The 56,677-nt window shown below is 55.1% G+C and carries 51 protein-coding genes, 7 tRNA genes and 1 pseudogene (2 of these 59 cut by a window edge); 36 read left to right on the top strand and 23 right to left on the bottom strand.

The features are described 5' to 3' along the window. Both ligA and FQK12_RS26595 read left to right on the top strand, forming a co-directional pair. Window positions 1-812, top strand: partial view of an NAD-dependent DNA ligase LigA gene (ligA, locus tag FQK12_RS26600; RefSeq protein ID WP_014230312.1) — the final stretch only. Its footprint begins 1,213 nt before the window's first position; 812 of the gene's 2,025 nt are visible here — the last part of the coding sequence; its start codon lies beyond the left edge, outside the window; the stop codon is at window positions 810-812. Beyond that, entirely contained in the window at window positions 805-1,023 is a 219-nt protein-coding gene (locus FQK12_RS26595; RefSeq protein ID WP_004123346.1) for a DUF3820 family protein, read from the top strand. Before ligA ends, FQK12_RS26595 begins: the two co-directional genes overlap by 8 nt. Here FQK12_RS26595 and FQK12_RS26590 read toward each other — a convergent pair. Then, window positions 1,020-2,018 carry a bile acid:sodium symporter family protein gene (locus FQK12_RS26590; RefSeq protein WP_014230311.1) on the bottom strand — a complete coding sequence of 333 codons (999 nt, stop codon included), beginning with the start codon at window positions 2,016-2,018 and terminating at the stop codon, window positions 1,020-1,022. The two genes, FQK12_RS26595 and FQK12_RS26590, sit on opposite strands and share 4 nt — an antisense overlap. Before the next feature lie 89 nt (window positions 2,019-2,107). On the opposite strand from FQK12_RS26590, the gene FQK12_RS26585 reads away from it, so the two are divergent. From FQK12_RS26585 to FQK12_RS26570, 4 genes are all read left to right on the top strand, one after another. Beyond that, a complete protein-coding gene (locus tag FQK12_RS26585; protein ID WP_014230310.1) occupies window positions 2,108-3,034 on the top strand; it encodes a LysR family transcriptional regulator in 927 nt (308 codons plus the stop codon). A gap of 122 nt (window positions 3,035-3,156) precedes the next feature. Then, complete coding sequence (gene xapA / locus FQK12_RS26580) at window positions 3,157-3,990, top strand: xanthosine phosphorylase (RefSeq protein ID WP_014230309.1); 834 nt, start codon at window positions 3,157-3,159, stop codon at window positions 3,988-3,990. Between the two features lie 60 nt (window positions 3,991-4,050). Then, window positions 4,051-5,307, top strand: a complete 1,257-nt coding sequence (locus FQK12_RS26575; RefSeq protein ID WP_014230308.1) for a nucleoside permease — start codon at window positions 4,051-4,053, stop codon at window positions 5,305-5,307. 98 nt (window positions 5,308-5,405) lie between these two features. Continuing rightward, complete coding sequence (locus FQK12_RS26570) at window positions 5,406-6,290, top strand: LysR family transcriptional regulator (protein WP_014230307.1); 885 nt, start codon at window positions 5,406-5,408, stop codon at window positions 6,288-6,290. Between the two features lie 89 nt (window positions 6,291-6,379). Here FQK12_RS26570 and FQK12_RS26565 read toward each other — a convergent pair. The 4 genes from FQK12_RS26565 to FQK12_RS26550 form a co-directional block, all read right to left on the bottom strand. After that, window positions 6,380-6,455: transfer RNA gene (locus FQK12_RS26565), tRNA-Lys, on the bottom strand. 4 nt (window positions 6,456-6,459) lie between these two features. After that, window positions 6,460-6,535, bottom strand: a tRNA-Val gene (locus FQK12_RS26560). Window positions 6,536-6,581: 46 nt separating this feature from the next. Then, window positions 6,582-6,657, bottom strand: a tRNA-Val gene (locus tag FQK12_RS26555). A 44-nt stretch (window positions 6,658-6,701) separates the two neighbouring features. Continuing rightward, window positions 6,702-6,777, bottom strand: a tRNA-Val gene (locus tag FQK12_RS26550). Window positions 6,778-7,036: 259 nt separating this feature from the next. Between FQK12_RS26550 and gltX the strand changes: the two genes are divergently transcribed. Then, window positions 7,037-8,455 carry a glutamate--tRNA ligase gene (gene gltX, locus FQK12_RS26545; protein ID WP_014230306.1) on the top strand — a complete coding sequence of 473 codons (1,419 nt, stop codon included), beginning with the start codon at window positions 7,037-7,039 and terminating at the stop codon, window positions 8,453-8,455. A gap of 59 nt (window positions 8,456-8,514) precedes the next feature. Here gltX and FQK12_RS26540 read toward each other — a convergent pair whose 3' ends face one another. Both FQK12_RS26540 and FQK12_RS26535 read right to left on the bottom strand, forming a co-directional pair. Further along, window positions 8,515-8,907, bottom strand: coding sequence for a YfeC-like transcriptional regulator (locus FQK12_RS26540; protein WP_032720507.1), 393 nt, complete (start codon window positions 8,905-8,907; stop codon window positions 8,515-8,517). Between the two features lie 4 nt (window positions 8,908-8,911). Next, entirely contained in the window at window positions 8,912-9,265 is a 354-nt protein-coding gene (locus FQK12_RS26535; protein WP_004852968.1) for a YfeC-like transcriptional regulator, read from the bottom strand. 219 nt (window positions 9,266-9,484) lie between these two features. Between FQK12_RS26535 and FQK12_RS26530 the strand changes: the two genes are divergently transcribed. The 3 genes from FQK12_RS26530 to FQK12_RS26520 all read left to right on the top strand — a co-directional run bounded on the left by FQK12_RS26530 (window position 9,485) and on the right by FQK12_RS26520 (window position 12,059). Beyond that, a tRNA-Ala gene (locus tag FQK12_RS26530) sits at window positions 9,485-9,560 on the top strand. A 41-nt stretch (window positions 9,561-9,601) separates the two neighbouring features. Beyond that, window positions 9,602-9,677, top strand: a tRNA-Ala gene (locus tag FQK12_RS26525). 201 nt (window positions 9,678-9,878) lie between these two features. Beyond that, on the top strand, window positions 9,879-12,059 hold the full coding sequence (locus FQK12_RS26520) for an EAL domain-containing protein (RefSeq protein ID WP_014230304.1): 2,181 nt from the start codon (window positions 9,879-9,881) through the stop codon (window positions 12,057-12,059). 42 nt (window positions 12,060-12,101) lie between these two features. Here the strand turns inward: FQK12_RS26520 and FQK12_RS26515 are convergent, their stop codons facing one another. Further along, on the bottom strand, window positions 12,102-13,304 hold the full coding sequence (locus FQK12_RS26515) for a NupC/NupG family nucleoside CNT transporter (protein ID WP_004104312.1): 1,203 nt from the start codon (window positions 13,302-13,304) through the stop codon (window positions 12,102-12,104). A 346-nt stretch (window positions 13,305-13,650) separates the two neighbouring features. On the opposite strand from FQK12_RS26515, the gene FQK12_RS26510 reads away from it, so the two are divergent. Beyond that, the gene (locus tag FQK12_RS26510) at window positions 13,651-14,886 is read left to right on the top strand and encodes an Nramp family divalent metal transporter (protein ID WP_014230303.1); all 1,236 of its coding nucleotides are present in this window, start codon (window positions 13,651-13,653) and stop codon (window positions 14,884-14,886) included. Between the two features lie 42 nt (window positions 14,887-14,928). Here the strand turns inward: FQK12_RS26510 and FQK12_RS26505 are convergent, their stop codons facing one another. Both FQK12_RS26505 and mgrA read right to left on the bottom strand, forming a co-directional pair. Then, window positions 14,929-15,279 carry a DUF2502 domain-containing protein gene (locus FQK12_RS26505; protein ID WP_014230302.1) on the bottom strand — a complete coding sequence of 117 codons (351 nt, stop codon included), beginning with the start codon at window positions 15,277-15,279 and terminating at the stop codon, window positions 14,929-14,931. Window positions 15,280-15,409: 130 nt separating this feature from the next. Next, on the bottom strand, window positions 15,410-16,402 hold the full coding sequence (gene mgrA, locus FQK12_RS26500) for an L-glyceraldehyde 3-phosphate reductase (RefSeq protein ID WP_014230301.1): 993 nt from the start codon (window positions 16,400-16,402) through the stop codon (window positions 15,410-15,412). 176 nt (window positions 16,403-16,578) lie between these two features. Here mgrA and FQK12_RS26495 point away from each other — a divergent pair, with 176 nt between their 5' ends. Continuing rightward, entirely contained in the window at window positions 16,579-18,240 is a 1,662-nt protein-coding gene (locus FQK12_RS26495; RefSeq protein ID WP_014230300.1) for an alpha-keto acid decarboxylase family protein, read from the top strand. On the opposite strand, the gene FQK12_RS26490 is transcribed toward FQK12_RS26495, so the two are convergent. After that, entirely contained in the window at window positions 18,237-19,472 is a 1,236-nt protein-coding gene (locus tag FQK12_RS26490; protein ID WP_014230299.1) for an ion channel protein, read from the bottom strand. The genes FQK12_RS26495 and FQK12_RS26490 overlap by 4 nt on opposite strands. A 253-nt stretch (window positions 19,473-19,725) precedes the next feature. On the opposite strand from FQK12_RS26490, the gene glk reads away from it, so the two are divergent. Further along, a complete protein-coding gene (gene glk, locus FQK12_RS26485; protein ID WP_004852938.1) occupies window positions 19,726-20,691 on the top strand; it encodes a glucokinase in 966 nt (321 codons plus the stop codon). 44 nt (window positions 20,692-20,735) lie between these two features. Here the strand turns inward: glk and FQK12_RS26480 are convergent, their stop codons facing one another. Then, the gene (locus FQK12_RS26480) at window positions 20,736-21,479 is read right to left on the bottom strand and encodes a LytR/AlgR family response regulator transcription factor (RefSeq protein ID WP_014230298.1); all 744 of its coding nucleotides are present in this window, start codon (window positions 21,477-21,479) and stop codon (window positions 20,736-20,738) included. A gap of 11 nt (window positions 21,480-21,490) precedes the next feature. After that, a complete protein-coding gene (locus FQK12_RS26475; RefSeq protein WP_161506375.1) occupies window positions 21,491-23,170 on the bottom strand; it encodes a sensor histidine kinase in 1,680 nt (559 codons plus the stop codon). A 398-nt stretch (window positions 23,171-23,568) separates the two neighbouring features. Between FQK12_RS26475 and alaC the strand changes: the two genes are divergently transcribed. Then, a complete protein-coding gene (gene alaC / locus FQK12_RS26470) occupies window positions 23,569-24,807 on the top strand; it encodes an alanine transaminase (protein WP_009654875.1) in 1,239 nt (412 codons plus the stop codon). Between the two features lie 41 nt (window positions 24,808-24,848). Here the strand turns inward: alaC and ypdK are convergent, their stop codons facing one another. Next, entirely contained in the window at window positions 24,849-24,920 is a 72-nt protein-coding gene (gene ypdK, locus FQK12_RS26465) for a membrane protein YpdK (protein WP_077777854.1), read from the bottom strand. A gap of 366 nt (window positions 24,921-25,286) precedes the next feature. Further along, entirely contained in the window at window positions 25,287-26,474 is a 1,188-nt protein-coding gene (locus FQK12_RS26460; protein WP_014230297.1) for a cyanate transporter, read from the bottom strand. Between the two features lie 166 nt (window positions 26,475-26,640). On the opposite strand from FQK12_RS26460, the gene cynR reads away from it, so the two are divergent. Further along, window positions 26,641-27,573 (top strand): transcriptional regulator CynR, encoded by a 933-nt coding sequence (gene cynR, locus FQK12_RS26455; RefSeq protein ID WP_014230296.1) that lies wholly within the window; start codon window positions 26,641-26,643, stop codon window positions 27,571-27,573. A 180-nt stretch (window positions 27,574-27,753) separates the two neighbouring features. Here the strand turns inward: cynR and FQK12_RS26450 are convergent, their stop codons facing one another. Together FQK12_RS26450 and FQK12_RS26445 are read right to left on the bottom strand one after the other, a co-directional pair. After that, the gene (locus tag FQK12_RS26450) at window positions 27,754-28,617 is read right to left on the bottom strand and encodes a hypothetical protein (protein ID WP_042945765.1); all 864 of its coding nucleotides are present in this window, start codon (window positions 28,615-28,617) and stop codon (window positions 27,754-27,756) included. A gap of 595 nt (window positions 28,618-29,212) precedes the next feature. Then, window positions 29,213-29,467: a hypothetical protein gene (locus FQK12_RS26445; protein WP_004852922.1), complete on the bottom strand. Its 255-nt coding sequence runs from the start codon at window positions 29,465-29,467 to the stop codon at window positions 29,213-29,215. A gap of 670 nt (window positions 29,468-30,137) precedes the next feature. On the opposite strand from FQK12_RS26445, the gene FQK12_RS26440 reads away from it, so the two are divergent. Continuing rightward, entirely contained in the window at window positions 30,138-30,473 is a 336-nt protein-coding gene (locus FQK12_RS26440) for a lysozyme inhibitor LprI family protein (RefSeq protein ID WP_014230292.1), read from the top strand. Between the two features lie 81 nt (window positions 30,474-30,554). Here the strand turns inward: FQK12_RS26440 and FQK12_RS26435 are convergent. Further along, window positions 30,555-30,626: transfer RNA gene (locus tag FQK12_RS26435), tRNA-Arg, on the bottom strand. A gap of 74 nt (window positions 30,627-30,700) precedes the next feature. Further along, window positions 30,701-31,596: pseudogene (locus FQK12_RS26430) on the bottom strand (formate/nitrite transporter family protein). Window positions 31,597-31,853: 257 nt separating this feature from the next. Here FQK12_RS26430 and mlaA point away from each other — a divergent pair. After that, window positions 31,854-32,615 (top strand): phospholipid-binding lipoprotein MlaA, encoded by a 762-nt coding sequence (mlaA, locus tag FQK12_RS26425; RefSeq protein WP_014230289.1) that lies wholly within the window; start codon window positions 31,854-31,856, stop codon window positions 32,613-32,615. Between the two features lie 62 nt (window positions 32,616-32,677). Here the strand turns inward: mlaA and fadL are convergent, their stop codons facing one another. Then, window positions 32,678-34,042 carry a long-chain fatty acid transporter FadL gene (gene fadL, locus FQK12_RS26420; RefSeq protein ID WP_014839142.1) on the bottom strand — a complete coding sequence of 455 codons (1,365 nt, stop codon included), beginning with the start codon at window positions 34,040-34,042 and terminating at the stop codon, window positions 32,678-32,680. A 371-nt stretch (window positions 34,043-34,413) separates the two neighbouring features. Here fadL and FQK12_RS26415 point away from each other — a divergent pair, with 371 nt between their 5' ends. From FQK12_RS26415 to sixA, 4 genes are all read left to right on the top strand, one after another. Beyond that, the gene (locus FQK12_RS26415) at window positions 34,414-34,698 is read left to right on the top strand and encodes a YfcZ/YiiS family protein (RefSeq protein ID WP_014230287.1); all 285 of its coding nucleotides are present in this window, start codon (window positions 34,414-34,416) and stop codon (window positions 34,696-34,698) included. Window positions 34,699-34,857: 159 nt separating this feature from the next. Next, window positions 34,858-36,168 carry an acetyl-CoA C-acyltransferase FadI gene (gene fadI / locus FQK12_RS26410; protein ID WP_014230286.1) on the top strand — a complete coding sequence of 437 codons (1,311 nt, stop codon included), beginning with the start codon at window positions 34,858-34,860 and terminating at the stop codon, window positions 36,166-36,168. After that, window positions 36,168-38,312 (top strand): fatty acid oxidation complex subunit alpha FadJ, encoded by a 2,145-nt coding sequence (fadJ, locus tag FQK12_RS26405; RefSeq protein WP_014230285.1) that lies wholly within the window; start codon window positions 36,168-36,170, stop codon window positions 38,310-38,312. The genes fadI and fadJ overlap by 1 nt, the downstream gene beginning before the upstream one ends. 209 nt (window positions 38,313-38,521) lie before the next feature. Further along, entirely contained in the window at window positions 38,522-39,007 is a 486-nt protein-coding gene (gene sixA, locus FQK12_RS26400; protein ID WP_014230284.1) for a phosphohistidine phosphatase SixA, read from the top strand. A gap of 19 nt (window positions 39,008-39,026) precedes the next feature. Here sixA and smrB read toward each other — a convergent pair whose 3' ends face one another. Beyond that, window positions 39,027-39,578: an endonuclease SmrB gene (gene smrB / locus FQK12_RS26395; RefSeq protein WP_014230283.1), complete on the bottom strand. Its 552-nt coding sequence runs from the start codon at window positions 39,576-39,578 to the stop codon at window positions 39,027-39,029. Between the two features lie 167 nt (window positions 39,579-39,745). Here smrB and prmB point away from each other — a divergent pair, with 167 nt between their 5' ends. Genes prmB through FQK12_RS26365 form a run of 6 tightly spaced genes read left to right on the top strand, consistent with a single transcriptional unit; the run spans window position 39,746 to window position 44,296 of the window. After that, window positions 39,746-40,678: a 50S ribosomal protein L3 N(5)-glutamine methyltransferase gene (gene prmB, locus FQK12_RS26390; RefSeq protein ID WP_009652591.1), complete on the top strand. Its 933-nt coding sequence runs from the start codon at window positions 39,746-39,748 to the stop codon at window positions 40,676-40,678. A gap of 37 nt (window positions 40,679-40,715) precedes the next feature. Then, the gene (aroC, locus tag FQK12_RS26385) at window positions 40,716-41,804 is read left to right on the top strand and encodes a chorismate synthase (protein ID WP_014230282.1); all 1,089 of its coding nucleotides are present in this window, start codon (window positions 40,716-40,718) and stop codon (window positions 41,802-41,804) included. Next, window positions 41,805-42,629, top strand: a complete 825-nt coding sequence (mepA, locus tag FQK12_RS26380) for a penicillin-insensitive murein endopeptidase (RefSeq protein WP_014230281.1) — start codon at window positions 41,805-41,807, stop codon at window positions 42,627-42,629. Next, on the top strand, window positions 42,629-43,438 hold the full coding sequence (locus tag FQK12_RS26375; protein WP_014230280.1) for a sulfite exporter TauE/SafE family protein: 810 nt from the start codon (window positions 42,629-42,631) through the stop codon (window positions 43,436-43,438). Before mepA ends, FQK12_RS26375 begins: the two co-directional genes overlap by 1 nt. Next, the gene (locus tag FQK12_RS26370; RefSeq protein ID WP_014230279.1) at window positions 43,438-43,986 is read left to right on the top strand and encodes an elongation factor P hydroxylase; all 549 of its coding nucleotides are present in this window, start codon (window positions 43,438-43,440) and stop codon (window positions 43,984-43,986) included. Before FQK12_RS26375 ends, FQK12_RS26370 begins: the two co-directional genes overlap by 1 nt. A 31-nt stretch (window positions 43,987-44,017) precedes the next feature. Beyond that, a complete protein-coding gene (locus FQK12_RS26365; RefSeq protein ID WP_014230278.1) occupies window positions 44,018-44,296 on the top strand; it encodes a YfcL family protein in 279 nt (92 codons plus the stop codon). Between the two features lie 54 nt (window positions 44,297-44,350). Here FQK12_RS26365 and mnmC read toward each other — a convergent pair whose 3' ends face one another. Continuing rightward, window positions 44,351-46,339 carry a bifunctional tRNA (5-methylaminomethyl-2-thiouridine)(34)-methyltransferase MnmD/FAD-dependent 5-carboxymethylaminomethyl-2-thiouridine(34) oxidoreductase MnmC gene (gene mnmC, locus FQK12_RS26360; protein WP_014230277.1) on the bottom strand — a complete coding sequence of 663 codons (1,989 nt, stop codon included), beginning with the start codon at window positions 46,337-46,339 and terminating at the stop codon, window positions 44,351-44,353. A gap of 158 nt (window positions 46,340-46,497) precedes the next feature. Here mnmC and fabB point away from each other — a divergent pair, with 158 nt between their 5' ends. Further along, window positions 46,498-47,715, top strand: a complete 1,218-nt coding sequence (gene fabB / locus FQK12_RS26355) for a beta-ketoacyl-ACP synthase I (RefSeq protein ID WP_014230276.1) — start codon at window positions 46,498-46,500, stop codon at window positions 47,713-47,715. A 204-nt stretch (window positions 47,716-47,919) separates the two neighbouring features. After that, on the top strand, window positions 47,920-49,095 hold the full coding sequence (locus tag FQK12_RS26350; RefSeq protein WP_014230275.1) for an MFS transporter: 1,176 nt from the start codon (window positions 47,920-47,922) through the stop codon (window positions 49,093-49,095). Window positions 49,096-49,134: 39 nt separating this feature from the next. Here the strand turns inward: FQK12_RS26350 and flk are convergent, their stop codons facing one another. Beyond that, window positions 49,135-50,094, bottom strand: coding sequence for a flagella biosynthesis regulator Flk (flk, locus tag FQK12_RS26345; RefSeq protein WP_014230274.1), 960 nt, complete (start codon window positions 50,092-50,094; stop codon window positions 49,135-49,137). 123 nt (window positions 50,095-50,217) lie between these two features. On the opposite strand from flk, the gene pdxB reads away from it, so the two are divergent. From pdxB to dedD, 7 genes are all read left to right on the top strand, one after another. Further along, window positions 50,218-51,354 carry a 4-phosphoerythronate dehydrogenase PdxB gene (gene pdxB / locus FQK12_RS26340; RefSeq protein WP_009654654.1) on the top strand — a complete coding sequence of 379 codons (1,137 nt, stop codon included), beginning with the start codon at window positions 50,218-50,220 and terminating at the stop codon, window positions 51,352-51,354. A 62-nt stretch (window positions 51,355-51,416) separates the two neighbouring features. Beyond that, window positions 51,417-52,430, top strand: a complete 1,014-nt coding sequence (locus tag FQK12_RS26335; RefSeq protein WP_014230273.1) for an aspartate-semialdehyde dehydrogenase — start codon at window positions 51,417-51,419, stop codon at window positions 52,428-52,430. Continuing rightward, the gene (gene truA, locus FQK12_RS26330; protein ID WP_009654666.1) at window positions 52,430-53,242 is read left to right on the top strand and encodes a tRNA pseudouridine(38-40) synthase TruA; all 813 of its coding nucleotides are present in this window, start codon (window positions 52,430-52,432) and stop codon (window positions 53,240-53,242) included. Before FQK12_RS26335 ends, truA begins: the two co-directional genes overlap by 1 nt. A 27-nt stretch (window positions 53,243-53,269) precedes the next feature. Next, complete coding sequence (locus FQK12_RS26325) at window positions 53,270-53,929, top strand: DedA family protein (protein WP_004123217.1); 660 nt, start codon at window positions 53,270-53,272, stop codon at window positions 53,927-53,929. Between the two features lie 194 nt (window positions 53,930-54,123). Then, complete coding sequence (gene accD, locus FQK12_RS26320) at window positions 54,124-55,038, top strand: acetyl-CoA carboxylase, carboxyltransferase subunit beta (RefSeq protein ID WP_004870882.1); 915 nt, start codon at window positions 54,124-54,126, stop codon at window positions 55,036-55,038. A gap of 72 nt (window positions 55,039-55,110) precedes the next feature. Then, window positions 55,111-56,379: a bifunctional tetrahydrofolate synthase/dihydrofolate synthase gene (gene folC / locus FQK12_RS26315; RefSeq protein WP_014230272.1), complete on the top strand. Its 1,269-nt coding sequence runs from the start codon at window positions 55,111-55,113 to the stop codon at window positions 56,377-56,379. Beyond that, window positions 56,369-56,677: the 5' portion of a cell division protein DedD gene (gene dedD, locus FQK12_RS26310; protein WP_014230271.1), read on the top strand. 378 nt of this gene lie beyond the right edge of the window; 309 of the gene's 687 nt are visible here — the first part of the coding sequence; the start codon lies at window positions 56,369-56,371; its stop codon lies beyond the right edge, outside the window. The genes folC and dedD overlap by 11 nt, the downstream gene beginning before the upstream one ends.

The raw sequence follows: 56,677 nt of genomic DNA, 5'->3' as shown, positions 1-56,677 counted from the left end.
CCACCCATTGTCCGGTATGTCATTCCGACGTTGAACGCGTGGAAGGCGAAGTGGTGACGCGCTGTACCGGCGGTCTGATCTGCGGCGCCCAGCGTAAAGAAGCGCTCAAGCATTTTGTCTCCCGTCGCGCCCTGGACGTTGACGGTATGGGCGATAAAATCATCGATCAGCTGGTCGAAAAAGAGTACGTGCATACGCCGGCCGATCTCTTCCAACTGACGCCGGGTAAACTCACCGGGCTCGATCGCATGGGGCCCAAATCAGCGCAGAACGTGGTGGATGCCCTGGAGAAGTCCAAAGAGACCACCTTTGCCCGTTTCCTTTATGCGCTGGGGATCCGCGAAGTCGGTGAGGCGACGGCAGCCGGTTTAGCGGCCCATTTTGGCACCATTGAGGCGCTGGAGCAGGCTTCAATTGACGATCTGCAAAAAGTGCCCGATGTCGGGATTGTGGTTGCCACGCACGTGCGTAATTTCTTTGCCGAAGAGAGCAACCGAGAAGTGATTGCTCAGCTGCGTAAAGAAGGCGTCCGCTGGCCGGCGCCGGTCGTGGTCAATGCGGAAGAGATTGATAGCCCCTTTGCCGGCAAAACGGTGGTTCTGACCGGTAGCCTGAGTCAGCTCTCCCGTGACGATGCGAAAGCCCGGCTGGTTGCGCTGGGGGCGAAGGTGGCGGGCAGCGTGTCGAAGAAGACCGACCTGGTCATCGCCGGTGAGGCGGCGGGCTCTAAGCTTGCCAAAGCGCAGGAGCTGGGAATTGCGGTGATCGATGAAGACGAAATGCTGCGTTTGCTCGGAGAGTCGCGTGGATAAAGATCAGCTTATTGAGATTGCCAACACGGAAATGCCGTTTGGTAAATACAAAGGGCGGCGCTTAATCGATGTGCCGGAAGAGTATTTGCTGTGGTTTGCCCGTAAGGATCAATTTCCCGCCGGGCATCTTGGCGAGCTGATGGCATTAACGCTATTGATTAAAACGGAGGGGCTGACCAGCCTGGTCGAGCCCCTTAAGCGCCCGCGTTAGGCTTCGGAGGCGCGGCTTTTCTCCTGCGCCTGTAACGCTTCGGCCTGGCGCTTATAGCGCCGCGCCAGCACCGCACAGACCATAAGCTGAATCTGATGGAAGATCATCAGCGGCAGAACCATTATCCCCAGGATAGAGGTCGGGAAGAGAATGTTGGCCATCGGAATGCCGTTCGCCAGGCTCTTTTTCGACCCGCAAAAGACAATCGTAATTTCATCCGCTTTATTAAACCCGCACCTGCGCGCCACAAAGACGTTAATCGCAATCATAATCGCCAGCAGCACCATGCTGACAATAACGATAAACAGCAGCGAACCGACGCCGACTTTGTGCCAGATACCGTTAACAACCGCCTCGCTGAACGCCGAATAGACCACCAGCAGGATGGAGGTCTGGTCGGTTTTCGAGATCCACTTTTTATGTTTTGCCACCCAGTTGCCAATCCACGGACGAGAGAGATGTCCCAGCACAAACGGCAGCAGCAGCTGCAGCATGATTTTGCCAACCTGCTCCAGACTCCCCCCCGCACCGTGCAGGTTCATCAACAGGCCGACCAGCAGCGGCGAAATGAAGATCCCCAGCAGGCTTGAGGCCGAAGCCGAGCATACCGCAGCCGCCACGTTGCCGCCCGCCAGAGAGGTAAACGCAATGGCTGACTGGACGGTGGCGGGAAGAATGCAGAGATAAATAAACCCGGTATAGAGCGCCGGATCGACGTTAACGGGCGCCCACCAGGCGAATAGCACGCCAAGTACGGGAAAAACGATAAACGTGCTGCACATGACCCAGAGATGTAAACGCCAGTGGCTGCCCCCGGCAACGATCGCCTCACGGGAGAGCTTGGCGCCGTGCATAAAGAAAAGCAGCGCGATGGCGGCGGTGGTTAAATGTTCAAAGAAGGGGACAAATCCGCCGCGCGCAGGAAAAAAGGAGGCCAGCAGGACGACGGTGACTAATGTCAGGGTGAATGGATCAAGAATGCGGAAAAATTTCATAAACGCTCCTGAAAATCGATGTCGCTATTGTGCTTTCTTTAGTTTGAGAAATAAAATCGATTTATTGCATCTATTCATGAAAAAAAGAGATGAATTATTCGCTACGTCAGTTGAAGGTTTTTGTGACCGTTGCTCGCGTCAAAAGCTTTAGCCGGGCAGGGGAGAGTATTGGCCTGAGTCAGTCAGCGGTAAGCCACAGCGTGAAAGAGCTGGAACATCAGACCGGCGTACGCCTGCTTGACCGAACGACGCGCGAAGTGGTGCTCACGGAAGCCGGACAGCAGCTGGCGGCCCGGCTTGAGCGCCTGCTGGATGAGTTAAACGGCACGTTGCGTGAGGCCGGGCGCGTCGGGCAGCAGCTTATGGGAACCGTGCGGGTGGCGGCCAGCCAGACTATTTCCGCCCATCTGATCCCGCAGTGCATCGCCTACAGCAACCGTCGCTATCCGGAGATAGATTTTGTTCTGCACGATCGCCCCCAGCAGTGGGTGCTGGAGAGCATCCGTCAGGGAGAAGTTGATTTTGGCATTGTTATCGACCCTGGCGCCGCGACCGATTTGCAGTGTGAGGCGGTTCTCGCTGAACCTTTCCTGCTGCTTTGCCGTTGCGATCACCCTTTCGCTAAAAGGGATGCGGTGAGCTGGCATGCGCTGCATGACCAGCGGCTGGTTTTGCAGGATTATGCTTCGGGTAGCCGGCCGCTGATTGACGCCGCGCTCGCGGGATTCGCCGTTACCGCAAATATCGTGCAGGAAATCGGTCATCCGGCCACGCTATTCCCGATGGTTGAGTCGGGGATAGGCATCAGCATCCTACCTGCGTTAGCGCTGCCGCTCCCTCAGGGAAGTCATCTGCAGGTGAAGCGGCTCACCCCGGTGGTGGAACGCCAGCTGATGCTGGCGCGGCGTAAAAACCGCTCGCTATCGACAGCCGCAGAGGCGCTGTGGGAGGTGGTGCGGCAGCAGGCTGGCCAGCTGACCGCCTTACGCGAAAACGACCCCTTGTATCAGAAATGAAATCAATAGCTTTTTAATATCAAACGTCCGGGAAAACTGTATTGGTAATCGATTGCGTAGCATCGTTATAACAGCATGGTAGCCAATCACTTTATCGATCTTTCAGTTTTTAAGGACAGCTTATGAGCGACACGCTTTTCTCACAGAATCCCTGGTATAGCGCCGATATTATTCGCGGATATAAGCCGGATTTTACGCCGCGGGTGGCCTTTATCCTGGGGTCGGGTCTCGGGGCGCTGGCGGAACAAATTGAAGATGCGGTGGCGATATCTTACGAGAAGCTGCCCGGCTTTCCGGTGAGTACCGTGCACGGCCATGCCGGCGAACTGGTGCTTGGAAATCTGGCCGGCGTACCCGTTGCCTGCATGAAAGGGCGTGGGCACTTCTATGAAGGTCGGGGCATGACGGTGATGACTGATGCCATCCGGACGCTAAAGCTGCTGGGGTGTGAACTGCTGTTTTGTACTAACGCGGCCGGTTCTTTACGTCCGGAAGTGGGGCCGGGAAGTCTGGTGGCGCTCAGCGATCATATTAACACGATGCCGGGTACGCCAATGGTGGGCCTGAATGATGAGCGCTTCGGCGAACGCTTCTTCTCCCTGGCCAACGCCTATGACGCGGATTACCGCGCCGTTCTGCAGCGCGTAGCGGAGGAGGAGGGGTTTCCGCTGACTGAAGGCGTATTTGTCTCTTATCCCGGGCCGAATTTTGAAACGGCGGCGGAGATTCGCATGATGCAGATTATCGGCGGCGATGTGGTGGGGATGTCCGTCGTGCCGGAAGTCATCGCTGCCCGCCATTGCGAGCTGAAAGTGGTGGCCGTCTCAGCCATTACCAATCTGGCTGAGGGCCTCGGCGATGTGAAACTATCTCACGCGCAAACCCTGGCAGCGGCCGAACTCTCCCGGCAGAACTTTATTAACCTGATCTGCGGCTTCTTACGCAAACTGGCCTGAAAAAATAATAAATATTGACCCCGCTTGCGGGGTCTTACTTTAATGGCAAGGAACGGAAAAATGGGTATCGCCTCTCGCTTAAAACTCATGTCGTTTTTGCAATATTTTATCTGGGGTAGCTGGCTGGTCACCCTGGGTTCTTACATGATAAACACACTGCATTTCACCGGGGCAAATGTCGGCATTGTCTATAGTTCCAAAGGGCTGGCGGCCATTATCATGCCCGCCATTATGGGGATCGTTGCCGATAAATGGCTACGTGCAGAACGGGCCTATATGCTCTGCCACCTGGTCTGCGCGGGCGTGCTTCTTTATGCAACGACCGTCACCGATCCGGAGACGATGTTCTGGGTAATGCTGATTAACGCGATGGCCTATATGCCGACTATCTCGTTGTCTAATAGCATCTCCTATTCATGTCTGGCACAGTCCGGCCAGGATCCGGCGACCGCGTTTCCTCCTGTTCGCGTATTTGGCACTCTTGGTTTTATTGTCGCCATGTGGACGGTGAGCCTGATGGGGCTGGAGCTGAGCAGCGCGCAGCTGTATATCGCCTCTGCCGCGTCGTTATTACTGGCGATTTATGCGCTTACGCTACCGAAAATTGCTGTGACCGAGAAGAAACCTGGCGCCACATTGGCCACGAGGCTGGGACTGGATGCATTCGTATTGTTTAAAAATCCGCGGATGGCCATTTTCTTTTTCTTCGCGATGATGCTCGGGGCGGTACTGCAAATAACCAACGTCTTCGGTAACCCCTTTCTGCATGATTTCGCCCGCAACCCGGCGTTTGCCGACAGCTTTGTCGTACGCTATCCCTCTATTTTGCTTTCGGTTTCGCAGATGGCGGAAGTCGCCTTTATTCTCACCATTCCATTCTTTCTGAAACGCTTTGGCATTAAAACGGTCATGCTGATGAGTATGCTGGCGTGGACGCTGCGCTTTGGCTTTTTTGCCTTTGGCGATCCGTCTCCGTTCGGTTTTGTTCTGCTGCTGATGTCGATGATCGTTTACGGCTGCGCATTCGACTTTTTTAATATTTCAGGATCGGTGTTCGTAGAGCAAGAGGCGGGGGCGCATATTCGCGCCAGCGCGCAGGGGTTGTTTATGACCATGGTGAACGGTGTTGGCGCATGGGTAGGTTCGGTTCTCAGCGGCATGGCCGTGGATTACTTCTCTGTTGATGGCGTAAAAGAGTGGCAGACCATCTGGCTGGTGTTCGCGGCCTATTCATTGCTGCTGGCGGTTATTTTTGCCGCGTTCTTCAAATATAAACATGAACCTGAGAAGTTAATGAAGAAAGCGCTGACGCATTAATCCTCTTCCGCGGCGGGCACATGTTCCGCCGTTTCATTTTTTCTGATGCAGTGTGGTAACTTTGCGCATTATCTTTATGCCTCAGGAGCGCATGACCCATGGAACGCACGCATCGTATCGATCTGAAGTTATTGCGCTATTTTCTGGCTGTTGCCGAAGAGCTGCATTTTGGTCGTGCGGCGGCCCGTCTGAACATGTCGCAACCTCCGCTCAGCATTCACATTAAAGACCTGGAGCAGCAGCTTGGCACGCTGCTGTTTGTTCGCCACTCCCGCAGCGTAGCGTTGACCCACGCAGGAAAAATCCTGATGGAGGAGTCCCGTCGTCTGCTTTCCAGCGCGAATCAGGCGTTGGCGCGCGTGGAACAGATTGGGCGGGGTGAGGCGGGACGGGTAGAGTTGGGCGTGATAGGTACGGCTATGTGGGGAAAAATGCGTCCGGTGATGCGGCGTTTTTTGAAAGAGAACCCTAACGTAGAGGTGCTTTTCCGCGAGAACATGCCCGCCATGCAGATGGCGATGCTGGAACGACGCGAGCTGGACGCTGGCGTCTGGCGGATGGCGACAGCGCCTTCTCCTGGATTTACCAGCCTGCGCTTGCACGAATCCTCTTTTCTGGTGGCCATGCCGGAAGAGCATCCGCTTGCCGCGCGTAAGGCGATCCCGCTTGCGGCGTTGCGTAACGAATATTTTGTCACCATGCCTTCAATACATACCGACTGGACGTTTTTGCAGCGCGTGTGCCAGAGCGCCGGATTCTCGCCGATGATTATCCGTGAAGTGATGGAGCCGCAAACGGTTCTGGCGATGGTCAGTATGGGGATAGGTATTACGCTCATCGCTGATAGCTATGCGCAAATGACGTGGCCGGGGGTGGTGTTTCGTCCGCTGGAAGAACGCATACCGGCAGATTTGTATATCGTCTATGACCAACAGCAGGCGACGCCCGCGCTGGAGAAGCTGATTGCGGCGCTGGTGAATTGATGGTCAGTGCCGGATAGCAAGATGAAGGCCCGTGTCGGCTTTGTCTATCGCAGATAGCAAAAAAGCGCCTTTAGGGCGCTTTTTTACATTGGTGGGTCGTGCAGGATTCGAACCTGCGACCAATTGATTAAAAGTCAACTGCTCTACCAACTGAGCTAACGACCCGAAGTGGTGGGTGATGACGGGATCGAACCGCCGACCCCCTCCTTGTAAGGGAGGTGCTCTCCCAGCTGAGCTAATCACCCACTTCGGTACTTCATTTTTCGGCAAGAAATCCAGCTGGCGAGAAAGTGGTGGGTGATGACGGGATCGAACCGCCGACCCCCTCCTTGTAAGGGAGGTGCTCTCCCAGCTGAGCTAATCACCCACTTCTCAATTTCTTGCTACACGGCGGAGACTACGTAAAGTAGTTGGTGGGTGATGACGGGTTCGAACCGCCGACCCCCTCCTTGTAAGGGAGGTGCTCTCCCAGCTGAGCTAATCACCCCCGCTGTGTGGAGTCGCATTATAGGGAGAGTTGAAAATGAGTCAACGCCTTTTCTAAATAATTTGTTTGTTCGTCGTAAAATTAAACAAAACGATCGCAATGTCATCCGTGGCGCATGATTTATAAACAAAAAGGGGAAAGCGTGACGTTGAAACGGTAACAACATTGAGGAATCAGCCCACGGTGTTAGAATATTCCTCCATAAAATCCAACGAACACTGCCGCGTGTCGGCACCTTTATCAAACGTAAGGCCACTTCATGAAAATCAAAACTCGCTTCGCGCCCAGCCCGACAGGCTATCTGCACGTTGGCGGCGCGCGTACTGCTCTCTATTCCTGGCTTTTTGCACGTAATCACGGCGGTGAGTTTGTGCTGCGTATTGAAGATACCGATCTTGAGCGCTCCACGCCGGAGGCCATTGAAGCCATTATGGATGGTATGAACTGGCTGAGCCTGGAATGGGACGAGGGTCCGTACTTCCAGACCAAGCGTTTTGATCGCTACAACGCCGTTATTGATGAAATGCTGGCAGCGGGCACGGCCTATAAATGCTATTGCTCTAAAGAGCGTCTGGAAGCGCTGCGTGAAGAGCAAATGGCAAAAGGCGAGAAGCCCCGCTACGACGGTCGCTGCCGCCATGGCCACGAACATCATGCTGATGACGAACCTTGCGTCGTCCGTTTTGCCAACCCGGAAGAGGGTTCCGTTGTTTTTGACGACCAGATCCGCGGTCCGATCGAATTCAGCAACCAGGAGCTGGACGATCTGATTATCCGCCGTACCGATGGTTCTCCAACCTACAACTTCTGCGTCGTGGTTGACGACTGGGATATGGAAATCACCCACGTTATTCGCGGCGAAGACCATATCAACAATACCCCGCGCCAGATTAACATCCTGAAAGCGCTGAATGCGCCAGTGCCGGTTTACGCCCACGTCTCGATGATTAACGGCGACGACGGTAAGAAACTGTCCAAGCGCCACGGTGCGGTCAGCGTTATGCAGTATCGCGACGACGGCTATCTGCCGGAAGCGCTGCTGAACTATCTGGTGCGTCTGGGATGGTCCAGCGGCGACCAGGAGATTTTCTCTCGCGAAGAGATGATTAAACTGTTCAGCCTGGGGGCGGTGAGCAAATCGGCGAGCGCGTTCAATACGGAAAAGCTGCAGTGGCTGAACCACCACTATATCAACTCGCTGGCCCCGGAGTACGTGGCAACGCATTTACAGTGGCACATTGAGCAGGAAAATATCGACACCCGTAACGGCCCGCAGCTGGCTGAGCTGGTGAAGCTGCTGGGCGAGCGCTGCAAAACCCTTAAAGAGATGGCGGCGAGCTGCCGCTATTTCTATGAAGATTTTGCCGAGTTTGATGCCGATGCGGCGAAAAAACATCTGCGTCCTGTTGCTCGTCAGCCGCTGGAAGTGGTGCGCGACAAATTAGCCGCCATAAGCGACTGGACGGCGGAAAACGTCCATCATGCGATTCAGGCGACGGCCGATGAGCTGGAAGTGGGGATGGGAAAAGTGGGAATGCCGCTGCGCGTCGCGGTGACCGGTGCGGGACAGTCTCCGGCGCTTGATGTGACCGTCCATGCGATCGGTAAATCACGTAGCGTAGAACGTATCAACAAGGCGCTGGCCTTTATTGCTGAGCGCGAAAGCCAGCAATCCTGATCCTGATACAGCGATTGTTAAACGGCGGGGATAGCGAACCCCGCCGTTTTTTTTGCCCGTTACTTCGCATCAGTAATGCCAAGCCGGGACAGAAACCCGCTGATCCCCTCGCGCGCAAGAAAATCCCGCAGGTGCAGCTGCTCAGTTGGGGTCATCAGGTGCATGGTCTCGACAATCTGGCGCCAGATTGTGTCCGCATCGTTCACAAAGTATTTGACGGGCGGTTCCGCCAGCTGGTTATCCATGGTCAGATGCCGCAGCGCCGGGATATTTGCCAGGAAATCGATCACCGACCTGTCGATGACGATAAGACGAGCGCGTCCGCCTTTGACTCCGGGGATCGGTTCCGTCCGCCATTTTTGTTCTCTGGCCCAGCGGTTTATGGTTTGCCGGGCGAGGTTAAGGCACTCGGCGAGCTCCGCTGGGGTCATTTTATCTTTAAGTTTCATCATGCTTTCACCGATCGCGAATACCGAGTCGGTTGAGTAACCCGGTGATCCCTTCACGCAGCAGCAGCGACATCAGCAGCTTTTGCTCTCCCGGCGTCATCTCTTTACACAGGGTAAGCAGCAGAGATTCGAGATCGTTATCCGTTGCGGAATAGGGGACAGGGTTTTCGGCCACGCGCTGCGCGCTGCGAATAAACTCGCGAACCTGCTCATTAACATGTACGAGGCGCGCTTTGCCGCCCTGTACGCCGGGGCGCGGGGACGTTTGCCATCCCTCTTTACGTACCCATTTGTTAATCGTTTGCCGACTGAAGCCAGTCAGATGCGCTATTTCTTCAGGTGTCATTCGTTCCTTGAGCATACTATTTCCTGAGTAAATATGTGGGAATTAGTTGCACATGTTATAGCATCCTTTTAAAGGAAAGAGTGACATGTTTAACTTCTGGCTGCGATAAGGCTCGCAATGTCAGCCGTTTGCCTGCTTTTTCAGCGATCAAATAGCCGGGATTGATTTTGCCGTTGACACCTGGCGAAGGAATTCATATTATGCCGCCCGTCAACACGACACGCTTTACGTTACGGGGCTATAGCTCAGCTGGGAGAGCGCTTGCATGGCATGCAAGAGGTCAGCGGTTCGATCCCGCTTAGCTCCACCAACACCTGCACCCATCAGGTTTGGTTCGTAAAGAGGTCCTGTGGGGCTATAGCTCAGCTGGGAGAGCGCTTGCATGGCATGCAAGAGGTCAGCGGTTCGATCCCGCTTAGCTCCACCAAATTCGGAACCCTCGCTACGGCGGGGGTTTTTTGTTTGTCTGGCGGAGGAAATGTAAAGCATTCTCTGAATAAGTCAGCAAACCTCTGCGTTAAGTAATTTCAGATTTTTTCACTATTTAAAATCTTGCCTGCCTTTATTAAGCAACATAATATCTGTTGCCTGAATATATTTATTGCAGCCGGAGTTTTAATTAACAATAATGCTTGATCATCTTAACATTAAGATCAAAAAAACTCTGCTGGCGCTCCTGGTCTGCTTTATCGCAATTCCGCTGTCCCGATTTATTTCCCCACAAACCATTATTGACGGAAATCAAATTTATCTGGCATGGCTACCGCTGAGCTTAATGTATTCCGTACTTTTTATTTTTGGCCGCTACGCCGTTGCGCCATTGATTATCGCGTTTGCGATCACTAATGCCTGGATAATCGATCTGACGCTAACCCAGGCGCTGATCCTGCTATTTTGCCAGCTCTTCTCAGTTTTCCTGTCCTGCGCGATTGTTCGCTTTCAGCTTGGAAGGCGCTGGCGCGCTGGGCTGACGGCAAAACATATGGGCGCGAGGATTTTTTGGGGCGGTTTTTTTGCACCGCTCCTTTTGAAGGTCACCATGTATCTGGCGGGGCGTTTTTTTGCTTTTCCGTTGGCAATATCCAGCTATTTCGGCAGTATGTCGGTTATTTACACCATTATCGATATACAAAGCCTGATTAGCGCCGCATTAATTTTCACGACATTCTTTTATTATCCGTTGCGGATGATTATCAGTCCACGTTATGCACGAGCATTCTGGCGTAATCTTTGCCACTCATGGCGGGCGGGCGAGCAGCGGGTATTTACGTTGTATTGGTTTGTGGCCCTGGCGGCAATATTACTGGTGCTGTGTACGCCTTATGATTCTGTTTTTATTGCCGGTTATTTAGTCCCGCTTATTTTCATTTTATACTTCATTGGTATTAGCCGCCTGGGGCATACGCTGATTCGCATTTCATGGTCCGTTTCAGCCTTTTTACTCGTGGCGTATAACCAGAATTTTTTACACGGCGTACAAACTGAATATTCACTGTCGTTTGTTCTTTCGGTACTCATTTGTTTCACTATCTGCCTGTTTTATATGGCGGATATCTATGCTCGCAGTGAAAGAATGAAGTTCAGATGGCGGGATCAGGCGGAAGAAGATCCGCTAACCGGTTTACCGAATCTGCGCGCGCTGGAGAGTCACCTGCAGCGGAATCCTGCTGTGGCCATCAGCAGCCTGCGCATTCAGAATCTGGACTTCCTGAGCCGCCATTATGGCATGATGATGAGAGTGGAGAGCAAACGGCAGATAGCCCGGAAGCTACAGCCGCTATTAGCTGCCGGCGAGCGAATATTTCAGCTCCCCGGCAGCGAGCTACTGCTGGTACTGAAGGGGCCGGAGCCAGAGGCGCGGTTAAGTCATATTGTTTCCACGCTTAACCATAAAAAATTTAGCTGGAATAACCAGGCGTTAGATCTGGAATTTGGCGCATCGTGGGGCGGCTACCGCGGCATAGAATCTGAGCTTCACCCGATGCTTGGTCAGCTTAGCTGGTTATCGGAGCAGGCCGGCGCGGCGCGGCGCGTATTACCGCTGGACGCGGCGCAAGAGCAGATTTCCGATCAAACGAGCGAACAGGTACGGCTGCTGGCGAAGATTAAGCAGGCGCTTAACGAACGTGGGCTGGTGCTGTACGCCCAGCCTATCCGGGACGCCTCCGGAGAGGGGTATTACGAGATACTGAGTCGTATGCGCTGCGGCAATACCATCATTACGCCCGATCGGTTTATCCCGCTGATTGCGCAGTTTAACCTGAGCCAGCGTTTTGATATGCAGGTGCTGGAAACGCTGTTTAGTTCGCTCAATCACCATCAGGGTCAGCATTTCTCCGTCAACCTTCTGCCCTATACGCTGATGCAAAAGGATAGCGCGGCGCAAATCATCGCGCTGTTTAAACGCTATAACCTGTCGGCGGAGGCGATAACGATTGAAGTTACCGAAGAGCAGGCGTTTTCCGATGTCGAGACCAGCATGCATAACATCCAGCTGCTGCGAGATTTCGGTTGCGGTATAGCGATTGATGACTTTGGTACCGGCTACGCTAACTACGAGCGTCTGAAAAGCCTGCGGGCCGATATCCTGAAAATTGACGGCTGCTTCGTGCGTGATATCGAGACCGATCCGCTGGACGCCATTATGGTCAAATCCATTATTGAAATGGCTAAGGTTAAGAAGATGAAAGTGGTGGCGGAATACGTTGAAACGCCGGAGCAGCGGGAAAAGCTTCTCGAGTTAGGCGTCGATTATCTCCAGGGGTATCTGGTGGGTAAGCCGCTGCCGTTGAGCGAACTGCGGGCATGAAAAAGCCGGGACTTGCCCGGCTTTCGCGATACCGCTGACGAATTACAGTACCAGCGCGGCGATAGACGCAGAGAGCACGCTCACCAGCGTAGAACCGTACACCAGCTTCAGGCCGAAGCGGGAAACCACGTTACCTTGCTCTTCGTTCAGGCCTTTAATCGCGCCGGCGATGATACCGATAGAAGAGAAGTTGGCGAAGGAGACCAGGAAGATAGAGATGATGCCTTCCGCACGCGGAGAGAGCGTGGCGGCAACTTTCTGCAGATCCATCATGGCGACGAATTCGTTAGAAACCAGCTTGGTGGCCATAATACTTCCTACCTGCAGCGCTTCACCTGCCGGTACGCCCATCACCCACGCAACCGGATAGAAGATATAGCCGAGGATCCCCTGGAAGGAGATGCTATAGCCGAACCAGCCGGTGACGGTGGCGAACAGGGCGTTCAGCGCGGAAATCAGCGCGATAAAACCAATCAGCATGGCGGCCACGATAATTGCCACTTTAAAGCCCGCCAGGATGTATTCACCCAGCATCTCGAAGAAGCTCTGTCCTTCATGCAGGTTTGACATCTGCAGATTTTCTTCGCTTTCGTCAACGCGATACGGGTTAATCAGCGACAGCACGATAAAGGTGCTGAACATGTTCAGTACCAGCGCCGCAACTACATATTTCGGCTGCAGCATGGTCATGTACGCGCCCACGATAGACATGGATACCGTAGACATCGCGGTCGCCGCCATGGTGTACATGCGGTTGCGGGACATCTTGCCAAGAATATCTTTATAGGCGATGAAGTTTTCGGACTGGCCCAGAATCAGCGAGCTGACAGCGTTAAAGGATTCCAGCTTGCCCATGCCGTTGATTTTGGACAGCACGGTACCAATCGCGCGAATGACGATAGGCAGAATACGAATATGCTGCAAAATACCAATCAGCGCAGAAATAAAGACGATCGGGCACAAAACCTTCAGGAAGAAGAACGCCAGGCCTTTGTCGTTCATGTTGCCGAAGACGAAGTTTGTCCCTTCGTTGGCGAAACCGAGGAGTTTTTCAAACATCTCGGAGAAGCCCTTCACAAAACCCAGACCAATGTCAGAGTTCAGGAAGAACCAGGCCAGCAGCACTTCAATGACAAGCAGCTGAATGACATAACGAATACGAATCTGCTTACGGTTGTGGCTAACCAACAGGGCCAGAATGGCCACCACTACGATCGCGAGAATAAAGTGCAGGACGCGGTCCATATTTGCTCCAAATATGAGGCAGGTTAAATTTCTGTGCACATTCTATGTAACAAGCGCAAAGAAAACGAGAGCCAGCACACACTATTGCAAGGATATGTGACTAATGGCAAAAATAGTGATCAACCATGCATTTTTGTTATGTTACGTAAAGGTTTTAAAAGTTGCTCGGTTGTACTATTCTGGTGATTAATTAAAAGCGTTTATCAGTTCCCCGGTTTTCCGTTGCCAACCCGCTATCGTTCTCTCCTATCACAGCAATCATTATCATCGCTCCAAATGAACTTGATAATCATTCGCATTTTGATAGCATAAAACATAGCAAAGGCTATATTTCCAGAGGCAGAAAATGACCAACAGTCGCGTTGAGAATAGCAGCGGTCGCGCAGCGCGCAAGATTAAGCTCGCCCTGATGGGGCCGGCGTTCATTGCTGCCATTGGCTATATCGATCCGGGTAACTTCGCCACCAACATTCAGGCCGGCGCCAGCTTTGGCTACCAGCTGCTGTGGGTGGTGGTATGGGCTAACCTGATGGCGATGCTGATTCAGGTGATGTCGGCGAAGCTGGGCATCGCCACCGGTAAAAATCTGGCGGAGCAAATTCGCGACCACTACCCGCGTCCTGTGGTGTGGTTCTACTGGGTGCAGGCCGAAATTATCGCTATGGCGACCGATCTTGCCGAGTTTATTGGCGCGGCTATCGGATTTAAGCTGGTGCTCGGCGTGTCATTGCTTCAGGGCGCTGTATTGACCGGAATTGCGACGTTCCTGATTCTGATGCTGCAGCGTCGCGGTCAAAAGCCGCTGGAAAAAGTGATAGGCGGGCTGCTGTTGTTTGTCGCCGCAGCGTATGTCGTTGAGCTTATCTTCTCCCAGCCCGCGCTGGCACCGCTGGCGAAAGGGATGATCGTTCCTTCACTGCCGACCAGCGAAGCGGTGTTTCTTGCCGCCGGGGTATTGGGGGCGACCATCATGCCGCATGTTATCTACTTACACTCATCGCTCACTCAGCACCTGCACGGGGGGACGCGCAAAGAGCGCTATAACGCCACGCGCTGGGATGTCGCCATCGCCATGACCATCGCGGGTTTTGTTAACCTGGCCATGATGGCGACCGCCGCCGCCGCCTTCCACTTTAACGGCCACACCGGGATTGCCGACCTCGATCAGGCCTATCTGACGCTGGAGCCCTTACTGAGCCACGCGGCAGCTACCATCTTTGGTCTGAGCCTGATAGCGGCGGGTTTATCCTCCACGGTTGTGGGAACCCTGGCAGGGCAGGTGGTAATGCAGGGCTTTATCCGCTTCCATATCCCGCTGTGGTTTCGCCGGGCGATCACCATGCTGCCGTCGTTTATCGTCATTTTAATGGGGCTGGATCCCACGCGTATTCTGGTGATGAGCCAGGTATTGCTGAGTTTTGGTATCGCCCTCGCGCTGGTGCCGCTGCTGATATTCACCAGCGATTCCCGGTTAATGGGCGACCTGGCCAATTCCCGGTGGGTAAAACTGCTGGGGTGGGGGATAGTTGCGGTCGTTGTGCTGCTTAACGGCTGGCTGATTATTGGAACGATATTCAGTTAAGCGTGACGATGAAAAAGGGAGCCGAATGGCTCCCTTTTGCGATTAATGATGGCCGTGGCCATGTCCGCGTCCGCCGCCTGGCCCACGCCCCCAGCCGCCGCGTCGGTCATCGCGATCTTTCCAGCCTTCGCGATAGCCGCGTTCGTAGGCTTTACCTTTATCCCAGCCGCGATGCCAGCCGTTGTCGTGACGGCGCCAGCGGTTATCGCGCCACTCATAGTGTCGACGCCAGTAATCACGGTCGCGCCAGCCGCCACCGTCCCAGTAGTTACCGTAATTGTCGCGATCGCCAATTTGTAATTTTATTGATGGCAACAGGGTGATTTCACCAGCGTTAGCGACCAATGGCGCTGAAGCCAGAAGCACTGCAGCCAAAATCAGTGACCTGAACATACTCTTCTCCTTCACGATCGGGGCCGTTGTCGGCCTGTTAACCTGATATTACGGGGCGGTAAAGCCCCGCCGCATCGGAGGAACTCCTAAATCGCAAGTGAGAGCACTTTTTGCTAAAGTAACAATGAATTTACACCGCAAGGATCGCGTCAATGGTGGCCCGTTCTTCGGCGCTGAAATGGCGGTTTTCCAGCATGCCAACCGCATCGTCGAGCTGCGAAGTTTTACTGGCGCCAATCAGTACCGACGTCACTTTCTCATCGCGCAGTACCCAGGCCAGCGCCATCTGTGAGAGCTTTTGCCCGCGGGATTCGGCCAGCGTATTCAACTGACTAATCTTTTCCAGCTTGCTTTCAGTAAGCTGCTCCGGTTGCAGGAACCGGCTGCCGCTGGCGGCGCGGGAGTCTGCAGGGATACCGTGCAGGTAACGGTTGGTGAGCTGGCCGCCCGCAAGCGGTGAAAACGCTATACTTCCCACCCCCGCGCTCTGCAGGAAATCGAGTAACCCCTCCTCGACCCAGCGTTCAAACATCGAATATTTGGGCTGATGAATCAGACACGGCGTGCCGAGATCGTTAAGGATATTGACGGCTTCCCGGGCCTGTTCGAGCGGATAATTCGATAATCCGACGTAGAGCGCTTTCCCCTGGCGGACGATGTGGTCCAGCGCGCCCATGGTTTCCCGCAGCGGCGTTTCGGGATCGGGGCGGTGATGGTAGAAGATGTCGACATAGTCGAGACCCATTCGCTTAAGGCTCTGGTCGAGGCTGGCAATCAGGTACTTGCGCGATCCCCAGTCGCCATAGGGGCCGTCCCACATGGTGTAACCGGCTTTACTGGAGATAATCAGTTCATCGCGATAGGGCAAAAAATCCTCTTTCAGGATGCGGCCAAAATGACTCTCCGCCGAACCCGGCGGTGGCCCATAGTTGTTGGCTAAATCAAAATGAGTCATGCCGAGATCGAATGCGTGACGCAGAAGCTGGCGGCTGGTTTCCACCCGCGTTTCGTCGCCAAAATTGTGCCAAAGCCCAAGAGAAATCGCCGGTAGCTTTAGTCCGCTATGACCGCAGCGGCGGTACTCCATCGTTTGATATCGCGTGGCGTTTGCCTGGTAAACCATACTTCCTCCGCAGATAAAACAGGGTTGTGTATACGTTTACACTAAAGAATGTTTGCCGCGGAGTACACACCCTGAAGGCGTAAATTTTGCTTTCCACCGCCATTGTTGAGCGCAATCTGGACAGCGCACCTGCTTATTCAATACTCAACTTACCTGCACGAGAGGAGAGTAAGGATATGCAACCGACTTATACCATTGGCGATTATCTGCTGGATCGTCTCGTAGATTGCGGCATAGACCGCTTGTTTGGCGTACCGGGTGATTACAATTTACAGTTTCTCGACAGCGTTATCGCGCAGCAGAGCTTAGGGTGGGTAGGCTGTGCTAACGAGCTAAACGCCGCCTATGCCGCCGATGGCTATGCGCGCATTAAGGGCGCGGGCGCGCTGTTGACCACCTATGGCGTCGGTGAACTGAGCGCGCTCAACGGCGTTGCCGGGAGCTACGCTGAGCATGTACCGGTCCTGCATATCGTCGGCGCTCCCTGTACCGGCGCACAGCAGCGCGGCGAGCTGCTGCACCATACGCTTGGCGACGGTGATTTCAGCCACTTTTCGCGTATGAGTGAACATATTACCTGCTCTCAGGCGGTGCTCGCAGCGGGAAATGCCTGCCATGAAATAGACCGGGTACTGAGTGAAATGCTGACCCAGCATCGCCCCGGTTATCTCATGCTGCCGGCCGATGTGGCCAAAGCAAAGGCCACCCCGCCAGCTCACCGCTTGCTTATTCACACGCTGCCCGCCGACGAGAACCAGCTGGCGGGGTTCCGCGAGCACGCCGAGCGGATGCTCAGAAGCAGCCGTCGCGTATCGCTGCTGGCGGATTTTCTCGCCCAGCGCTATGGGCTACAAAACGCTCTGCGAGAGTGGGTGGCGAAGGTGCCGGTTGCTTACGCCACGATGCTGATGGGCAAAGGGCTTTTTGATGAGCAGCAGCCTGGGTTCGTCGGGACTTACAGCGGGATAGCCAGCACAGAGGATACCCGCGATGCCATTGAAAGCGCGGATACCATTATCTGCGTCGGCACGCGTTTTACCGATACCATTACCGCCGGTTTCACCCAACACCTTCCGCAGGAAAAAACGATAGAAGTCCAGCCCTTCGCCGTGCGGGTTGGCGATCGCTGGTTTAGCCGGGTACCGATGGAAAAGGCGCTGGATGTCTTAATCGAACTCTCTGCCAGCCTGGCGGCAGAATGGCATGCGCCAAATGTTCAGGCGCCGGGCGTCAGCGGCGCGCCAGAGGGGAGCCTGACGCAGAAAAACTTCTGGAGTACGGTGCAGAAACAGCTGCGCCCGGGAGATATTATCCTTGCCGATCAGGGGACGGCCGCTTTTGGCGCCGCCGCGCTTAAGCTGCCCCCTGACGCAACGCTGATTGTCCAGCCGCTATGGGGATCGATAGGCTTTACCCTTCCGGCAGCCTACGGGGCGCAAATCGCGGCAGCGGACAGAAGGGTGGTGCTGATTGTTGGCGATGGCGCTGCGCAGTTAACTATTCAGGAGCTGGGGTCGATGCTCAGAGACAAGCAGCGCCCGCTGATCCTGTTGCTCAATAACGAAGGCTATACGGTCGAGCGCGCAATTCACGGCCCCGAGCAGCGCTATAACGATATTGCGCTCTGGGACTGGAATCGCCTGCCTGACGCTTTTGCGCCCGATGTCCCTTCCCGATGCTGGCGAGTGACGCGCACCCACGAACTGCAGGAAGCGATGAATAGCAGCGTCGCCTCAGACAGGCTGACGCTGGTGGAGGTGATGCTGCCAAAAATGGATATTCCCGACTTTCTGCGCACGGTCACTCAGGCGCTGGAAGAGAGAAACAGCCGGGTTTAATCTCCACGCTTCCTGGCAATCATCAAGGGTTTACCGGCCAGCAGCAGCCAGGCCGGAAGCATGACGATACACAGCAGCGGAAGCAGCGTGGAATCGGGCACCACGACCGCTGCCATAAACAGGCTCAACCAGCCATCACGCGTCACTACCAGCGTCAGTCCGAGGATGGCGCAGGAAACGGTGATGGCTGCCGGCACGGCATCCACGTGTGCGTGAAGCATCAGGCCTAGCGCGACGCCGACGAACACCGCCGGAAAAATTCGACCGCCGCGAAAACCACAGGCGGCCGCCAGCACCAGCGCCGCCAGCTTCACCAAAGCAATAAGCATGTAATCGCTGGCGGTTAACGTCTGGCTGAAGGCTAATTGCTGCATTTCATCCAGGCCTTTAAACAGCGTGATATGCCCGCCGACGACGCCCAGGATCCCCAATAAAAATCCGCCAATACCGAGGGTTAAGATCGGATTTTTCAGCCGCTGCATCAGCGCGTGCAGGCGCGGTAAGCACCAAACGCCAACCATGCCGACGGCAATAGCAATCAGCGTCACGATAGCCCCGCTAAAGATATCGACAAGCTGCCACCGCTCGTAGTGCGCAATAGGTAACGAAAAGTTGGGGTGGAAAAACAGCCCGGTGGTCAGAGAGCCCGCCGCCGCGGCAAGTAAGGGGGCGAAGAGTCGGTCCCAAAGCGGCACATCGTTACTGCTGTTCAGCGTTTGCGAAAAGATCAGCGCCGCGGCAACAGGCGTGCCAAATAGCGCCCCGATAGTGCCGGAGGACGCCAGGATCGTCCAGTCCAGCGCGCTGACTCGCGGGAAAAGGCGGGAGCCAAGCGCCACCGTGAGGGCGATATTAATCACCATGATAGGATGCTCCGGCCCGAGGCTAACGCCGCCCGCCAGGCCGACGATCAGCGCAGCGAGCAGGCCGGGCAGAGCGCCGGGACTCACCGGTGCGCCAATGAGTGACTCGGTGGCCGGATCGGGTCCGGCGTGACCAGGACTAAAACGCACGACCAGACCCACGGCGATGCCGGTGCCGGTGAGGATAGCTATCGTCCAGAAAGGGCCGCTGGCGTTCATGCCCAGCAATCCAGGCAGGCTACTCCAGAGAATATTCTGCAGCATGGCTGCCGTTTTCATCGCCACAATCAAGACCAGGCTGGCAGCAATACCAATCACGATTGCGGGTATTGATAACAACAGCATCGTTCTGGCGCGCGGGTGCAGCATGAAAATATCCTTCTGAAGGTTTCGACGCACTACTTTGCCCGGGGGCGTTAAGGTCGTTGGCGCAAATGGTGCTGAAACGATAAAGTAAAGAGCTGGCCTGACGATCGGCCGCACAATAATTTCATAAATTACAGCCTAACTGTGACGTAGGTCGCTAAACAAAGGGCGCTTATGCGTTGGTCGTTGTTGTTAGGACGTCATGAATTTAGAGTGTGCCAAAGAATCATTTTGACTTTAGCGGAGCCGTAACGGAATGACAAAATTTGCTTTAGTAGGGGACGTTGGCGGAACGAATGCTCGTCTGGCGTTATGCGATCTGGCAAGCGGGGAGATCTCCCGTGCTAAGACCTATTCCGGGCTCGATTATCCCAGTCTTGAAGCCGTTGTTCAGGTCTATCTGGAAGAGCATAACGTCCAGGTAGAAGACGGCTGTATTGCCATCGCCTGTCCGATTACCGGTGACTGGGTGGCGATGACCAACCACACCTGGGCATTTTCTATCGCTGAGATGAAAAAGAACCTGGGTTTCTCGCATCTGGAAATCATTAACGATTTTACCGCGGTATCGATGGCGATCCCCATGCTAAAAGCTGAACATCTGATTCAGTTTGGCGGCGCGGAACCGGTGGAAGGCAAGCCGATTGCCGTCTACGGCGCCGGTACCGGGCTGGGCGTTGCTCATCTGGTACACGTTGATAAGCGCTGGGTGAGCCTGCCGGGTGAGGGCGGCCATGTGGATTTCGCCCCTAATAGCGAAGAGGAAGGCATTATTCTCGAAGAGCTGCGCAGCGAGCTGGGGCACGTCTCCGCTGAACGCGTCTTATCTGGACCGGGGTTGGTCAATCTTTACCATGCGATCGTGAAGTCTGACGGGCGTCTACCGGAAAATCTGCAGCCTAAAGATGTGACCGAACGCGCGCTGGCCGATACCTGCATCGATTGCCGCCGCGCGCTGTCGCTGTTTTGCGTCATTATGGGCCGATTTGGCGGTAACCTGGCGCTGACCCTCGGCACCTTTGGCGGCGTGTATATTGCTGGCGGTATCGTGCCGCGCTTCCTTGAATTCTTCAAAGCCTCCGGCTTTCGCGGCGGTTTTGAAGATAAAGGCCGATTTAAAGCCTTCGTCCAGGATATTCCGGTCTATCTGATTGTCCACGACAATCCGGGACTGCTGGGCTCCGGCGCGCACTTGCGTCAGACTCTGGGACAGATTCTGTAAGCCCCGTCTCTTACCCGAATAAAATGATTATTCGGGTAAATCCTCTACAGATGCATGAGCTGGCGAAACTCTTTCACCTTGCTGCGGCTTACCGGAACCTGAAACTCAAGGTCGCGTAGCCGCAGAATATAGGTGTTGTTGAACCAGGGTTCGATTTCGCGAATTTTGCTCAGGTTGACGCAGTACGAGCGGTGACAGCGGAAAAAGTGCGCCGTCGGTAGCTTGTTGCAGAACTCCGTGATATTCATCGGCATCACGAAGGACTCCTTGCGGGTATAAACGAACGTCATCTTTTCATGCGCTTCCGCGTAGTAAATATCGTGGATGCTGGTGACGATAATCCGTTCATCTTTAACCAGATTAATCGTGTCGTTTTCCCTGGCTGGATTGGCCGCTGCCCCGCTACCGGCGCTGACCTGCTGCTGTTGCTGCCAGGCGCCGGTCAGCTTTTGCAGCATGTTGATAATGCGCGATTCCTGGTAGGGCTTGAGAATATAATCAAACGCCTCCAGCTCAAAGGCTTCCACCGCATGCTCTTTCCACGCGGTAATAAAAACGATAAAGGGCTTATGCGCGAACTGGCTGATGTTTTGCGCCAGCAGTACGCCATCCAGAGATGGAATATTGATATCGAGAAAAATGGCGTCGACTTTGTTGTGCTGTAAAAACTTCAGCACATCCAGACCGTCGTCAAAGGTGCCAACAATCTCCATTTCGCTATGGGTGTTAATCAACCAGGTGAGCTCTTGCTGCGCGAGGAACTCATCTTCCACAATGATGACCTTCATTTTATCTCCGCTCATGACAGCAGCGACTCCGTAGCCACCTGGGGCGCGTGTTGGGTTGGCACATAGAAGGCAATTTCGGTCCCCGGCGTCAGGCGTCGGATATGCAGTCCTTCCCCGTACAGTAGCTTGACCCGGTGATGAACATTGAGTAAACCGATTTTATTTCCCGGCATTTCGTCAGCCTCTACCCTCGCTACCACCGCAGGGTCGATACCGTTCCCCGTATCGCGAACGCTAATTCGTACCCGATTCCCGCACTCATTGATGCCAATGGTCACCACGCCTTTTCCTTTGCAGGGCTGAATCCCGTGGACGATAGCATTCTCCACCAGCGGCTGAATTAGCAGGCTGGGGATCATAAAGCTGACTTCATCATCAATATCATAAATCACCGTCAGCTTGTCGCCGAAGCGAGCCTGTTCAATCGCGATGTAATCCTTGATTTGATACAGCTCCCTTTTGATATCTATCTGTTCATCATCTTTTAATTCAATGTTGTAGCGTAAATAGCGCGACAAATTAAAAATTAACTGACGCGCGGTGTCCGGATTCATGCGAATCGACGATGAAATGGCGTTCAGCGCATTAAATAAGAAATGGGGATTGATTTTGCTTTGCAGCGCCCGCAGCTCGGCTTTATTGGCCATTTCACGCAGCTGTTCAGCGCGGGAAACCTCCAGCTGCGTAGAGATGATTTGCGACAGGCCTACCGCCATTTCCTGCAATGAGGAGGTGATGCGGTGCGCGTGGCAGTAATAGATTTTTAGCGTACCGGTGACGACGCCTTTTTCCCACAGCGGAATGACCAGCATAGAGTGTATTTCCGGCGTCCGATGAGCCTCATCATTGTTTTTAATAATGATTTTTCCATAGCGGATCGCCTGTTGCGTCGTCGGGCTGATAAAGTCATCGTTATCGCGGTAGTTGATTTCCCCGACGCCGACGTAGGCCATCACGTGTTGGGTATTGGTAATCGCGACGGCATCGGCACTGATATCGCGGCGGATAATGTCGCATACCTGACGCAGGGACTCGCTGTTGACGTGGCGAAATAGCGGGAGCGTTTTGTTGGCGATGTCGAGCGCCAGTTTTGCCTGACGGGCGGCGCTGGCTTCCTTTTCCCCCTCAACGCTCTGCACCAGCAAAACGATAAAGCCGATACATACGCTGCCAAGGATCATCGGAATACCAATCTTAGACACGATGTCTATCCCCAGCGCGAATGAAGGCGCCCACACGATCACGAGAATCATGGTTAAGGTTTCGCATAGCATCCCGGCGAGGATCCCCGCTTTCCAGCGCTGGGCTTTCGGCACTTTACGACCAATAAAACCAGAGAGCAGACCGGCGACAATGCTGGTAATAAAGCAGGGGACGGCGGTGACGCCATCAATATCAATCAGGTAGCGATGTACGCCGGCGATCGCGCCGACAATAGCCCCAACCCACGGGCCGAACAGGATCCCGCCGGACATGACCGCGATAATACGCACGTTGACCAGCGATCCCTCGACCGGTACGCCTGACCAGGTGCTAAAGAGGGCAAAGAGAGAGAAGATCGCGGTAACGGCCAGCAATTCTTTAGGGGTGTGCGCGGATTTATGCAGAAGTTCACGAAACAGGCGCAGGCGAATGAGGAAAAAGAGACAAATCAGCATTAATGCCGCGCGGTCAAAAACCGCCAGCAGCATAGTAAATATTTCGTGCATGTGTGCGCCGTGTTAATCGCGAGAAAGCAACATGATAGAAAACCTCGTGGCAGAAGGCCAGCTGAAGGCATGAATAGGGAAAAGTCTTACAAATAAAAGGGGATTAATAACAAACACCCGCGATTCAATAGCGTCTACGGATGAGCAAGCATTTAAGTAAAATTAAAGATATCAGCATGTTAATTTTGATGTAGTAGGCGAGGAGGGGAAAGAACGTTGCTGCCGTATTTAGTCGTACTGATGCCCGTTTTTATCGCCAGAAATTATTTTTCTCTGCCCCTCTCGACAGCAGGAAAATTTTCGGGTTATTTTCTAAACGTGCTGCACAGGCAGCAGCGTCGCTCGGACGGTCCGGGCGCTAACGTTAATCCGAGGAATCTATGGCTGAATTCAGTCCTGAACGCCGTTTTACGCGTATCGATCGTCTCCCCCCTTACGTTTTTAATATCACTGCTGAACTAAAAATGGCTGCGCGACGCCGCGGCGAAGATATTATTGATTTCAGCATGGGTAACCCCGATGGCGCCACTCCGCCGCATATCGTTGAGAAACTCTGCACCGTTGCCCAGCGTCCCGATACCCACGGCTATTCTACTTCCCGCGGCATTCCGCGCCTGCGCCGGGCGATTTCTCGCTGGTATCAAGAGCGCTATAACGTTGAGATCGATCCGGAATCAGAAGCGATAGTCACCATTGGTTCAAAAGAGGGGCTCGCGCATCTGATGCTGGCGACGCTTGACCATGGCGATACCGTACTGGTGCCAAATCCCAGCTATCCCATCCATATTTACGGTGCGGTGATTGCCGGAGCCCAGGTACGTTCGGTACCTCTGGTCGAAGGCGTGGATTTCTTCAACGAGCTTGAGCGCGCGATTCGTGAGAGTTACCCGAAGCCGAAAATGATGATCCTCGGTTTCCCCTCCAACCCGACCGCACAGTGCGTCGAACTGGAGTTCTTTGAGAAAGTCGTGGCGCTGGCGAAGCGTTATGACGTGCTGGTGGTGCACGATCTGGCCTATGCCGATATTGTTTACGATGGCTGGAAAGCGCCCTCTATCATGCAGGTCCCCGGCGCGCGCGATGTCGCCGTCGAATTCTTTACGCTCTCTAAAAGCTATAATATGGCGGGCTGGCGTATCGGCTTTATGGTCGGTAACAAAACGTTGGTTAATGCGCTGGCGCGCATTAAAAGCTATCACGATTACGGCACTTTCACCCCTCTACAGGTTGCGGCGATTGCCGCGCTTGAAGGCGATCAGCAGTGCGTTCGCGACATTGCCGAGCAGTATAAACGTCGTCGCGATGTGCTGGTGAAAGGGTTGCATGAGGCCGGATGGATGGTGGAATGTCCGAAGGCGTCAATGTATGTCTGGGCGAAGATCCCAGAGCAGTATGCGGCGATGGGCTCACTGGAGTTTGCTAAAAAGCTGCTGCAGGATGCAAAAGTCTGCGTTTCTCCGGGCATTGGCTTTGGAGACTATGGCGATACCCATGTACGCTTCGCGTTAATTGAGAACCGCGATCGTATCCGCCAGGCGGTGCGGGGCATAAAATCGATGTTCCGTGCCGACGGGCTGCTTCCCGCGTCGGCTAAGTTGACCAGCGAAAGTCACGAATAAAAAAAGGAGCCGAAAGGCTCCTTTTTTTAACACCGTTAAAGCTAGATCATCAGGGCGAAAGTACCGGCCCAAACGATGACCATAAAAGAAATGCCCATTAAGAAATATTTCACGACTCATCACTCCGCGCTCTCGGCGAGACGCCTTAAATGAATTTGCTCTTCATTGCCTGCTCAGCTATCGCTCACGAAAACGACGCTTTATCAGCGGGCGGTAGCTGTAAATTCTGAGCGTAAACGGCTCCAGATGGCGCTAATGTACGCCTAAAAAATGAGGGAAACAAGAGCCATTTTTTTATTAATTTTTAGTTACTTACGAGTGTCGTGATTCGGCGACACATTAATTTCATTCGGTATTAAATTTCATTCTGGCGACGGTCATTAACAACAGTTTTTGTACTGATATAGTTGTTTGATTTTGTGCTTTTTTCTGCCTGAATGCGGGAGGAGTTAACTATCCCGCATGAGGAGATAACGGGTTTAGCGAGCGGCTGAATCCTGATGTTGCCACTCTTGCGGGTAGCGTGCGGGAGCGAAACGCAGCGTTATGGCCATTAAGGCCAGGACGCAGGCGGCGTGAAGCATCCAGTCGAGCTGGTAATTGCCGCTTAAACTCCGCAGCAGTCCCGACAGCCAGGGGGAAAGCCCGGCGACAATAAAGCCCACTCCCTGCATAAACGCGACCAGTCGGCCCGCAATGGCGGGGTGCCTGGCGTGATCGAGCGCCAGGACCAGACACAGCGGAAATGCGCCGCCAAGCCCAATACCGCAGCAGATGGCCCAGACAAGCGGTACCTGCTGCGGTAGCCAGATAAAACCGCAGAAGCCGACAAGCTGTAAGGCCAATGCCAGCATCAGAAGCGTTCGTCGATCCTCATGTCTGGCCAGGATGGGCAGCAGGAGCGCTCCGCCGGTCTGGCCGATGGTCATTAACGCCAGCAGGGTACCGCTGAACTGCGCGCTGTAGCCCGACTGCATATAGTAAGGCGGCAGCCAGGCAATCAGGCTGGCATAGCCGCCGTTGATCAAACCAAAATAGAGGCTAAGCGTCCACGCGCGACGATGGCGAAAAAGCGTGACCCGGGTTGTTGATGGCGTCCGGGCGGGTAACGTTCGGCTTAGCGGCCACCAGCAGAGGAGCGCGGCGGCGGCGGGTAACGCCCACCACGCAAGCGCGTGATACCAGATAGCGCTATGCTGCGCCAGCCACGGCGTGAATGCGGCGCCCAGGCCGCCGCCGCCCATCAGCGCCGCGGACCAGACCCCCATCACCTGCGGCGTCCGACGATGAAAAAGACGCTTTATCACCGCGGGAATAAGCGCCTGAATAATACCAATGCCGATTCCGCCAAGGAGCGCGCTGCTGAGTAATAGCGCGCTCTGCGGCGCCAGTTCGCGAAGTAAAGCCCCGGCGACGATCGTTAACAGGCTGAGGGAGATACTTTGACGCTCGCTGAAATGACGGTTAATCCAGCCGCCGGCTAGCGCCAGCAGACCCATGGCGATCACCGGTAGCGCGGTGAGCAGAGAGGCAAGCGTGAAGCTCATGCCGCTTGCCTGCTGGATCTGCAGAAGGAGCGGTCCAACGGAGGTCAGCAGCGGACGCATATTGATACCGATAAGCACCAGCACCAGCAGCATCGTGCCATTACGTTGCGTCAGGTTCATCGTTGAGTAGCCGGCGTTTGTTTCGCTGTGGGGAAGGTATTGAGGCAACTCATGCCGATCTCCTGTGGCGTTTGGTAAAGAATCGCGAGCAGAGTACGTAACTTATTTCATAAGTTAAAATACTTAATTATGATTGAGTTCATTTGAATTTCTTATGGATGAATTCATGCTGCCGCGACACCTCAACTACTTCATTGCCGTTGCTGAACACGGCGGCTTTACGCGAGCGGCAGCCATCCTGCATGTTTCACAGCCGGCTTTGTCGCAGCAGATTCGACAGCTGGAAGAGACGCTGGGAGTACGGCTTTTTGATCGCAGCGGGCGCAACACTTGCCTGACGGACGCCGGCAAGGTCTGGTTAATTTATGCGCGCCGGGCTTTACGGGAACTGGCCGAGGGGCAGCGCGCGCTCCATGATGTTGACGATTTGCAGCGCGGCACCTTACGTGTGGCGATGATGCCAACCTTTACCCATTATTTTATGGGGCCGCTGGTGGCTTCGTTTTATCAACGTTACCCGAATATAACGCTGGATATACAAGAGCTGGCGCAGGATCGAATGGAGACTCTGCTGCTCAATGATGAGCTGGATATCGGGATCGCTTTCGACGGTAGCGATTCGCGGGATATTGTGTCTCAGCCGCTGCTCTCTGAAACCCTGGCGCTGGTGGTTGGCCGCTCTCATCCTCTGGCGGCGACCCGTCGTGTGGCGCTGACGGCGCTCAATCAGGCGTCACTGATTCTGCTAAGCTGCGCTTTTGCTACTCGCGAACAAATCGATCGCGACTGCCGACAGCGCGGTATTCAACCGAAAGTGCAGATGGAGGCCAACTCGATTAGCGCAGTGCTGACCGTGGTTGAACGCACGTCGTTGGCAACCTTGCTTCCTGCTGCTATTGTTCAGGGGCGTGACGATTTAACCGCGATCGAACTCGTGCCATCATTACTGGAAAGAACCGCGTGTTTGATACAGCGAAAGGGGGCCTGGCAAAGCGCCGCGACCCGAGAGTTTATACCAATGGCACATCAGGCTGCGTCAATATTGAGCGCAGGGCAGGGTTTTCAGGAATCCACTGGCGGAGACTTAACGTCATGTTGATTCGCTGTATATGAAGTGATTCATAAACATCAGGAGCGTTTATAGAGAACAGTTTTATTGTGAAGTCAGATGTATATATGAATTCATATTGAAATGCATTTCACATTTGCTACTGCGTTGCGCGCCCTGTACCTATAGCGCTGAAATGATTCATTCTGATATAATTAAATTAAAGAAGTATCATTCGAACGTATATTCTGACGTCGGAAGATTAATGCTGCCGTAGCTGGAAACCACGCCTTCAGACCTGAGTTTATCCATAGCCCTATTAAATATTTTATTTTTTTTGTTTTCAGTCGCGTTAAGCATGTTATCGCCAAAATGTGGATTGGATTGGATGATGTGATTGATAAATTCAATGAGCAACTTATTTTGCATAATCGTTGAGGGTGTCACCATATCTTGCTCCTCAGGTAAATCTAAGGCTTTTTCAGAAAGTTCGAGAGGGCGACTGCTGATGGTATGTTCATAAATTTTCTCAATCGCCTGACTTGTGATGTAAAGCTTACTCAGCGTGATGGTTGGTCTCTCATCCTCGTCCGGTATGAAGTGACAGAAGAGGACATTGGTGGCCGGTGATATGATGCTTATCCTCTCCTCGGTAATCATGCCATCAGGCGTTTCTAAGATCTCCATTAAATTTCTTGTGTGGCAGTACCATAACCCGGAGACGGAAACCCGGAGTTTCAGCTGGGTAATCGGCATACCATATTGGGCTTCCTGATTTGCTTCACTATCATTAAATTTAAAAATTTTGTTAATTTTGGAATGCCGTGACCAAGATCTTTCGCTGATACTCAATTCATCAACATTGGGTGCGTTAAGAAAATAGAGATTATTACTGCTCTGGTCATGTTGGAACGCACCTTTTAATGTTCCGTTAATTTTACCTACTTTTATGCACAGGCTTATCGCGCCAATATCATGCCAATGAAGCAGATCTTCTATTTCACAATTCAATAATTTTTTAGCGCGAGATATTGAACAGTATTCCAGGGGGGGGAGATTGTTTAGTTTCCATATGTTTCTTTCTTTTCTTTCCATGGTCTATATCATCTTATGAAAAATAGGGGGTTATGGTTTTCCTAAATTGACCTCTATCGACGTTGCGACGATTTAGATTCATACAAAATATTTATCAAAACAGATGTTTTATATCAAACTTTGATATTGGCATGTCATGTTGAATCTGGTCAGAATATTATCTCTAATGCATCTTATCAGCTTTCCTGTAATAATTAAATGTATCGCGGCTAAAAAAATCCGCAGTACTCATTATCCTTGTGATGAATTAATGACTTTTAATTATTTTGTTGGTGCATTGAATTTCCAATAATTATATGAAATTACTAATAATGCAGGAGGCGATATTGAGTCAAAAGGCTGATGATTCATCGAAAGCGGAACCTGCTTGAAAATCCTCGGATAGACGATGCGGCTGGTGAACGGACAGAAGAGGGATCGCCATGGGTCAGGCCTGTATCGTGTCAATGCTTGTTTTGATGCGGGCTCGTGTGCAAAGAATCCTGCTATATCTGTCATAAGCAAAACAGAATTTCCCTTGCTGGAATCGGGCTTGCGTACTGTGCGGAGCATATTTGTGAAAGTACGGTGGGGTTATACCCCCACCGTACTGTTTTTACTTTTTCACTGCGTTTTTGGCCGCAGTTTTTGCGTTGTCGCAGGCTGCCTGGTTTTTAGCACAGGCGTCTTTGGCTGCTTTTGCTTCTTTCTGCGCATCCGCTTTTGCCGTGGACTTTGCCTGGGCGCACTGCGTCGCGTTATTCTGGCAGGCTGACTTAGCTTTTGAAACGACCTGACCATTTGCCGCGCTGGCAGCGCCACAAGCCATAAGCGCACAGATACCCAGTGCCATTGCGAGTTTTTTCATCATATCTATCCGTATAACCAATTTAGGTAAGGCAACAGGCTGTCCGCAAGTCCCGTACAGAACCCGATTCTTGTCGCAGACATCCTGCCGCAATATGAAGCGGATGGCTGAGAAGATAGCTTTTCATCCGCCATAAACCGCCGGACGCGCTGCTTTTAAGCAACGCTGATACTGAAAGAACAGCAGTTCAGCGCATCCGGCAGCGGGAAGAATACGTGACGTCAGGGATTTATCTACCGGCATTGTTTTGCGAATCGTAACGCAGGGAAACAATCAACAATGATAACTACTGTGAATGTTAAAATTTAATATATGTAATTGATTTTAAATGGAATTGAATTTATATATGGAATATCAGGCCAGACATAATTATGAAAAGCGTTACGGTAGAAAAATTTTTTCCCTCTCTGGCAAGCGATACCGTGACCCGCGTTGATGCAATTCTGACCGATACTTCAGCCAGGCTGTGGGGCGTTTTATCGTCGGGAAAAAAGATTTTGCGGAAGGCGCGCGGCTAACCCAATGGGAGCCTTAAGGTGGATTAACTATAATTATCGACAGCACGGATAGTTCAGAGCGTCAGTGTGTCAAAAGCTTACGCTGGGCTTCGTAGCGAGGGGCACTCGTTATAAACGGGTAGCACAAATGGCGGGAGTGCGGAAATGGAGCGCGTATGAAGATAAGAGAAGTACTGATGACTATTGCTGTGCTGTATCCGATAGCGGGGTATTCCGCGAGTTTTGATTGTCAGAAAGCGACGCAGGCGGATGAAAAGGCTATCTGCGCTAACCGGAGCCTGAACGATATGGACGTGGTGATGGCGACGAAGTATGAGTTTCTGCGGGGGCTTTTTCCAATGGGGACGCGTGGCGAGATGATGGATGCACAAAAAACATGGCTCCATAGCCGGCAGAAATGCGGCAGCGACAGCCGTTGTTTGACGAAATCATACGAAGACCGGCTACAGCAACTTGATGAGATCTATGCAGGAATCGATAAACCTCTGTGATTCATCTGCTTCGGGGCTGGCGTTGTTCTGCGGTGGTGATGATTAAACGAATGCTGTGAACGGAGGTGAATAATTCAAAAGTGTCCCCTGCAGGAATCGAACCTGCAACTAGCCCTTAGGAGGGGCTCGTTATATCCATTTAACTAAGGGGACGAAGCGCCGGGATTATAGCGTTATTTTCGGCGCTCGTTAAGCTTGTACAGGCCAACTGCTTAATCTATAGCCATTTAGCGCTTTTTGGCCTCCTCGGCTGCACGAGCTTTCTTCTCATGACTCATGTCATTGCGAATCTGGGCATGGCTTAGTAAAGCGAAAATAAAGGTCCCGCCGCATATGTTGCCGGCAAGCGTTGGCAGAGCAAAAGGCCAGATAAATTCCTGCCACGGTAGCGTCCCGTTAAATACCAGGTAGAAAATCTCGACGCTGCCAACCACAATATGCGTGGTGTCCGCGAGGGCGATAAGCCAGGTCATCAGAATGATGACGACAATCTTTGCAGAACCTGCGGCAGGAAACATCCACACCATGGTGGCGACCAGCCAACCGGAGATAATTGCATTGGCAAACATCTCCAGCGGCGGGTTTTGCATGACCTTCAGGCTAATTTTAAGAAAGGCTTCGCGAGTGGGCTCATCGAACACAGGCATAACATCGAACGCCCAGGCCGCGATAGCGGTCCCGATTAAGTTACCTGCCAGCACAATCCCCCATAAACGTAACAGCAGGCCGATGTTGCCTGGAGTGGGTTTATGCATAATAGGCAGGACGGCGGTGACGGTGTTCTCGGTAAACAGCTGTTGGCGAGCGAGAATGACGATCACAAAACCAAAGGTATAACCAAGATTTTCCAGCAAGAAGCCGCCGGGAAGTTCGCTCAGGTGGACATGGAAGATGCCTTGGCGACCAGCGAGGCGCCCATCGAAAGTCCGGCGGCAATCGCTGACCATAATAGCGCCATGGCATCGCGTTCGAGCTCTTTCTCGCCCTCCTGGCGAATTACTTCATGAGTGGCCATCGCCTGTGAAGGCAGGCGTTCTTCATCAACCTCAATTTCTTCACCATTCTGCTTTTCTTCACTCTCTACTTCAACATCCTCATTATCATGGTGAGTTTGCGGTTTCATAACTTTTCCTCAACGGCGGGTCTTTATTATAATCCTAGAGCGGTTTCGGCTGTTCGGGTCGGATAAGCTCCTAAATTCTTCACAATGACAAGATTAGCAATACGGAAATTGCAAAATGTGTATAGAATCGGGACACCAACAATGATGCTAAAAAAGGCTATGCTGAAAGCAGGCACATGCTTACGGGCGATATCTTTATGGAGGCAGCTGTCCCCCGATAACCCCCAGCGATAGCTTAAATTAACAGGGAGACACCTATGAATTTTCGCCTGTCGGCGCTTGCGCTTGGCGCCACATTGCTGGTGGGATGCGCCAGTTCGAGTTCTGGCGATCGGCCGCAGGGGCGTTCAGATCCGCTTGAAGGCTTTAACCGTACCATGTTCAACTTCAACTTCAACGTTGTCGATCCCTATGTCCTTCGCCCCGTCGCGGTGGCGTGGCGTGATTACGTTCCGCAGCCGGCGCGTAACGGGCTGAGTAATTTTACCAGCAACCTCGAAGAGCCGGCGGTAATGGTGAACTCCTTCCTGAAAGGCGATCCCTATAAAGGAATGGTGCACTTTACGCGTTTCTTCCTGAACACCATCCTTGGGATGGGTGGCCTGGTTGATGTGGCCGGGATGGCGAATCCGAAACTACAGCGCGTTGAGCCTGCCCGCTTCGGTAGCACGCTGGGTCACTATGGCGTTGGCTATGGTCCATATGTGCAGTTGCCTTTCTACGGCAGCTTCACCCTGCGTGATGAGGGTGGCGATATGGCTGATGACCTGTATCCGGTTCTTTCCTGGCTGACATGGCCGATGTCTATCGGCAAATGGATGGTTGAGGGCGTTGAAACGCGCGCGCAGCTGCTGGATTCAGACGGCTTGCTCCGTCAGTCCTCCGATCCGTATATTTTAATGCGTGAAGCCTACTTCCAGCGTCACGACTTTATCGCCAACGGCGGTAAACTTTCCCCGAATGAAAACCCGAACGCGCAGGCGATTGAGGGCGATCTCAAAGATATCGATTCACAGTAACCGACGGGTAGAAAGTAAAAAGGGTGAACATCATGTTCACCCTTTTTTGTGGTTTCACATTATCAGAAACGGTAGTTGAAGTTCGCGCCGTACAGCCAGGCTTTACCTTCTGATTTAAAGGTATACGGCCCTTCTGTAAATTCAACGTGCTGACCGTGCATATAAGACACACCGACGTCGACTGAGGCATCTTTATTAAAGGCGTAAGTCGTACCGGCGCTGAGCCACAGGCGATCCTGGTCCGGAATAGAGATAGAGCGATTGGAAGCCGGGACCGGGCTATCATCAAAGGCGATACCGGTACGGAAGGTCCAGTTATCGTCGTGGTAATAGGTCGTACCCAGCGCGATACGGTAGGAATCTTTAAAACCTTCGTCCTTGTAGAACAGCGTTTCACCACCGCTGGTTTTGGTCGCTTTCAGCTCCTGGAACTGGCTCCAGCTGGTATAGGCAAGGCTGTAGTGAACGGCCCATTTTGGCGCCACGCGGTTATAACCTGATACTTCCCACATTTCTGGCAGATTCAACGTCAGAGAACCGCCAATCGTGGAGCCGCCGGTGCCGTACGGCAGGCCCAGGCCCAGAGCGGAGTTGATGGGGTTGAGGGAAGACGGCAGGCTGCTCTTGTAATCCCCGTCAAAATCAACTTTGACTTCAGAGCGGTAGGTTAAGCCGTAGCGGTTGTTTTTATCGACTTCATATAAAATACCGGCATTCCAGCCAAAGCCCCATTCATCACCCTTCAGACGAGCAATTTGGGTGTCGCGGCTGATACCGCCGGCCTGTTGACCGATGGCCGCAGCCTGAGCCGGGGAGAGTTTGCCGGCTTTCACCATTCCCGGTAGCTGTGCGCCGATAATTTCCGGTAAATCACCCGCATAGCGCTCTAATTTTGCTCGAGCGTACACGGCGTCAAAGCCCAGACCAAAACTCCAGTGGTCGTTGAGACGATAAGCGCCGCTCAGGTTCAGGTTGAGCGTTTCGAGATCGGTGGTACCGCCCATCGAGCCCGCGGCAAAATCGTTGTTGAACTCGGTGGCTAAACCATAGTTAGAGGTCAGGGAAGCTCCCCAACCGAACTGGTCGTTAATCGGCGCCACGAAGTGCAGATTTGGCACCCATGCGGTAGGCGCAATATTGTCCTGGCTGGCGTCATTACCGATAACTGAACTACCGGTGACGTTGACATCAGGATCGACGAAAATAGCGCCGCCGGAGAAGGTTGGACGGTCGAACATCATGATTAACGCCGGGTTACGACTGGCGTTTCCCGCATCATCAGCAATAGCGCCTTCACCTGAATAGGCGCGACCAAGGCCCGATGAAGAGAATTCGTTTAGCTGAAAGCCTGCTGACCAGGCCTGGGTTGAAACGAGTGCTACAGCCACTGCAAGGGCAGATTGGGTAAGGCGGGTTTTCTGGCTCATGCCCATAACCTCATAGAGTTATTTTTATTTAAACAATGTTACATGCTGTAACAGGAGCGCGAAGTGTAGGGTCTGCTTTACGACAGAGAAATCAGACCAGTGCGCTGAGTATAGGTCTGACCAGATGATATGTTGCAAGTTTGTTTATAAGTTTTTTCAATTGTGATCTAAGAAACGCGATCCAGTTGGCAAATTTGCCCGGGTACCTGTTACCCAAAGTAGGTGCTTTTTGTTTTGGATCATTTTTAAGTGTGATTTCGGTCACTTATCCCGTTTGTCGCCATTAACGACTGGAGGCAGGCATGTCCGGGGCGTAAAATACGCACATTATTTGTCTGGCACCTTGAGTGCATATACAGAGGAAATCTACGATGAGTAAATGCAGTGCTGATGAAACCCCGGTTTGCTGCTGTATGGATGTTGGCACCATTATGGACAACACCGATTGCACCGCCTCTTATAGCCGCGTGTTTGCGAACCGTGCCGAAGCCGAAGAAACGCTCGCCGCATTAAGCGAAAGAGCGCGTAACGTTGAATCAGAGCCGTGCAAAATCACCCCGACCTTTACCGACGTTGATGGTGGCGTGAAGCTGGATATCGATTTCGTGTTCAGCTGTGAAGCTGAAACCCTGATTTTCCAGCTCGGCTTGCGTTAATCCTTCCCTTAATGCCCCTCATGGCAGGGGCGTTACCTTTTCTAATCAATGTGTTTTGGCTCCCACTTTTTCGGTTCCCCGATTGGCTTAATGTAAAATATTAGTTAAAACTGTTATCAGGTCAGACCACTTTGTTTTATCGGTTAACAGGGGAGCGTTATGAGTCAGGCATTACCGCTAGTCACCCGCCAGGGCGATCGTATCGCGATAGTCAGCGGTTTACGTACTCCGTTTGCCCGACAGGCGACGGCTTTTCACGGCGTGCCGGCCGTTGATTTAGGTAAGCTGGTGGTCGGCGAAATGCTGGCTCGCAGCAACATCCCCGCGGACATAATAGACCAGCTGGTATTTGGCCAGGTGGTGCAGATGCCGGAAGCGCCGAACATCGCCCGGGAAATTGTGCTGGGGACCGGTATGAGCGTGCATACCGATGCCTACAGCGTCAGCCGCGCCTGTGCGACCAGCTTTCAGGCGGTAGCCAACGTCGCGGAAAGCCTGATGGCAGGCACTATTCGCGCGGGTATCGCCGGCGGAGCCGACTCCTCTTCCGTATTACCTATTGGCGTCAGCAAAAAACTCGCCCGAACGCTTGTTGATGCCAACAAAGCTCGCACCCTGGGACAGCGTCTGAAGCTATTTTCTCGGCTGCGTTTGCGCGACCTTCTGCCCGTACCGCCAGCGGTTGCCGAATACTCAACCGGCCTGCGGATGGGCGATACCGCCGAGCAGATGGCGAAAACGTGGGCTATCACGCGCGAACGGCAGGATGCGCTGGCGCTGCGTTCACACCAGCTTGCCGCCAGAGCCTGGGAGGAAGGTAAGCTCTCGGCAGAAGTGATGACGGCGTACACGCCGCCGTTCCGTGAACCGCTGGAACAGGATAATAATATTCGTAAAAATTCAACCCTGGCGGATTACCAAAAGTTACGCCCGGCCTTCGATCGTCAACACGGGAGCGTAACCGCCGCGAACAGTACGCCGCTAACCGATGGAGCGGCGGCGGTGATCCTGATGACCGAATCCCGGGCTAAAGAGCTGGGCCTTGTTCCGCTGGGCTATCTGCGAAGCTACGCTTTCACCGCGATTGATGTTCGCCAGGATATGCTGCTGGGCCCGGCGTGGTCGACGCCGCTGGCGCTGGAAAGAGCGGGGCTGACGCTGGCTGATTTGACCCTGATTGATATGCATGAAGCTTTTGCCGCGCAAACGCTGGCCAACCTGCAATGTATGGCCAGCAATCGCTTTGCCCGCGAAGTGCTTGGCCGCTCTCAGGCTACCGGGGAAGTGGACGAGAGCAAATTTAACGTGCTTGGCGGCTCGATTGCCTACGGTCATCCCTTTGCCGCCACCGGCGCGCGAATGATTACCCAAACGCTGCATGAACTGCGGCGGCGCGGCGGCGGATTTGGTCTGGTCACCGCCTGCGCGGCGGGTGGGTTGGGTTCAGCGATGGTTCTGGAGGCCGAATAATGGAAACCGTATCGGCATTTACGCTTGAGGTTCGCCCGGACAATATCGCCGTCATCACCATTGACGCGTCCGGTGAAAAAATGAATACCCTGAAAGCTGAGTTCGCCAGCGAGGTACGGGGGATCATCCGCCAGATCCGCGACAATAAGGAGCTGCGCGGCGCGGTGTTCATCTCGGCAAAAGCGGATAACTTTATCGCCGGGGCGGATATCAATATGATTGCCCGCTGCCATTCCGCGCAGGAAGCGGAGGCGCTTGCCCGTCAGGGTCAGCAAATCATGGCCGAGATCCACGGTCTGTCGATTCCGGTGATTGCCGCTATCCACGGCGCATGCCTGGGCGGCGGCCTTGAGCTGGCGCTGGCCTGCCACGGGCGGGTATGCAGCGATGACGATAAAACCCGGCTTGGCCTCCCGGAAGTTCAGCTGGGGCTGCTGCCCGGCTCTGGCGGAACTCAGCGTCTACCGCGATTAATTGGCGTCAGCGGCGCGCTGGAGATGATCCTGACCGGTAAGCAGCTTCGCCCGCGTCAGGCCCTGAAGGCAGGGCTGGTTGATGAGGTGGTGCCGCAGACTATCCTGCTGCAAACCGCGATTGAACTGGCGCTCAAAGGTCGCCCGGCAAGCCGCGCTGTTCCGGCGCGCGAACGTATTCTCGCAGGCCCGCTTGGCCGCAGCCTGCTGTTTCGTCTGGTCGCGAAAAAGACGCATCACAAAACCCAGGGGAACTACCCGGCAACTGAGCGCATTCTGCAGGTGATTGAAACCGGACTGGCGCAGGGCTGCAGCAGCGGATACGCCGAGGAGGCCCGCGCTTTTGGCGAGCTGGCGATGACGCCGCAATCGCAGGCGCTACGGTCGATTTTTTTCGCCAGCACCGATCTGAAAAAAGATCGCGGCGCGGATGCTGATCCCGTCGCGCTGCGCAGCGTGGGCATTCTGGGCGGAGGACTCATGGGGGGCGGTATCGCTTACGTCACCGCCTGCAAAGGCGGATTACCGGTACGCATTAAGGACATCCAGCCGCGCGGGATAAATCACGCGCTGAAGTACAGCTGGGATCTGCTCGATAAACAGGTGCGTCGCCGCTATCTGCGCGCCAGCGAGCGCGATCGCCAGATGGGGTTAATATCCGGTTCGCTGGATTATCAGGGATTTGCACATCGCGATGTGGTGATCGAAGCGGTGTTTGAAGACCTTACGCTCAAGCAGAAGATGGTCAGCGAAGTTGAACAGCACTGCCGCCCGGAGACGATCTTTGCTTCTAACACCTCGTCTTTACCGATCGGCGAGATCGCGGCGCATGCAAGCAGGCCGCAGCGGGTCATCGGGCTTCACTTCTTTAGCCCGGTAGACAAAATGCCGCTGGTGGAGGTGATTCCACATAGTGGTACGGATCGGCAAACAATTGCGACGGCGGTTAAGCTGGCGAAACTGCAGGGTAAAACGCCGATTGTCGTCGCCGATAAAGCGGGCTTTTATGTTAACCGCATTCTGGCCCCCTACATAAATGAAGCCATGCGCCTGTTGATGGAAGGCGAGCCGGTAGAGCATATTGATAACGCTTTGGTTAAATTCGGTTTTCCGGTTGGCCCTATTCAGCTCCTTGATGAAGTGGGAATCGATACCGGTACCAAAATTATCCCGGTGCTGGAGGCCGCATGGGGAGATCGTTTTAGCCCGCCTGCAAACATCATTAGCTCGATTCTGAATGACGATCGCAAAGGGAGAAAAAATAACCGGGGTTTCTATCTTTATGCGGCAAAAGGGCGTAAAAGCAAAAAACGGCCCGATCCTGCAATCTACGCTTTATTGGGTATTTCCTCACCGCAGGCGCGCTTGTCCGCGCAGCAGGTGGCGGAACGCTGCGTGATGATGATGCTTAACGAAGCGGCGCGCTGCTTCGATGAGCGAGTGGTTCGCAGCGCCCGCGATGGTGATATCGGCGCCGTATTTGGCATTGGTTTTCCGCCGTTTCTTGGCGGCCCGTTCCGCTATATGGATACCCTGGGAGCGGGGGAGGTCGCCGCGATATTGCAGCGCCTGGCTGCTCAGTACGGCCCGCGTTTTACACCATGTGACACTTTGTTACACATGGCCGAGCAGGGGGCGACCTTTTGGCCCGCTGAGGAACGTACGACCTAAGTTGTGGTCAAAGAAGGTAAATCCGGTAATGAACGGCGCTGCGCTTTGGCGATTTTGTAAGCAATAGTTGACTATACTTACGCCATTGAGGTAAAAAACAGCGTTTCATTCGTTGAATGGATCAGGCACAATGCCCGGCCACCGGGTCACCTGCGTATCGTCTACGTGGGTAAGACCGCGGTGCTTCTGGTTAACAAAAGCGGTGCAATATGCAAGTTTTTATCATGCGTCACGGCGACGCTGCCCTCGATGCAGCCAGTGACTCGGTTCGTCCATTAACCGTCTGCGGTTGCGATGAGTCTCGTCAGATGGCTACCTGGCTGAAAGGTCAAAAAGTGGATATTGAGCGGGTTCTTGTGAGTCCCTACCTGCGTGCAGAACAGACGCTGGAAATTGTTGGGGAGTGCATGAATCTGCCAAAAGATGTCGACGTGATGCCGGAACTCACGCCGTGCGGCGACGTTGGCATGGTTAGCGCTTATCTGCAGGCGCTGGCGAATGAAGGTGTGGCGACGGCGCTGGTCGTGTCTCACCTCCCTCTGGTGGGGTACCTCGTCTCAGAGCTGTGCCCGGGGGAAACTCCCCCGATGTTCACCACTTCGGCGATTGCCTGCGTCACGCTTGATGCCAGCGGCAAAGGCGAATTCAACTGGCAAATGAGCCCCTGCAATTTGAAGATGGCGAAGGCTATCTGATTCCCTCCGGGGCTGACGTTTACGGAAGCTCCGGCGGTTGCCACTCTTCAACTTCAATCAGTACCAGCAGTGCGGCGTCTCCGCCGTACTCTTTTGGTGCCTGATGAAACGCCATAATATGCGGGTGCTGGGCCAGCCACAGCGGCGTTTGCTGTTTAAGAATATGCTTTCCATGCCCGTGCATCACGCTGGCGCAGAATACGTGCTCGCGACGGCAGGCGGCAATCAAGGCTCCCAGTTCCTGCTTGGCCTGCTGCTGGGTTAAACCGTGCAGGTCGAGAAACAGCTCCGGCGAATAATCACCCCGACGCAGCTTTTTCAGCTCAAAATGGCTGACGTCCGAGCGCACATACTTAACCGACCCTTCGGTATTCAGCAGCGGCTGAAACTCATCGGAAAAATAGTGGCTGTTATCCGCCTGCTCCTGGAGCAGCCGCTTGGGCGGTACTTCAGCGATTTTTTTACGCTGCGGGCGATGAACGATGGTGTCCTGCTTAATCTGACGCGTGCCGGTCATCAGCTGCCGGAACAATGCCTGATCCTCCTCGCTTAGCGATGTTTTCTTTTTCATTATCTGATCTCATTTTTTCTTTGTCGGTAGTTTACCCGACTCGCCACGCATCCAGGCAAGGAAAACCTATTTTTCCCCCTCCGCCTGACGTAAGAATGCTGATTTATCCCCGTCTTCGTGGCAAACTAGCCGCCGAATTTATAGCAGAGCGTGCCCTGGGGGATAGCGTGGATAAAATTTTTGTTGATGAAGCCGTGAATGAGCTTCATACCATTCAGGACATGCTGCGTTGGGCGGTAAGCCGCTTCAGCGCTGCAAATATCTGGTACGGACACGGCACCGATAACCCGTGGGATGAAGCCGTACAGCTGGTGATGCCTTCGCTGTATCTGCCGCTTGATATTCCGGAAGATATGCGTACCGCGCGTCTGACTTCCAGCGAAAAACATCGCATCGTTGAGCGCGTCATTCGCCGTATTAACGAGCGCATTCCGGTCGCTTATTTGACCAACAAAGCCTGGTTCTGCGGCCATGAGTTTTACGTCGATGAACGCGTGCTGGTGCCGCGCTCGCCGATTGGCGAACTCATTAACAACCATTTTTCCGGCCTGATTGACCACTATCCGCAGCACATCCTTGATATGTGCACCGGCAGCGGCTGTATCGCTATCGCCTGCGCTTACGCTTTCCCGGAAGCGGAAGTCGATGCGGTGGATATTTCCCCTGACGCGCTGGCCGTTACCGAGCAGAACGTGGAAGATCACGGCTTAATTCATAACGTTACGCCGATTCGCTCCGATCTGTTCCGCGATCTGCCGAAGGTGCAATACGATCTGATCGTGACCAATCCGCCGTACGTCGATGAAGAAGATATGTCCGACCTGCCGGGTGAATATCGCCATGAACCGGTCCTGGGGCTGGCTTCCGGTAGCGATGGTCTGAAGTTAACCCGCCGGATCCTCGCCTGCGCGCCGGATTATCTCAGCGATGACGGTATCCTGATTTGTGAAGTCGGTAACAGCATGGTACATCTGATGGAGCAATATCCTGACGTGCCATTTACCTGGCTGGAGTTTGAAAACGGCGGCGATGGCGTCTTTATGCTGACTAAACCGCAGCTGATTGCCGCCCGCGCGCATTTCGGTATTTATAAAGACTAAAACAACACGCAAACATAACGACAAAAACGGAGCCGTGATGGCAGGAAACACAATTGGACAACTCTTTCGCGTCACGACGTTCGGCGAGTCGCATGGCCTGGCGCTGGGCTGCATCGTTGACGGCGTGCCGCCAGGCATTCCGCTAACCGAAGCCGATCTCCAGCACGATCTCGATCGCCGTCGTCCGGGAACCTCACGCTATACCACCCAGCGCCGCGAGCCGGACCAGGTGAAGATCCTCTCCGGCGTATTCGAGGGGGTGACCACCGGGACCAGCATTGGCCTGCTGATTGAGAATACCGACCAGCGTTCTCAGGACTACGGCGCCATTAAGGACGTTTTCCGCCCGGGACACGCTGACTACACCTACGAGCAGAAATATGGCCTGCGCGACTATCGCGGCGGCGGTCGTTCCTCTGCGCGTGAAACCGCCATGCGCGTGGCCGCAGGGGCGATTGCCAAGAAATTCCTCGCCGCGAAATTTGGTATTGTGATTCGCGGTTGCCTGACCCAGATGGGCGATATCCCGCTGGCGATAAAAGCGTGGGATCAGGTAGAGCAGAACCCGTTCTTCTGCCCGGATCCGGACAAAATCGAAGCGCTTGATGAACTGATGCGCGGCCTGAAAAAAGAGGGCGACTCCATCGGGGCGAAGGTCACCGTGGTGGCCGATGGCGTACCGCCGGGACTGGGCGAGCCGGTATTCGACCGTCTGGATGCCGATATCGCGCACGCGCTGATGAGCATCAATGCGGTGAAGGGCGTGGAAATTGGCGATGGTTTTGAGGTGGTGAAGCTGCGCGGCAGCGAAAACCGCGATGAAATTACCAAAGCGGGCTTCCAGAGCAACCACGCGGGCGGCATTCTCGGCGGCATCAGCAGCGGTCAGCAGATCGTGGCGAATATCGCGCTGAAGCCGACCTCCAGCATCACCGTCCCGGGTCACACGATCAATCGCTTTGGCGAAGAAGTTGAGATGATCACCAAAGGGCGTCACGATCCTTGCGTCGGTATTCGTGCGGTACCTATTGCCGAAGCGATGCTGGCGATCGTGTTAATGGATCACTTTATGCGTCAGCGCGCGCAAAATGGCGACGTGACGACATCAATTCCACGCTGGTCATAGATGAAAAACACCGTTATCGCACTGCTGGCGCTCCTCGCCAGCGGTACCAGCCTGGCGGCGACGCCGTGGCAGAAAATTACGCAGCCCGTTAGCGGCAGCCCGCAGTCCATTGGCGCGTTTGCCAATGGCTGTATCGTTGGCGCGCAGGCGCTGCCGTTAAACGCCACTGGTTATCAGGTGATGCGTACCGATCAGAATCGCTACTTCGGCCATCCGGACCTCGTGCAGTTTATTCAGCGTCTGAGCAATCAGGCGCACAATAAAGGCATGGGAACGGTGCTGATTGGCGACATGGGTATGCCGGCCGGCGGGCGCTTTAACGGCGGCCACGCCAGCCATCAGTCCGGACTGGATGTCGATATTTTTCTTCAGCTGCCGCAGGCGCGTTGGAGTTCAGCTCAGCTGCTGAAGCCGCAGGCGCTGGACCTGGTGGCCCGCGACGGCAAACGCGTAGTGCCGTCGCTGTGGAGCCCGCAAATCAGCCAGCTGATTAAGATGGCGGCGCAAGATAGCGACGTTACGCGTATTTTCGTCAACCCGGCGATTAAGCAGCAGCTGTGCCTGGATGCCGGTAGCGATCGCGACTGGCTACGCAAAGTTCGCCCATGGTTCCAGCACCGAGCGCATATGCACGTGCGCCTGCGCTGCCCGGCCGACAGCCTCGAGTGTGAAGACCAGGCTCCGCCTCCGGCGGGCGATGGCTGCGGTGCGGAATTGCAAAGCTGGTTTGAACCCCCTAAGCCAGGATCAACCCCTCCTGTGAAGAAGACGCCGCCTCCGCTGCCGCCTTCCTGCCAGGCGCTACTGGATGAGCATATTCTTTAATGGATAGTTTTATCGACGTTTTTATGGTGTCACCGACGGTACTGGTCGTACTGTTTTTCGTGGCCATTCTGGCGGGATTTATCGATTCACTGGCGGGCGGCGGCGGGTTATTGACCGTCCCGGCCCTGATGGCGGCGGGTCTTCCCCCTGCGCAGGCGCTGGCCACCAACAAGCTGCAGGCCTGCGGCGGGTCGCTGTCCGCTTCGCTTTATTTCATCCGCCGCAAGGTGGTGAATCTTGCCGACCAGAAGCTCAATATTCTGATGACCTTTCTCGGCTCGACGGGCGGCGCGCTGCTGGTCCAGCACGTCCAGTCCGATATTCTCAAGCAGATACTGCCAATCCTGGTTATCGGCATTGGCCTCTATTTTCTGCTGATGCCGAAGCTCGGCGAAGAGGACCGGCAGCGACGTCTGTACGGTCTGCCGTTTGCCCTGGTGGCTGGCGGCTGCGTCGGTTTTTACGACGGTTTCTTTGGTCCGGGCGCCGGATCGTTTTACGCGCTGGCTTTCGTCACCCTCGCGGGGTTCAATCTGGCGAAATCGACCGCGCATGCAAAATTGCTTAACGCGACGTCTAACGTTGGCGGCCTGCTGTTGTTTATTATTGGCGGCAAGGTGATATGGGCTACCGGCTTTGTGATGCTGGCCGGGCAATTTATCGGCGCCCGTGCGGGATCGCGGCTGGTGCTGAGCAAAGGACAGTCACTGATTCGACCGATGATCGTCGTGGTGTCGGCGGTGATGAGTGCAAAACTGCTTTATGACAGCCATGGACAGGAGTTCCTCCAGTGGCTGGGGATGAACTAATGAACAGCACGCATAAATATGAACAGCTGATTGAAATTTTCGACGGCTGTTTTGCTGAAGATTTTAATACCCGTCTGATTAAAGGCGATGACGAACCGATCTATCTTCCGGCAGATGATGACGTGCCTTACAACCGTATCGTCTTTGCCCACGGCTTTTACGCCAGCGGACTGCACGAGATATCGCACTGGTGCATTGCCGGGAAGGCGCGACGTGAGCTGGTAGATTTCGGTTACTGGTACTGCCCGGACGGTCGCGACGCGATGACCCAGTCTCAATTTGAAGACGTTGAGGTGAAGCCTCAGGCGTTTGACTGGCTGTTTTGCGTGGCGGCGGGATACCCATTTAACGTCAGCTGCGACAACCTGGAAGGGGATTTTGAGCCCGATCGGATCGCTTTTCAGCGGCGCGTGCATGCCCAGGTGATGACCTATCTGGAGCAGGGGATCCCTGAGCGTCCCGCGCGTTTCATTCAGGCGCTGCAAGAATATTACCAAACGCCGCCCTTGACGGCAGAACAGTTCCCGTGGCCGGAAGACCTGCACTAAGGCCACACTTTACATACTATGAGGAAAGAAGATGATCGCGGAGTTTGAATCACGCATTCTGGCGTTAATTGATGATATGGTCGACCACGCCAGTGATGACGAACTGTTTGCCGGCGGTTATCTGCGCGGCCACCTGACGCTGGCGGTGGCCGAGCTGGAAGGAGAGGGCGAGCATACTGCGCAAGCGGTACATGACAAGGTATCCCGGAGCCTGGAAAAAGCCATCAGCGCGGGCGAACTGTCGCCGCCGGATCAGGTTCTGGTGCAGGAAATGTGGAACAGTTTGTACCAGAAGGCGATGCAGAAATAGTTCTGCCCTCCGCCAAAGCCCGGCATTCGCTCAGCCGGGCTCTATTTCCCGCAATTATTTCACCGCTTTCCCTTTCAGCAGTTTTCTTACCCACAGCCGGTTAGGATTCAGCGCCGCCAGCGTTTCTTTATCCATGGGTAATGGCTCATTGCTCATTTGCGACGCCAGAATTTCAGCCGCCAGCGGCGCGGAGCACAGGCCGCGCGAGCCCAGCGCGCCCAGCATATACAGGTTGCGGTAAACCGGCGCTTCTCCGGCCTGCTCCTGACGTTCAGCCAGCGAGGCATATTCGCGTAAGGTGGCCTCATAATCAGGCACGCTGCCGACCATCGGCAAATGATCGCGGGTTGCGCAGCGCACGCCGCTGCGGGCCTGATTAGCGCTCAAGTCTACCTCCCGCGTCCATTCCGCCTGCGGGAAACAGTCAATCAGGCGCTGGCGATTCTGCTGCTGATCCTCGGCGCTAAACGCGGCCTCTGCCTGTCCGCGGTGGTAGCTTGCGCCAATGCAGTGTTGCTGATTATGCGGGTTTTGCGGCGTCAGGTAGCCGTTGTAGCACAGGACCTGGCGCAATTTCGATAGCCCTGGCGTCGTCGGAATATGGCTAACCTGACCGGCAACCGGGTACATGGGAAGATGCTCCGTCTGGCTAAAGCGGGTCATCTGATGGCCGTTGGCCAGCACCACGACCTCGTGGTACTGCCGCTGGTTTAATTGCCAGCCGTTGTTGTCTGCGCTGAGCTCCGTGACCGGATAATCGTAGCGCACGCGCAATCCGCGAGTGGCGGCGAGGGCCAGTAGTTCAGCGGTTAACTGCTGCGGACAAAGCCAGCCGCCGGCAGGATAGGCGATGCCCCCGCAGCCGGTTTCCACACCGGTTTGTTGCGCAGTGGTTCGGGCGTCCACGGCGACGGCGATTTCCGGCGGCAGGTTAAGCGCAATCATCTGGGCGATTTTCTGCGCGCTTTTCGTATCCCAGCCCAGTTGCGTCACGCCGCACCAGTCATGATCGAACATCACCGGCAGAGCGTCATACAGGCGGCGGGCGAAAGTAAATGCCGCCGGGAAGAAGCGGGCCAGGGCGGCATCGTGCTGGCTGAGCAGCGGATAGAGCGCGCCCTGGCGGTTTCCGGATGCGCCTTCAGCCGGCGCGCTGTCGGCGCAGTATAACGTTACCTGCCATCCGCGGCGCAGCAGCGCCAGCGCGAGCAGGGCGCTGGCGATCCCCCCGCCGATAATCGCGGCATCGCGCTGTTCCGTACCGCTGCGGGCAAACCACGGCGCGCGCGCGGGGATCTCCGGCGTTTCACGCATTTCGCCGGTCAGCATTTCGCGCTTGCGGCCAAAACCCTTGCGCTTCTGCATGCTGAAACCGGCCTCCTGCAGGCCGCGGCGCACAAAGCCGGCGGAGGTGAAGGTGGCCAGGGTACCGCCGGGTCTTGCCAGACGAGCCATCGCCGCAAACAGCTCCGCCGTCCACATGTCCGGATTTTTTGCCGGGGCAAAGCCATCAAGAAACCAGGCGTCCACCTGCTGATTAAGCGAATCATCGAGCTCGTTGGTCAGTTCATTAATATCGCCAAACCACAAATCCAGCGTGACCCGCCCTTCATCCAGCAGCAGACGATGGCAGCCCGCGATGGGCAGAGGCCACTGCGCCTGCAGCTGCTCGGCCCAGGTTGCAAGCTCCGGCCAGCGCTGGTGAGCAAGGCGCAGGTCCTCCGCTTTCAGCGGAAATTTTTCGAAACTGATGAAATGTAATCTTTGCAGGGTAGCTTCTGGTTTATCGCGGTGAAAAACGTCAAACGCCTGCCACAGCGTGAGGAAATTCAGGCCGGTACCGAACCCGCTTTCGGCAACCACAAAGAACGGACGTGCATGCTCAGGGAAGCGTTCCTTGAGCTGGTTTCCGTCGAGGAAAACGTAGCGCGTCTCTTCCAGACCGTTGTCATTGGAAAAGTAGACATCGTCAAAATCTCGGGAAACAGGTGTACCCTCAGCGTTGAATTCCAGGTTGGCGGGTTGTATGGCGTTTTGTTTCACGTAAGTTACTCGAATCACAAGGCGTAGAACGATCTTAACGATGTGTGCCTGAGGGCGCAAATTTATACACAAATTGGCTGATCGGACTTGTTCGGCGTACAAGTGTACGCTATTGTGCGACTCGAAACTTAATATAGTGCGACTTACAGAGGTATTGAATGAAACGTGCAGTGATTACTGGCCTGGGCATCGTTTCCAGTATTGGTAATAACCAGCAGGAAGTCCTGGCATCTCTGCGTGAAGGACGCTCCGGGATCACTTTCTCTGAAGAGTTTAAAGATTCAGGAATGCGCAGCCACGTATGGGGCAACGTCAAACTGGACACCACCGGCTTGATCGACCGTAAAGTGGTTCGTTTCATGAACGATGCCTCTATCTATTCCTATCTTTCCATGCAGCAGGCAATTGAAGATGCTGGCCTGAAAGATGAAGTCTATCAGCAAAACCCGCGCGTGGGCCTGATTGCCGGTTCTGGCGGTTCTTCTAAATCTCAGGTTTTCGGCGCTGATGCAATGCGCAGCCCGCGCGGTCTGAAAGCGGTTGGCCCCTACGTGGTGACCAAAGCGATGGCGTCCGCGGTATCCGCTTGCCTTGCAACACCGTTCAAAATCTACGGCGTGAACTACTCCATCAGCTCCGCCTGTGCGACTTCCGCCCACTGCATCGGTAACGCTGTTGAACAAATCCAGCTGGGCAAACAGGACATCGTGTTTGCCGGCGGCGGCGAAGAGCTGTGCTGGGAAATGGCGTGTGAATTCGACGCGATGGGCGCGCTGTCCACCAAATACAACGAAACGCCAGAAAAAGCGTCTCGTACCTATGACACCCATCGTGATGGTTTCGTTATCGCGGGCGGCGGCGGTATGGTTGTGGTTGAAGAGCTGGAACATGCTCTGGCGCGCGGCGCGCACATCTATGCTGAAATCGTTGGCTACGGCGCAACGTCCGATGGCGCAGACATGGTTGCCCCGTCCGGTGAAGGTGCGGTTCGCTGCATGAAGATGGCGATGGACGGCGTTGACACACCGATTGACTACCTGAACTCCCACGGTACTTCTACTCCGGTAGGCGATGTGAAGGAGCTGGGGGCGATTCGTGAAGTCTTCGGTGATAACAGCCCAGCGATCTCCGCGACCAAAGCGATGACCGGCCACTCCCTGGGCGCCGCTGGCGTACAGGAAGCTATCTACTCCCTGCTGATGCTGGAACACGGCTTTATTGCGCCGAGCATCAACATCGAAGAGATGGACGAGCAGGCCGCCGGCCTGAATATCGTGACCGAGCCGACCGAACGCGCGCTGACGACCGTGATGTCTAACAGCTTCGGCTTTGGCGGGACTAACGCCACGCTGGTCATGCGCAAATACCGCGCATAACGAACACGCTTTACAAGGGGAGCCAACGGGCTCCCTTTTTTGTATTCTTGACAGACCCCCGGGAGAAAAGGCAAACTCCTGGCACAACATTATTCTCTCAGATAATGCGTAAGCGTTTAACGTCATCCAACGCGCCTTAACCCTGATAATCAGGTGGAGAGGGCGTGGTCTCACCTCGCCTTACTCTGCGAACTGGAGTAAAGCATGTCCGCAGTCACTGAAACAAAACGCACTCCTTCAGCGAATGGTTCGCTGTTTCGGATCACGTTCGCCGTTTTTCTCACCTATATGACCGTCGGCCTGCCGCTACCGGTTATCCCTTTGTTTGTCCATCAGGAACTGGGATTTGGCAATACCATGGTTGGCGTCGCCGTCGGTATCCAGTTTCTGGCGACCGTATTAACCCGCGGCTATGCCGGCCGCCTTGCCGATCAGTACGGCGCCAAACGCTCTGTCCTGCAGGGGATGTTGGCCTGCGCGCTGGCGGGGGGCGCCTGGCTGTGCGCCGCGCTGCTGCCGGTGCCGGTCATGGCGAAGTTTGGCCTGCTGGTGCTTGGCCGTCTGATCCTGGGTTTTGGTGAAAGCCAGCTGCTCACCGGTAATTTAAGCTGGGGGATGGGGCTGGTGGGGCCCATGCGCTCCGGTAAAGTCATGTCGTGGAACGGTATGGCGATATACGGCTCTCTGGCGGCCGGGGCGCCGCTGGGGCTGCTGATCTACAGCCATTACGGCGTCGCGGCGCTGGCCTGCGTCACCATGGTGCTGCCGTTAGTGGCCTGGGCGATTAACGGCACGGTGCGTAAAATTCCTGCTCACGGCGGCGAGCGGCCGTCGCTGTGGAGCGTGGTGGGAATGATCTGGCGGCCCGGTATCGGTCTTGGCCTTCAGGGCGTCGGCTTCGCGGTAATTGGCACATTTGTCTCTTTGTATTTCGCCAGCAACGGCTGGGCGATGGCCGGTTTTACGCTGACCGCGTTTGGCGGGGCGTTTGTCCTGATGCGCGTACTGTTTGGCTGGATGCCGGACCGCTTCGGCGGGGTGAAAGTGGCCATCGTTTCGCTGCTGATTGAAGCGATAGGCCTGGCGCTGCTCTGGCAGGCGCCCAATGCCTGGATCGCGCTGGCGGGGGCGGCGCTCACCGGCTGCGGATGCTCGCTTATCTTCCCGGCGCTGGGCGTCGAGGTCGTGAAGCGGGTACCGCCGCAGGTACGAGGAACGGCGCTTGGCGGCTATGCCGCGTTTCAGGATATCTCTTACGGCGTCACCGGCCCGCTTACCGGGCTGCTGGCGACGTCGTTAGGCTACTCTTCCGTCTTCCTGGCCGCGGCAATATGCGCCGTGCTGGGGATCCTGGTTAGCCTGGTGTCGCTGCGTAAGTAGCGCTTCATTCGGCCCGGCATGCGGGCCGATGATATCTCCTTAAATCACCAGCCACAGCAGGGCAAGCACCACGATAACTGCCAGCGCGATAACCCACGGTTTTTTCAATACCAGCCACGGTGAGGCGGGAGGCGCCTGAACCGGCGGGATCGCCAGCGTCTCCTGGGCTCTGGCGACCCTGAGCACGAAAATTTTGTTGAGCAGCGTCAGCAGCTGCGCCGCGCTGAGCGGCGTTTTCGCCGTCGCGTGCCAGTGGGTTTGGGCAAAATCCATCACTCTTTGCCATTCCGCGGCTTCAAGCGGCTGTTTTAATGCGGCCTGCAGCGAGGTCAGCGTCGGCGCAGCCTGCGAACTGAGCGTTTGCCGGGCATGTAGCCAGTACGAGAGGGGAGTGAAGTGGGTCGCCGGGATCAGCTCTCCGCTCTTGACGCCGCTTAGCTCCAGCATGGATTGCCAGATAAGCTTGCTGGACTCGCCGGTGGCCGCCGCGAGTCTGGTCACCTGCTGATTGAGCGTGTTGTGCTCCGCGGGCAGCAGCGGACGATGCGTTGGCGGGCGCTGCTGCGGCTGAGGAATCGAGAGCTGGCCGCTTTGCAGGAGCTGCAGAACATTCTCCAGCTGCGGCTGGGACAAGGCATGCAGGGCGGTTTGACCGTCATGCTGACGAATATAATCGCTGACCGCCTGGCGATTGTTGCCCTGATTCAGCAGCTCGCTCAGCTGCGCCAGGATTTGCCGACGGTGATGATTTTGCTGGGCGAGGATTAGGCGCTGGTTCAGGCTGTTCTCGGCGGCGGCAAAATGGCTTGCCAGCAGCGGCGCGTCGTTTTTCAGGCTCAGATCGTGTTTTACGCAGGCCCACACTTCCGCATTTTGCTGGGATGTTAAAGCCACCAGGCGCGTAATGAGCCGCTCAAGCGCGGTACGCTGCTGAGTGGTGAGCGGAGGTTCGCCTGAGCCCGGAGGGCGATCGGACATACCTGAAACGGGTTGCGTCATGATTAATCCTTTGCGTATTGCTGTACTAAATTACTGTACTAAGGGCCGGGTGGTGATGTTCCTGGCGGGCAGATTATGGCACACTTCCCCGGTTTACTCTCGCTCTCAGACAGGTACTGAACCGTGAAAATCCTCGTTGATGAAAATATGCCCTATGCGCGCGAGCTTTTTAGCCGCCTGGGGGAAGTGAAGGCCGTTGCAGGTCGCCCTGTCCCGGTTGAAGCGCTGAATGACGCCGATGCGCTGATGGTGCGATCCGTCACCAAAGTTAACGAAGCGCTACTTTCTGGCAAAGCGATCAAATTTGTTGGCACCGCGACGGCGGGTACCGATCATGTCGATCAGGCGTGGCTACAGCAGGCGGGAATCGGTTTTTCCGCGGCGCCGGGCTGCAACGCTATCGCGGTGGTGGAATATGTGTTTTCCGCGCTGCTCATGCTGGCCGAGCGTGACGGTTTTGCGCTGGCCGACCGTACCGTCGGGATCGTGGGCGTCGGCAACGTGGGCGGGCGTCTGCAAAAACGCCTTGAGGCGCTGGGAATCAAAACGCTGCTCTGCGATCCGCCGCGCGCCGATCGCGGCGACGAGGGGGATTTCCGCTCCCTTGACGAGCTGGTGCAGGACGCGGACATTTTGACGTTCCATACCCCGCTCTATAAGGAAGGGCAGTACAAAACGCTGCACCTGGCGGATGAGGCGCTGATTCGCCGCCTGAAGCCGGGGACGATTTTAATCAACGCCTGCCGTGGTCCGGTGGTGGATAACGCCGCGCTGCTGCAGCGGCTGCAGGCCGGGCAGGCATTAAGCGTGGTGCTGGATGTTTGGGAGCCGGAGCCGGATCTGAATACCGAATTGCTCAAGCGGGTGGATATTGGTACGCCGCATATTGCCGGCTATACCCTTGAAGGCAAAGCGCGCGGTACGACGCAGGTTTTTGAGGCCTACAGCGCGTTTATTGGTCATCCACAGCAGGTGGCGCTGGACACGTTGCTACCGGCGCCGGAGTTTGGCCGCATTACGCTGCACGGGCCGCTCGATCAGGCAACGCTAAAACGGCTGGCGCATTTGGTGTATGATGTGCGCCGCGATGATGCGCCGCTGCGAAAAGTCGCGGGCGCTGCGGGCGAGTTCGACAAACTGCGCAAAAATTATCAGGAACGCCGTGAATGGTCTTCGCTGTACGTACAGTGCAGCGATGCGCAGGCGGCGACGCTGTTGCGCCAGCTGGGCTTTAACGCCGTTCATCATCCTGTTCGTTAATATCATCTTAATGCTCCTGCTGGATAATCCGGCAGGGCCGCTTTTTTCTGGAGTACACCACCATGTCTGAAGGCTGGAATATTGCCGTACTGGGCGCAACGGGCGCCGTAGGCGAAGCCCTGTTCGAAACGCTTGCCGATCGTCAGTTCCCGGTGGGGGATATTTATGCGCTGGCGCGTAGCGATAGCGCCGGTGAACATCTGCGTTTTTCGGGCAAGTCGGTTATCGTTCAGGATGCGGCGGAATTTGACTGGACCCAGGCCCAGCTGGCCTTTTTTGCCGCCGGTGTAGAGGCCTCCGCCGCGTATATCGAAGACGCCACTAACGCGGGCTGCCTGGTGATTGATTTAAGCGGTCTGTTTGCGCTGGAGCCGGACGTGCCGCTGGTGGTACCGGATGTTAACCCGTTCGTACTGGCGGATTACCGCAATCGTAACGTTATCTCGGTCGCGAATAGCCTGACCAGCCAGCTGCTGTCGGCGTTGAAACCGTTGATCGATCGGGGCGGCCTGGCGCGTATCAGCGTGACCAGCCTGCTTTCCGCTTCCGCTCACGGTAAAAAAGCGGTCGATGCCCTCGCGGGGCAGAGCGCCAAATTGCTTAACGGTATTCCGATCGATGAAGATGATTTCTTCGGTCGTCAGCTGGCGTTCAATATGCTGCCGCTGCTGCCCGATCGTGAAGGAAGCGTGCGTGAAGAGCGCCGTATCGTCGATGAGGTCCGCAAAATCCTGCAGGATGATGGCCTGATGATCTCCGCAAACGTCGTTCAGTCGCCGGTGTTTTACGGCCACGCGCAGATGGTGAGTTTTGAAGCGCAGCGTCCGCTGGCCGCCGAAGAGGCGTGCGATGCCTTTAGCCTTGGCGAAGATATCGAACTGTCCGAAGAGGGCGAGTTCCCGACGCAGGTCGGCGATGCTTCCGGTAACGCCCGCCTCTCCGTCGGCTGCGTGCATAACGACTACGGTATGCCTGAGCAGGTGCAGTTCTGGTCCGTCGCCGATAACGTCCGTTTTGGCGGCGCGCTGATGGCGGTGAAAATCGCTGAGAAGCTGGTTCAGGAGTATTTGTACTGATGTCTGAGATGGAGCAGCCGCCGGTCTACAAAATCGCGCTGGGCATCGAATACGATGGCAGCAAGTACTACGGCTGGCAGCGGCAGAACGAAGTCCGCAGCGTACAGGAGAAGCTGGAAAAGGCGCTCTCGCAGGTAGCGAACGAGCCTGTTAACGTTTTTTGCGCGGGCCGTACGGATGCTGGCGTTCACGGTACCGGTCAGGTCGTGCATTTTGAAACCCGCGCGCAGCGTCAGGATGCCGCATGGACGCTGGGCGTAAATGCGAATTTGCCCGGCGATATTGCGGTGCGCTGGGTAAAGCCGGTTCCACCGGATTTTCATGCCCGCTTCAGCGCCACGGCGCGTCGCTATCGTTATGTTATCTATAATCATCGTCTGCGGCCGGCGGTATTGAGCCGCGGCGTAACCCATTATTACCTCCCGCTGGATGCGGAGCGGATGCAGCGCGCCGCTCAGTGTCTGCTGGGAGAGAATGATTTCACCTCGTTTCGTGCGGTACAGTGCCAGTCGCGCACGCCGTGGCGCAACGTGATGCATATTAACGTCACCCGTTATGGTGCATATGTGGTGGTGGACATCAAAGCGAATGCCTTTGTACATCATATGGTAAGGAACATTGTCGGCAGTCTGATGGAAGTAGGTGCCGGTAACCAGCCAGAGAGCTGGATTGCAGAACTTCTGGCGGCAAAAGACAGGACGCTTGCTGCCGCAACGGCAAAGGCGGAAGGATTGTATCTGGTGTCGGTCGACTACCCGGCCCACTACGACCTCCCGGTCATGCCGATGGGCCCGCTGTTTCTGGCGGACTAACCGGGTTATTAAGGGCTAACGCAAACTATGGACCTGATTCACTTTTTAATTGATTTTATCCTGCATATTGATGTGCATCTGGCTGAACTGGTCGCGGAGTACGGCATTTGGGTATACGCGATTTTATTTTTGATTCTGTTCTGCGAAACTGGCCTGGTGGTCACGCCGTTCCTGCCGGGGGATTCGCTGCTGTTTGTGGCAGGCGCGCTCTCCGCGCTGCCGACCAACGATCTCAACGTGCATTTAATGGTGCTGCTGATGGTCATTGCCGCGATTGTTGGCGATGCCTTGAACTACACGATTGGCCGGCTGTTTGGCGAAAAGCTCTTCAGTAATCCCAATTCGAAAATTTTCCGCCGCAGCTACCTGGATAAGACCCATAGCTTCTACGAACGCCACGGCGGTAAGACCATCATCCTGGCCCGTTTCGTGCCGATCGTCAGAACGTTTGCGCCGTTTGTGGCGGGAATGGGGCATATGTCCTATCGTCATTTTGCGATGTATAACGTTGTTGGCGCGCTGCTGTGGGTACTGTTATTTACCTACGCGGGTTATCTGTTCGGCGATTTGCCGATCGTCCAGGAAAACCTTAAGCTGCTGATCGTGGCGATTATCGTCCTGTCCGTATTGCCGGGCGTGATTGAAGTCATCCGCCACAAGCGGGCGGCGGCGAAACAGGCGAAATAACGCGGCGACGATCTTCGGGCGGTATGCCGCCGCCCGAAGAGTGAAGTGTGAGCGGTTCGACCACTTTTTTATCCCATGTTACGGGATGTTATGATTTAATGTGCAACATTCATGGTCTGTGAGGGGCAAAAATGGCATTATGCGCCCCTTGCGACAAAACTGGCATCGACCAGGTTCAGGTAGAAAGGTTATCAATGAGCTGGATTGAACGAATTAAAAGCAATATAACCCCCACCCGTAAGGCAAGTATCCCTGAAGGTGTATGGACCAAGTGCGACAGCTGCGGTCAGGTATTGTACCGCGCAGAGCTGGAGCGCAACCTGGAGGTTTGCCCTAAGTGCGATCACCACATGCGTATGTCGGCGCGCAACCGCCTGCATAGCCTGCTGGACGAAGGTTCCCTCGTGGAGCTGGGAAGCGAGCTCGAGCCGAAAGATGTGCTGAAGTTCCGCGATTCGAAAAAGTATAAAGACCGTCTGGCGTCCGCCCAGAAAGAGACCGGCGAAAAAGACGCGCTGGTGGTCATGAAAGGCACCCTGCATGATATGCCGGTTGTTGCCGCCGCTTTCGAATTCTCCTTTATGGGTGGGTCGATGGGCTCCGTGGTCGGCGCGCGCTTTGTTCGCGCGGTTGAGCAGGCTCTGGAAGACAACTGCCCGCTGATTTGCTTCTCCGCATCCGGCGGCGCCCGTATGCAGGAAGCGCTGATGTCGCTGATGCAGATGGCGAAAACCTCCGCTGCGCTGGCGAAAATGCAGGAGCGCGGCTTGCCGTATATCTCCGTGCTGACCGACCCAACCATGGGCGGCGTGTCTGCGAGCTTTGCGATGCTGGGCGATCTCAACATCGCTGAGCCAAAAGCGCTGATCGGCTTTGCCGGCCCCCGCGTTATCGAGCAGACCGTTCGCGAGAAGCTGCCGCCGGGATTCCAGCGCAGCGAGTTCCTGATTGAGAAAGGGGCGATCGACATGATCGTACGCCGCCCGGAAATGCGTCTGAAGCTGGCCAGCATTCTGGCGAAGCTGATGAACCTTCCGGCGCCAAATCCGGAACCCGCTCACGAAGGTGAGGTGGTGCCACCGGTGCCGGATCAGGAACCAGAGGCCTGATAATGCAGAGGGCAGGCCTGACGGCGCTGCCCTTTTTTTTACGCGTAGTTATCCTAACTCTTGCCGGACATCATGGAAAAACAACCTATTCCTCAGGCCACGTCGCCCCTGGCTACGTGGCTTTCTTATCTGGAACATCTGCACAGCAAAACTATCGATCTCGGGCTGGCGCGCGTCAGCGAGGTCGCGCAGCGGATGGCGGTAATGAAACCTGCGCCGTTTGTCTTTACGGTGGCGGGGACCAACGGCAAAGGCACCACCTGCCGTGCCCTGGAGTCGGTGCTGATGGCGGCGGGCTATAAGGTTGGCGTTTACAGTTCGCCGCATCTGGTGCGCTACACAGAGCGGGTGCGGGTGCAGGGCGAAGAGCTGGCGGAGCTCGCGCATACGACCTCTTTTGCCGAAATTGAAGCCGCGCGCGGCGAGATTTCCCTGAGCTATTTCGAGTTTGGCACACTCTCCGCGCTGTGGCTGTTTCAGCAGGCGCGGCTGGATGTGGTGATTCTTGAGGTGGGCCTGGGCGGCCGCCTGGATGCGACCAATATCGTCGATGCTGACGTGGCGGTGGTGACCAGTATTGCCCTCGACCATACCGACTGGCTGGGGCCCGATCGCGAAAGCATCGGCCGCGAAAAGGCGGGGATTTTCCGCCCTGGTAAACCGGCTGTCGTCGGCGAACCCGATATGCCGTTGACCATCGCTGAGGTGGCGAGCGAAAAAGGGGCGCGGCTCCTGCGCCGTGACGTTGACTGGCAGTATGACGCCGGTGAACAAGGCTGGTCCTTCCGCGATCGTCAGGGGGCGTTAAGCGATCTGCCGCTGCCGCAGGTCCCGCTGCCGAATGCGGCTACGGCGATTGCGGCCTTGCGCGCCAGCGGGCTTAAGGTCAACGAGCAGGCGTTGCGCGATGGCGTTCAAAACGCGATGCTGCCGGGGCGTTTTCAGATAATCAGCGATGCTCCCCGGACGATCCTGGACGTTGCCCATAATCCGCATGCGGCGGCCTATCTCGCCGGGCGTCTCAAAACCTTATCGAAAACGGGGCGCGTGCTGGCGGTTATTGGTATGCTGCATGACAAGGATATCGCGGGAACGCTGGCAAATTTGCAGGCCGAAGTTGACGACTGGTACTGCGCGCCGCTGGAAGGGCCGCGCGGAGCCACGGCGGAGCAGCTGCTGGAACATTTGCGCGCAGGTAAAGTCTATACTAGCGTCGCTGAGGCGTGGCATGCCGCGATGGCGGACGCCGGGCCTGAAGATACGGTGCTGGTGTGTGGTTCATTCCATACGGTGGCGCATGTAATGGAAGAAATAGACGCGGGGAGAATCGGTGGCGAGTAAGTTTCAGAACCGTTTAGTCGGGACGATTGTGCTGGTGGCGCTGGGGGTGATTATCCTGCCAGGGCTGCTGGATGGTCAGAAAAAACATTATCAGGATGAGTTTGCCGCCATTCCGCTGGTGCCAAAACCGGGGGATCGCGATGAGCCGGATATGCTGCCAGCGGCGACCCAGGCGCTGCCTTCGCAGCCGCCTGAAGGGGCGGCGGAAGAGGTGAGGGCCGGCGATGCCGCTGCGCCATCGCTGGATCCGTCGCGGATACCGGTGAACAACAACAGTTTTGATGTGGTGCAGGAGCCA

It is taken from the genome of Klebsiella sp. ME-303 (genome assembly GCF_007910085.1).
Lineage (GTDB): Bacteria > Pseudomonadota > Gammaproteobacteria > Enterobacterales > Enterobacteriaceae > Klebsiella > Klebsiella michiganensis.
The sequence above is the reverse complement of the archived record's forward strand: the minus strand, read 5'-3'. Positions and strand labels throughout refer to the sequence as shown.

What these genes read in the sequence shown, in the direction of transcription:
- fadJ (WP_014230285.1), top strand. Translation starts at nt 36,168, where the DNA reads ATGGAAACCGTATCGGCATTTACGCTTGAGGTTCGCCCGGACAATATC.
- smrB (WP_014230283.1), bottom strand. Translation starts at nt 39,578, where the DNA reads ATGAAAAAGAAAACATCGCTAAGCGAGGAGGATCAGGCATTGTTCCGG.
- FQK12_RS26480 (WP_014230298.1), bottom strand. Translation starts at nt 21,479, where the DNA reads ATGAAGGTCATCATTGTGGAAGATGAGTTCCTCGCGCAGCAAGAGCTC.
- FQK12_RS26475 (WP_161506375.1), bottom strand. Translation starts at nt 23,170, where the DNA reads ATGCTGCTGGCGGTTTTTGACCGCGCGGCATTAATGCTGATTTGTCTC.
- fadI (WP_014230286.1), top strand. Translation starts at nt 34,858, where the DNA reads ATGAGTCAGGCATTACCGCTAGTCACCCGCCAGGGCGATCGTATCGCG.
- FQK12_RS26460 (WP_014230297.1), bottom strand. Translation starts at nt 26,474, where the DNA reads ATGAACCTGACGCAACGTAATGGCACGATGCTGCTGGTGCTGGTGCTT.
- FQK12_RS26515 (WP_004104312.1), bottom strand. Translation starts at nt 13,304, where the DNA reads ATGGACCGCGTCCTGCACTTTATTCTCGCGATCGTAGTGGTGGCCATT.
- FQK12_RS26375 (WP_014230280.1), top strand. Translation starts at nt 42,629, where the DNA reads ATGGATAGTTTTATCGACGTTTTTATGGTGTCACCGACGGTACTGGTC.
- FQK12_RS26510 (WP_014230303.1), top strand. Translation starts at nt 13,651, where the DNA reads ATGACCAACAGTCGCGTTGAGAATAGCAGCGGTCGCGCAGCGCGCAAG.
- FQK12_RS26370 (WP_014230279.1), top strand. Translation starts at nt 43,438, where the DNA reads ATGAACAGCACGCATAAATATGAACAGCTGATTGAAATTTTCGACGGC.
- folC (WP_014230272.1), top strand. Translation starts at nt 55,111, where the DNA reads ATGGAAAAACAACCTATTCCTCAGGCCACGTCGCCCCTGGCTACGTGG.
- FQK12_RS26450 (WP_042945765.1), bottom strand. Translation starts at nt 28,617, where the DNA reads ATGGAAAGAAAAGAAAGAAACATATGGAAACTAAACAATCTCCCCCCC.
- mepA (WP_014230281.1), top strand. Translation starts at nt 41,805, where the DNA reads ATGAAAAACACCGTTATCGCACTGCTGGCGCTCCTCGCCAGCGGTACC.
- fabB (WP_014230276.1), top strand. Translation starts at nt 46,498, where the DNA reads ATGAAACGTGCAGTGATTACTGGCCTGGGCATCGTTTCCAGTATTGGT.
- xapA (WP_014230309.1), top strand. Translation starts at nt 3,157, where the DNA reads ATGAGCGACACGCTTTTCTCACAGAATCCCTGGTATAGCGCCGATATT.
- alaC (WP_009654875.1), top strand. Translation starts at nt 23,569, where the DNA reads ATGGCTGAATTCAGTCCTGAACGCCGTTTTACGCGTATCGATCGTCTC.
- FQK12_RS26490 (WP_014230299.1), bottom strand. Translation starts at nt 19,472, where the DNA reads ATGCTGCACCCGCGCGCCAGAACGATGCTGTTGTTATCAATACCCGCA.
- FQK12_RS26445 (WP_004852922.1), bottom strand. Translation starts at nt 29,467, where the DNA reads ATGATGAAAAAACTCGCAATGGCACTGGGTATCTGTGCGCTTATGGCT.
- mlaA (WP_014230289.1), top strand. Translation starts at nt 31,854, where the DNA reads ATGAATTTTCGCCTGTCGGCGCTTGCGCTTGGCGCCACATTGCTGGTG.
- FQK12_RS26540 (WP_032720507.1), bottom strand. Translation starts at nt 8,907, where the DNA reads ATGATGAAACTTAAAGATAAAATGACCCCAGCGGAGCTCGCCGAGTGC.
- flk (WP_014230274.1), bottom strand. Translation starts at nt 50,094, where the DNA reads ATGACGCAACCCGTTTCAGGTATGTCCGATCGCCCTCCGGGCTCAGGC.
- FQK12_RS26495 (WP_014230300.1), top strand. Translation starts at nt 16,579, where the DNA reads ATGCAACCGACTTATACCATTGGCGATTATCTGCTGGATCGTCTCGTA.
- FQK12_RS26535 (WP_004852968.1), bottom strand. Translation starts at nt 9,265, where the DNA reads ATGCTCAAGGAACGAATGACACCTGAAGAAATAGCGCATCTGACTGGC.
- FQK12_RS26520 (WP_014230304.1), top strand. Translation starts at nt 9,879, where the DNA reads ATGCTTGATCATCTTAACATTAAGATCAAAAAAACTCTGCTGGCGCTC.
- FQK12_RS26350 (WP_014230275.1), top strand. Translation starts at nt 47,920, where the DNA reads ATGTCCGCAGTCACTGAAACAAAACGCACTCCTTCAGCGAATGGTTCG.
- FQK12_RS26335 (WP_014230273.1), top strand. Translation starts at nt 51,417, where the DNA reads ATGTCTGAAGGCTGGAATATTGCCGTACTGGGCGCAACGGGCGCCGTA.
- aroC (WP_014230282.1), top strand. Translation starts at nt 40,716, where the DNA reads ATGGCAGGAAACACAATTGGACAACTCTTTCGCGTCACGACGTTCGGC.
- FQK12_RS26570 (WP_014230307.1), top strand. Translation starts at nt 5,406, where the DNA reads ATGGAACGCACGCATCGTATCGATCTGAAGTTATTGCGCTATTTTCTG.
- FQK12_RS26575 (WP_014230308.1), top strand. Translation starts at nt 4,051, where the DNA reads ATGGGTATCGCCTCTCGCTTAAAACTCATGTCGTTTTTGCAATATTTT.
- FQK12_RS26365 (WP_014230278.1), top strand. Translation starts at nt 44,018, where the DNA reads ATGATCGCGGAGTTTGAATCACGCATTCTGGCGTTAATTGATGATATG.
- truA (WP_009654666.1), top strand. Translation starts at nt 52,430, where the DNA reads ATGTCTGAGATGGAGCAGCCGCCGGTCTACAAAATCGCGCTGGGCATC.
- cynR (WP_014230296.1), top strand. Translation starts at nt 26,641, where the DNA reads ATGCTGCCGCGACACCTCAACTACTTCATTGCCGTTGCTGAACACGGC.
- mgrA (WP_014230301.1), bottom strand. Translation starts at nt 16,402, where the DNA reads ATGGTTTACCAGGCAAACGCCACGCGATATCAAACGATGGAGTACCGC.
- sixA (WP_014230284.1), top strand. Translation starts at nt 38,522, where the DNA reads ATGCAAGTTTTTATCATGCGTCACGGCGACGCTGCCCTCGATGCAGCC.
- FQK12_RS26505 (WP_014230302.1), bottom strand. Translation starts at nt 15,279, where the DNA reads ATGTTCAGGTCACTGATTTTGGCTGCAGTGCTTCTGGCTTCAGCGCCA.
- FQK12_RS26590 (WP_014230311.1), bottom strand. Translation starts at nt 2,018, where the DNA reads ATGAAATTTTTCCGCATTCTTGATCCATTCACCCTGACATTAGTCACC.
- FQK12_RS26325 (WP_004123217.1), top strand. Translation starts at nt 53,270, where the DNA reads ATGGACCTGATTCACTTTTTAATTGATTTTATCCTGCATATTGATGTG.
- FQK12_RS26585 (WP_014230310.1), top strand. Translation starts at nt 2,108, where the DNA reads ATGAATTATTCGCTACGTCAGTTGAAGGTTTTTGTGACCGTTGCTCGC.
- FQK12_RS26415 (WP_014230287.1), top strand. Translation starts at nt 34,414, where the DNA reads ATGAGTAAATGCAGTGCTGATGAAACCCCGGTTTGCTGCTGTATGGAT.
- gltX (WP_014230306.1), top strand. Translation starts at nt 7,037, where the DNA reads ATGAAAATCAAAACTCGCTTCGCGCCCAGCCCGACAGGCTATCTGCAC.
- accD (WP_004870882.1), top strand. Translation starts at nt 54,124, where the DNA reads ATGAGCTGGATTGAACGAATTAAAAGCAATATAACCCCCACCCGTAAG.
- glk (WP_004852938.1), top strand. Translation starts at nt 19,726, where the DNA reads ATGACAAAATTTGCTTTAGTAGGGGACGTTGGCGGAACGAATGCTCGT.
- FQK12_RS26440 (WP_014230292.1), top strand. Translation starts at nt 30,138, where the DNA reads ATGAAGATAAGAGAAGTACTGATGACTATTGCTGTGCTGTATCCGATA.
- fadL (WP_014839142.1), bottom strand. Translation starts at nt 34,042, where the DNA reads ATGAGCCAGAAAACCCGCCTTACCCAATCTGCCCTTGCAGTGGCTGTA.